Origin of the sequence: Corallococcus sp. RDP092CA (assembly GCF_041903675.1) — a bacterium.
In the GTDB taxonomy this organism is placed as follows: Bacteria; Myxococcota; Myxococcia; order Myxococcales; family Myxococcaceae; genus Corallococcus.
Genome location: NZ_JAYESI010000002.1, coordinates 169,831 through 227,501 on the forward strand (window position 1 = coordinate 169,831; position 57,671 = coordinate 227,501).

Annotated in this window: 40 protein-coding genes (1 of these 40 running past the window's edge); 25 read left to right on the forward strand and 15 right to left on the reverse strand. The window is 73.0% G+C overall.

All coding sequences use genetic code 11. The annotated features are described in order from the left end of the window. The 3 genes in view from U8525_RS03035 to U8525_RS03045 are tightly spaced (at most 21 nt apart) and all read left to right on the forward strand, a layout consistent with a single transcriptional unit that may run on beyond the window. Positions 1–511: the 3' portion of a hypothetical protein gene (locus tag U8525_RS03035; protein ID WP_374260899.1), read on the forward strand. Its footprint begins 287 nt before the window's first position; only the last 511 of its 798 coding nucleotides appear in the window; its start codon lies beyond the left edge, outside the window; it ends in the stop codon at positions 509–511. A gap of 21 nt (positions 512–532) precedes the next feature. Beyond that, on the forward strand, positions 533–1,186 hold the full coding sequence (locus U8525_RS03040) for a Tox-REase-5 domain-containing protein (RefSeq protein WP_374260902.1): 654 nt from the start codon (positions 533–535) through the stop codon (positions 1,184–1,186). 12 nt (positions 1,187–1,198) lie between these two features. Then, entirely contained in the window at positions 1,199–1,960 is a 762-nt protein-coding gene (locus tag U8525_RS03045; protein WP_374260904.1) for an immunity 52 family protein, read from the forward strand. A gap of 56 nt (positions 1,961–2,016) precedes the next feature. Here the strand turns inward: U8525_RS03045 and U8525_RS03050 are convergent, their stop codons facing one another. Next, positions 2,017–3,525 carry a Do family serine endopeptidase gene (locus tag U8525_RS03050; protein WP_374260907.1) on the reverse strand — a complete coding sequence of 503 codons (1,509 nt, stop codon included), beginning with the start codon at positions 3,523–3,525 and terminating at the stop codon, positions 2,017–2,019. Positions 3,526–3,964: 439 nt separating this feature from the next. Here U8525_RS03050 and U8525_RS03055 point away from each other — a divergent pair, with 439 nt between their 5' ends. Both U8525_RS03055 and U8525_RS03060 read left to right on the forward strand, forming a co-directional pair. Further along, complete coding sequence (locus tag U8525_RS03055) at positions 3,965–4,426, forward strand: response regulator (RefSeq protein WP_374260910.1); 462 nt, start codon at positions 3,965–3,967, stop codon at positions 4,424–4,426. 74 nt (positions 4,427–4,500) lie between these two features. Beyond that, positions 4,501–5,301 (forward strand): glutaminyl-peptide cyclotransferase, encoded by an 801-nt coding sequence (locus U8525_RS03060; RefSeq protein WP_374260913.1) that lies wholly within the window; start codon positions 4,501–4,503, stop codon positions 5,299–5,301. Between the two features lie 10 nt (positions 5,302–5,311). Here U8525_RS03060 and U8525_RS03065 read toward each other — a convergent pair whose 3' ends face one another. After that, positions 5,312–5,848, reverse strand: a complete 537-nt coding sequence (locus U8525_RS03065) for a metal-dependent hydrolase (protein WP_374260915.1) — start codon at positions 5,846–5,848, stop codon at positions 5,312–5,314. Positions 5,849–5,934: 86 nt separating this feature from the next. Here U8525_RS03065 and U8525_RS03070 point away from each other — a divergent pair, with 86 nt between their 5' ends. Next, complete coding sequence (locus U8525_RS03070) at positions 5,935–14,613, forward strand: amino acid adenylation domain-containing protein (RefSeq protein WP_374260918.1); 8,679 nt, start codon at positions 5,935–5,937, stop codon at positions 14,611–14,613. An 8-nt stretch (positions 14,614–14,621) separates the two neighbouring features. On the opposite strand, the gene U8525_RS03075 is transcribed toward U8525_RS03070, so the two are convergent. Further along, on the reverse strand, positions 14,622–14,855 hold the full coding sequence (locus U8525_RS03075) for a hypothetical protein (protein ID WP_374260921.1): 234 nt from the start codon (positions 14,853–14,855) through the stop codon (positions 14,622–14,624). A 41-nt stretch (positions 14,856–14,896) separates the two neighbouring features. Here U8525_RS03075 and U8525_RS03080 point away from each other — a divergent pair, with 41 nt between their 5' ends. The 4 genes from U8525_RS03080 (at position 14,897) to U8525_RS03095 (ending at position 19,519) form a co-directional block, all read left to right on the forward strand. Then, positions 14,897–16,030 (forward strand): glycerophosphodiester phosphodiesterase family protein, encoded by a 1,134-nt coding sequence (locus U8525_RS03080; protein ID WP_374260923.1) that lies wholly within the window; start codon positions 14,897–14,899, stop codon positions 16,028–16,030. A 91-nt stretch (positions 16,031–16,121) separates the two neighbouring features. Further along, a complete protein-coding gene (locus U8525_RS03085) occupies positions 16,122–16,628 on the forward strand; it encodes a MarR family winged helix-turn-helix transcriptional regulator (protein WP_374260926.1) in 507 nt (168 codons plus the stop codon). Positions 16,629–16,672: 44 nt separating this feature from the next. Then, on the forward strand, positions 16,673–17,962 hold the full coding sequence (locus U8525_RS03090; RefSeq protein WP_374260929.1) for an HlyD family secretion protein: 1,290 nt from the start codon (positions 16,673–16,675) through the stop codon (positions 17,960–17,962). 6 nt (positions 17,963–17,968) lie between these two features. Beyond that, the gene (locus tag U8525_RS03095) at positions 17,969–19,519 is read left to right on the forward strand and encodes a DHA2 family efflux MFS transporter permease subunit (RefSeq protein ID WP_374260931.1); all 1,551 of its coding nucleotides are present in this window, start codon (positions 17,969–17,971) and stop codon (positions 19,517–19,519) included. An 89-nt stretch (positions 19,520–19,608) separates the two neighbouring features. On the opposite strand, the gene U8525_RS03100 is transcribed toward U8525_RS03095, so the two are convergent. Together U8525_RS03100 and U8525_RS03105 are read right to left on the reverse strand one after the other, a co-directional pair. Beyond that, positions 19,609–21,141, reverse strand: coding sequence for a ricin-type beta-trefoil lectin domain protein (locus U8525_RS03100; protein ID WP_374260934.1), 1,533 nt, complete (start codon positions 21,139–21,141; stop codon positions 19,609–19,611). Positions 21,142–21,332: 191 nt separating this feature from the next. After that, entirely contained in the window at positions 21,333–22,370 is a 1,038-nt protein-coding gene (locus U8525_RS03105; protein ID WP_374260936.1) for a polysaccharide lyase, read from the reverse strand. Between the two features lie 552 nt (positions 22,371–22,922). Here U8525_RS03105 and U8525_RS03110 point away from each other — a divergent pair. Then, positions 22,923–25,682 carry a CHAT domain-containing protein gene (locus U8525_RS03110; protein ID WP_374260938.1) on the forward strand — a complete coding sequence of 920 codons (2,760 nt, stop codon included), beginning with the start codon at positions 22,923–22,925 and terminating at the stop codon, positions 25,680–25,682. A 5-nt stretch (positions 25,683–25,687) separates the two neighbouring features. Here U8525_RS03110 and U8525_RS03115 read toward each other — a convergent pair whose 3' ends face one another. Next, a complete protein-coding gene (locus tag U8525_RS03115; protein ID WP_374260941.1) occupies positions 25,688–26,695 on the reverse strand; it encodes a cupin-like domain-containing protein in 1,008 nt (335 codons plus the stop codon). Between the two features lie 146 nt (positions 26,696–26,841). Here U8525_RS03115 and U8525_RS03120 point away from each other — a divergent pair, with 146 nt between their 5' ends. The 4 genes from U8525_RS03120 (at position 26,842) to U8525_RS03135 (ending at position 30,264) form a co-directional block, all read left to right on the forward strand. Then, positions 26,842–27,012: a hypothetical protein gene (locus U8525_RS03120; protein ID WP_374260944.1), complete on the forward strand. Its 171-nt coding sequence runs from the start codon at positions 26,842–26,844 to the stop codon at positions 27,010–27,012. Positions 27,013–27,124: 112 nt separating this feature from the next. After that, a complete protein-coding gene (locus tag U8525_RS03125; RefSeq protein ID WP_374260947.1) occupies positions 27,125–27,682 on the forward strand; it encodes an RNA polymerase sigma factor in 558 nt (185 codons plus the stop codon). Beyond that, the gene (locus U8525_RS03130) at positions 27,679–28,509 is read left to right on the forward strand and encodes a tetratricopeptide repeat protein (protein ID WP_374260950.1); all 831 of its coding nucleotides are present in this window, start codon (positions 27,679–27,681) and stop codon (positions 28,507–28,509) included. Before U8525_RS03125 ends, U8525_RS03130 begins: the two co-directional genes overlap by 4 nt. A gap of 117 nt (positions 28,510–28,626) precedes the next feature. Beyond that, positions 28,627–30,264, forward strand: a complete 1,638-nt coding sequence (locus U8525_RS03135) for an acyl-CoA synthetase (protein WP_374260953.1) — start codon at positions 28,627–28,629, stop codon at positions 30,262–30,264. 25 nt (positions 30,265–30,289) lie between these two features. Here the strand turns inward: U8525_RS03135 and gndA are convergent, their stop codons facing one another. Genes gndA through zwf form a run of 3 tightly spaced genes read right to left on the reverse strand, consistent with a single transcriptional unit; the run spans position 30,290 to position 33,943 of the window. Next, positions 30,290–31,717, reverse strand: a complete 1,428-nt coding sequence (gene gndA, locus U8525_RS03140) for an NADP-dependent phosphogluconate dehydrogenase (protein WP_374260956.1) — start codon at positions 31,715–31,717, stop codon at positions 30,290–30,292. A 22-nt stretch (positions 31,718–31,739) separates the two neighbouring features. After that, a complete protein-coding gene (pgl, locus tag U8525_RS03145) occupies positions 31,740–32,405 on the reverse strand; it encodes a 6-phosphogluconolactonase (protein ID WP_374260958.1) in 666 nt (221 codons plus the stop codon). Continuing rightward, positions 32,402–33,943 (reverse strand): glucose-6-phosphate dehydrogenase, encoded by a 1,542-nt coding sequence (gene zwf / locus U8525_RS03150; protein WP_374260960.1) that lies wholly within the window; start codon positions 33,941–33,943, stop codon positions 32,402–32,404. Before zwf ends, pgl begins: the two co-directional genes overlap by 4 nt. Positions 33,944–34,149: 206 nt before the next feature. Between zwf and U8525_RS03155 the strand changes: the two genes are divergently transcribed. Together U8525_RS03155 and U8525_RS03160 are read left to right on the forward strand one after the other, a co-directional pair. Further along, positions 34,150–34,947, forward strand: a complete 798-nt coding sequence (locus U8525_RS03155; protein WP_374260962.1) for an SDR family NAD(P)-dependent oxidoreductase — start codon at positions 34,150–34,152, stop codon at positions 34,945–34,947. Positions 34,948–34,965: 18 nt separating this feature from the next. Next, positions 34,966–35,688, forward strand: a complete 723-nt coding sequence (locus U8525_RS03160; RefSeq protein ID WP_374260964.1) for a lysophospholipid acyltransferase family protein — start codon at positions 34,966–34,968, stop codon at positions 35,686–35,688. 9 nt (positions 35,689–35,697) lie between these two features. Here U8525_RS03160 and U8525_RS03165 read toward each other — a convergent pair whose 3' ends face one another. Continuing rightward, entirely contained in the window at positions 35,698–36,378 is a 681-nt protein-coding gene (locus U8525_RS03165) for a hypothetical protein (protein WP_374260967.1), read from the reverse strand. Between the two features lie 446 nt (positions 36,379–36,824). On the opposite strand from U8525_RS03165, the gene U8525_RS03170 reads away from it, so the two are divergent. Beyond that, a complete protein-coding gene (locus U8525_RS03170) occupies positions 36,825–38,069 on the forward strand; it encodes an exonuclease SbcCD subunit D C-terminal domain-containing protein (protein WP_374260970.1) in 1,245 nt (414 codons plus the stop codon). Beyond that, positions 38,066–41,893 (forward strand): AAA family ATPase, encoded by a 3,828-nt coding sequence (locus U8525_RS03175; protein WP_374260972.1) that lies wholly within the window; start codon positions 38,066–38,068, stop codon positions 41,891–41,893. Before U8525_RS03170 ends, U8525_RS03175 begins: the two co-directional genes overlap by 4 nt. Positions 41,894–41,897: 4 nt before the next feature. Here the strand turns inward: U8525_RS03175 and U8525_RS03180 are convergent, their stop codons facing one another. Together U8525_RS03180 and U8525_RS03185 are read right to left on the reverse strand one after the other, a co-directional pair. After that, positions 41,898–42,845: a serine/threonine-protein kinase gene (locus U8525_RS03180; RefSeq protein WP_374260974.1), complete on the reverse strand. Its 948-nt coding sequence runs from the start codon at positions 42,843–42,845 to the stop codon at positions 41,898–41,900. After that, complete coding sequence (locus U8525_RS03185; protein ID WP_374261498.1) at positions 42,842–43,588, reverse strand: TIGR02266 family protein; 747 nt, start codon at positions 43,586–43,588, stop codon at positions 42,842–42,844. The genes U8525_RS03180 and U8525_RS03185 overlap by 4 nt, the downstream gene beginning before the upstream one ends. A gap of 262 nt (positions 43,589–43,850) precedes the next feature. On the opposite strand from U8525_RS03185, the gene cglD reads away from it, so the two are divergent. Continuing rightward, a complete protein-coding gene (cglD, locus tag U8525_RS03190; RefSeq protein WP_374260977.1) occupies positions 43,851–47,258 on the forward strand; it encodes an adventurous gliding motility lipoprotein CglD in 3,408 nt (1,135 codons plus the stop codon). Positions 47,259–47,382: 124 nt separating this feature from the next. On the opposite strand, the gene U8525_RS03195 is transcribed toward cglD, so the two are convergent. Together U8525_RS03195 and U8525_RS03200 are read right to left on the reverse strand one after the other, a co-directional pair. After that, positions 47,383–49,149: a M14 family zinc carboxypeptidase gene (locus tag U8525_RS03195; RefSeq protein WP_374260980.1), complete on the reverse strand. Its 1,767-nt coding sequence runs from the start codon at positions 49,147–49,149 to the stop codon at positions 47,383–47,385. A gap of 31 nt (positions 49,150–49,180) precedes the next feature. After that, a complete protein-coding gene (locus U8525_RS03200) occupies positions 49,181–50,116 on the reverse strand; it encodes an MBL fold metallo-hydrolase (protein ID WP_374260982.1) in 936 nt (311 codons plus the stop codon). Positions 50,117–50,254: 138 nt separating this feature from the next. Here U8525_RS03200 and U8525_RS03205 point away from each other — a divergent pair, with 138 nt between their 5' ends. Both U8525_RS03205 and U8525_RS03210 read left to right on the forward strand, forming a co-directional pair. After that, complete coding sequence (locus tag U8525_RS03205; RefSeq protein ID WP_374260985.1) at positions 50,255–51,715, forward strand: sensor histidine kinase; 1,461 nt, start codon at positions 50,255–50,257, stop codon at positions 51,713–51,715. Continuing rightward, entirely contained in the window at positions 51,712–53,118 is a 1,407-nt protein-coding gene (locus U8525_RS03210) for a sigma-54-dependent transcriptional regulator (protein ID WP_374260987.1), read from the forward strand. The genes U8525_RS03205 and U8525_RS03210 overlap by 4 nt, the downstream gene beginning before the upstream one ends. 4 nt (positions 53,119–53,122) lie before the next feature. Here the strand turns inward: U8525_RS03210 and U8525_RS03215 are convergent, their stop codons facing one another. After that, complete coding sequence (locus tag U8525_RS03215) at positions 53,123–53,587, reverse strand: hypothetical protein (protein WP_374260989.1); 465 nt, start codon at positions 53,585–53,587, stop codon at positions 53,123–53,125. Positions 53,588–53,707: 120 nt separating this feature from the next. Between U8525_RS03215 and U8525_RS03220 the strand changes: the two genes are divergently transcribed. The 3 genes from U8525_RS03220 (at position 53,708) to U8525_RS03230 (ending at position 57,614) form a co-directional block, all read left to right on the forward strand. After that, positions 53,708–54,286 (forward strand): hypothetical protein, encoded by a 579-nt coding sequence (locus tag U8525_RS03220; RefSeq protein WP_374260992.1) that lies wholly within the window; start codon positions 53,708–53,710, stop codon positions 54,284–54,286. Between the two features lie 15 nt (positions 54,287–54,301). Then, entirely contained in the window at positions 54,302–54,877 is a 576-nt protein-coding gene (locus U8525_RS03225; protein ID WP_374260995.1) for an RNA polymerase sigma factor, read from the forward strand. A 259-nt stretch (positions 54,878–55,136) separates the two neighbouring features. Continuing rightward, on the forward strand, positions 55,137–57,614 hold the full coding sequence (locus U8525_RS03230) for a heavy metal translocating P-type ATPase (protein WP_374260997.1): 2,478 nt from the start codon (positions 55,137–55,139) through the stop codon (positions 57,612–57,614). The last annotated feature ends 57 nt before the right edge of the window (positions 57,615–57,671 follow it).

Sequence of the window (57,671 nt, forward strand, 5' to 3'; positions counted from 1 at the left end):
GGAGGTGGATGCGTTCGAGAGGCTGCTCATCCGGGCCGGGCTGGAGGACCTGGCGGCCCTGCCAGTCCGCCGCAACCCCTTCACGCCCGAGGATGCGACGGAGGTGCTGAACCGGCTGATGGAGAAGCCGGTGACGCTCGGCACCTATCCGCCCCGCATGGCGGTGGGCTTCCTGCTGCGCGAGGTGCTGGCGGGTGGAGCGGTCTCTCGCGAGGAGCTGGTGCAACGGATGGGGCGCTTCGCCCGGGAGCGGGTGGCGGTGCTGCGGCCGGACGGGTACCTGGCCTGGGCGCTCGATGGGCGCACGCAGCAGAAGGTCGCGCCCGTGCAGTGGCAGGACGGGACCTTCCGCGCGGGCAACTTCGAGCTGGGGCGCTTCTACAGCGGCAGGGGCGGTGTCTTCCGCGGCGTCGATGCCCAGCTGCGCGCCGCGGACTGGCGACCGCTGGCGGAGGTGTACGACGACGCGGACGTCATTGGCCGTTCGTTGGATGGCGCGGAGGATGCGTAGTACTGGGAGCGCTTCCGGTACATGACGGACGGTGAGCAGCTCCGGGCCGCCGCGCGGCTGACCACGGGCGTGCTCACCCTGGGGGGCACGGCCTCGGCGACGACGCGCACTTTGACCCGAGCGGCGGTGGGCATGGAGGCCACGGTGCCCGTGCTCGCGGTGTCCGCGGAGGGAGTGCTGGGCATCGAGCGCGTCGCGGTGCCCGTGGGACGCGCGGCGGCGGTGCTGAGCGGAGGGCCCGGCGCGGTCCTCATCCTCCACAAGGCCAACGTGGCGGCGGCTCCGGACGAGCCAGGACACTGGGGGCCCGCGAAGGAGTCGATGTCTGACCGGGCCCGGCGCTACCAGGAGCAGATCTCCGGGCACCCGGCGGACGAGGCGTACTGGGTTGGAGACGCGAAGTTCGATGGGTTCCAGGACGGAGTGTTACTGGAGGCAAAGGGGCCCGGCTACGCGAACAAGTTCCTCGACAACCTGGAGCCGAAGCGGTGGTTCGAGTCCACGGGGGCAGACGCACTCGCGAGGCAGGCGCAACGGCAGCTCGAGGCGGCTCAAGGACTCGGCGTTCGCATCGAGTGGCACGTCGCCGAGGAGAAGGTCGCGAACGCAATCCAGCAGCTCCTCGAGCGCAAAGGTATCCAAGGGATTCGGATCGTGCACACTCGAGCACGCTAAGGAGGGAATGCAGTGACCGCCACGGACAGGCCCTGGAAGAATCTCGAGACGTACCACGTAGGGGCCTACTGGGGGGCGCGCAGGGAAGGGCCTGAAGACTGCGGGCGGCGAACCGCGAGGCTCCTGGAGTTGTTGGCTCCGTGTGACCCATTCCTTGCTCACTGGTACAAGCCCACGCGGGCGATCAAGGACGCCCGCAAGTTCCCCCTGATGCCTCCGGACGTGCCGACGCTCGCGGAGCTGTTCAGGCGGGGCGTGAACCGCGAAAGAGGAAAGCCGGCCATCGAGAAACTGGGCTTCAGTGTCACGTTTGGCAACGGCGGAGGGGATTACGACAGCTCGGCCCTGAGCATCCTCTGCGGGTGCTACTCCGAAGTCGTCCCCAATAGTTGCGTGCTGAGCCTGCCCACACTCGGCCGCAGTCCGAACGCCGAGCGAGTGCTCTCCGCTCCCGTGCTCACGCATGCTGTGCGAAGCATGGCACTGGCCATGGACCCTGACTGGGCCGTGGTCATGTCTCACGCCTACCGGGACGTGGATGATGAAGAGCGGACAGGCCCGCGGGTCGGCTGGCTGACCTACTTCTCCAAGCAGCGCGGCACCGTCCCGCCGCTGCCCGCGCCCGTGCGCATCGAACCCGTGGAGGACAAGGGCACCCTGACGGTCCTGACGCCGGAGCGCTTCACCGTCGCCAACCCGGAGCACGTGGCGCTGGTCCGGCGCGTGCGCGAGCTGCTCATCCGGGCCGGGCTCATCCCCACCCGCGCCCGCTGAAAGAAAAACGGCGCGCTCCACCCCGGCCGGCGGAGCGCGCCCACCACCCTCGCGTCCTACCGCTGCGGCACTTCAATCGCGCGCAGCAGCGCCCCGTCCTGTCCGGGCACCCGCGCGCGCAGGAGCAGCGCGGCGCCCGGCTCCGCGGACGTCAGGGCCTGCGCCGCCTCCGCGACGCTGGACACCTTCTGATCGCCCACCTGCGTCAGCACCATCCCGGGCGCCAGCCCCGCGCGCTCCGCGGCGCTGCCGGGCTCCACCGCCACCACCTGCGCGCCGCCGTCGCCGTCCCGCGCCTCCGACAGCCGCAGGCCCAGCCGCTTCGACAGGGGCGCGGGCGTCGAGTCCCGGGGCGTCATCTCCTCTTCACCCCGCTGCGTCGGACGGGTGCCCAGCTTCACCGGCACCTCCAACTGCTTGCCGCCGCGCACGAGGCCCACCTTCACCTCGCTGCCCGGCTTGAGCAGCGCCACCGCGCGCGTCAACGCCCCGGCGGAGTCCACCGCGCGCTCGCCCACGGAGGTGATGACGTCCTCCTCGCGCAGGCCCGCCTTCGCGCCCGGCCCGCCCGCGCTGACGCCGGCCACCACCGCGCCCTTCGGCGCGTCCACGCGCAGCGCGCGCGCCAGCTCCGGCGTGAGGTCCTGCACCGCCAGGCCCACCCAGCCCCGGCGCACCACGCCCGTCTCCTGGAGCTGCGGCAGGAGCGCCTGGATGAGGTTCGCCGGCACCGCGAAGCCAATGCCCGTCGCGCCGCCGATGATGGCCGTGTTCATGCCCACCACCTCGCCCTTCATGTTGAAGAGCGGGCCGCCGGAGTTGCCCGGGTTGATGGCCGCGTCCGTCTGCAGGAAGTCGTCATACGGGCCCGCGTGGATGTCGCGCGCCCGGGCGGACAGGATGCCGGCGCTCACGCTCGACGCGAGGCCGAAGGGGTTGCCAATGGCCATCACGGGGTCGCCCACGCGCAGGCCATCCGAGTCCCCCAGCTTCACGAACGGCAGGTTCCCGGACACGCCCTTCAACTGGAGGAGCGCCACGTCCGTGAGCGCGTCGCGGCCCAGCACCTCCGCGTCGAAGGCGCGCCCGTCCTCCAGCTTCACCCGGACGGTGTCCGCGCCCTCCACCACGTGGTTGTTCGTGAGCACCAGCCCGGACGGGTCGATGACGAAGCCCGACCCCAGCCCCTGCTTCGCGGGCGCGCCGCCCTCGCCGAAGGGGTTGCCCTGCATGCCGAAGCGCTCGGCGATCCCCGGCGGCAGGCCCTGGAGCATCCCGCCCATCGCGGGCCGGGCGCGGGCCTGCACCTCCACGTTCACCACCGCGCCCTTCACCGTGTCCACGAGCGGCGCCAGCGACATGAGCGCGCCGGGCGCCCCGGGCGTGGGCGCATAGACCGCCGGCTCCACCTTCGCGCCCGAGGGCGTGGTGGCCGTCTTCAAGGACAGCGTGGGGCGGGCAGGGGGAGCCACGTCCACCGCCGGCTTGCAGGCCCCCAGGGCGACCAGGGGCATCAGCGTGAGCGCGCGGGCAAGGTGGCGGCGAGACGGAAGCGTGCGAACCATCGTGCGTTCTCCTTGGGTGGCGGCCGGAAGCGGGCCTTCCGGGCGGAAAGGATGGAAAGAGTCGAACCGGATGCGGTGGGCACCCTGGGAAGGAGGCAGCGGTCCCGTTCCACCAGTGACACCGGGAGCCACCAGTGGCCCAGCTGCCTGAAGGGAGCTCTTGGAGGAAGCCCCGCATCCGGTCCGACGCCCGGACTTCATTGCAGTCCGTGGGCCAACCCCTGCCGGACCCCTCTCAGAGGGGAGCCGGGCCCCGGAAGGCCCCGGGGCGCGGGGCAAAGTGCCCCAACCGGGGCATTTCGCCCGGGGGCACGCCGCCCCGCGCCCCACCGCCGTGGCTCCCTCCACCCATGGCACGGCGGATGCTCAGGGCGTGGGAGGTGCCCTGCGCGAGTGTCGCCGCCGCGAGCACCTTCACCCCTTCCAGGAGTTCACGCCCATGGTCCACGAGCAGCCAGAAGGGGTCGCGCGCGCCGCGGCCTGGGAAGACCCTCACGCGGAGCCCGCCAGGGCCCCGCGCATCCTCGTCGCGGATGATCAGACGGAGATGCGCACGCTCATCCGCAAGATGCTGGTGCGGCGGGGCTATGAGGTGGTGGAGGCGGCGGACGGGCCGGACCTCGTGCGCGTCCTCGTGGAAGGGCTCACGGCCGAGGAGGCGCGCGCCCCCGACCTCATCATCACCGACGTGCGCATGCCGGGCTTCACGGGCCTGGAGGTGCTCGCCCGGCTGCGGCGCGAGCAGTGGACCACGCCGGTCATCCTCATCACCGCCTTTGGCGACGTGCAGCTGCACCGCGAGGCCCTGCGCCTGGGGGCGGCCTGCGTGCTCAACAAGCCGTTCGACATGGACGAGCTGCGAGGCGCGGTGGAGGTGGCCCTCGCGGCGACGCGCGAGTGACGCCGCCCCGGGGACGTCGCGCTAAGGTGGAGCGGCCCCTTCGCTCGCGAAGCCGCCTGTCCTCAAGGAAGCCCATGCGCCGCCTCCCCTGGTCCCTGCCCTTGTCCCTGTGGTGCCTGGCGTGCGCGCCGACGCAGCGCCAGACGCCGGACGCGGGCGCCACAGAGGCCACGCCCAGGAGGCTGGTGGCGCGCATCGTCCACACGTATCCGCACGACCCCACGGCCTTCACGCAGGGGCTCCAGTTCCACCAGGGCCAGCTCTACGAGAGCACCGGTGAGCAGGGCGACCTGCGCCGCATCTCGCTGGAGCAGGCGGCACCGCTGTGGAAGCAGGCGCTGCCGGACGTGTTCCCGGAGGGGCTCGCGAGCGACGGCGAGCGGCTGTACCAGCTCACCTGGCAGGACGAGACGCTCTTCGTGTGGAGCGGCGCGCCGCCCGCGCGGGAGCAGCAGGTGGAGTACTCGGGCGAGGGCTGGGGCCTGTGCTACTGGCAGGGCCAGCTGGTGCGCAGCGACGGCACGTCCACGCTGCGCTTCCACGACCCGAAGGACTTCCACGTGAGGTCCCAGGTGCAGGTGACGCTGCAGGGCACGCCGCCGCAGCTGCTCAACGAGCTGGAGTGCGCGGAGGACGGCGTCTACGCGAACGTCTGGCACTCCGACACCCTCCTGAAGATCGACTACGCCACGGGCCGCGTGCTGGCGGTCATCGACGCGTCGGCCCTGGCGCAGGCGGTGCGCGGCCGGGTGCACAGCTATGAAGCGGTGCTCAACGGCATCGCGCTGGAGCCCGGCACCGGCCGCCTGTTCCTCACCGGCAAGCTCTGGCCCGACCTCTTCGAGGTCACGCTGGAGCCCGCCGCCCCGCAGTAGCCTCGCCGCTTCAGGCGGCGGGAGCGTCCCCCTGTCTGGAGAAGCGCCGCCGCACGGTCCGGACCACCTCCGCGTCCCAGCGCGGTGACAGCAGCTCCAGCGCGGTCCGCCGGAAGGGCAGGGCGCACGCCAGGCACGCCAGCGTCGCGGCCAGCCCGATGAGCGTGTTCTGCCAGGAGGCCAGGTTCCACTGGCCGGACCATGACCACGCGGCCAGGCTCTGGGGCCAGAGGTAATGGATGGGCCAGCCCGGTCCACTGCCGGCGAGGTCGCACAGCAGATGACCGTGGAACGCAACCCCCGACAGCAGCGCCACGGCCACCCGCTGCCGCCCCAGCGCCGCGCAGACCGCCAGCGTGACGAGCGCTCCCACGTATCCGTGGAAGATGACGTGGTGATAGCGCGCATAGAACGCTTCACCCGCCAGCAATGACAGACCATCCAGATCCGGCGCGAGCCCCGCGCAGGTGACCAGGACGCGGTCTCGCCGTTCGCGCAGGCCCTGCGCCAGGAGCCAGGACAGCTCCGCATGGACGATGGGGTTCATGGGTGTGCACTAGCGTACGGCACGCCAGGGGATTGGCGAAGGTTCCTGGGGCAGCGCGTTGTGAAAATGGGGGGCAATGACTCATCATGAATTCCATCTCGGCGCACCCGCGGCAGGACATCGCCACGCTGTTCGAAGCACACGCACGCGACACGCCCGAGGCCGTGGCGGTGCACTTCGAAGGCGGCGTGCTCCGCTATGACACGCTCAACCGCCGCGCGAACCGGCTGGCACGGCGGCTCCAGGCCTGCGGCGTGGGCCTCGACGCGCCCGTGGGCATCCTCGCCGACCGCACACCGGAGACGGTGGTGGGACTGCTGGGCATCCTGAAGGCAGGAGGCGCCTATCTCCCCCTGGACCCGGGCCAGCCCCCGGAGCGGCTCGCCGCGATGATGGAGGACTCCGGGATGCGGGTCCTCGTCGGCCGGCGCGAGGCGGTCCAGGGGCTGCGCTTCCGGGGGCACGTCGTCGAGCCGCCCGCGCGGGAGGAGCCTCCAGCGGCGCTCGATGCCGTGAACGTGAGGGGCGGGGCGGGGCCGGACTCGCTGGCGTATGTGCTCTACACGTCGGGCTCCACGGGGAGGCCCAAGGGCGTGTGCATCCCGCACCGGGGCGTGGCGCGGCTGGTGCTGGACGCGGGCTTCATGGGCTTCCGGCGCGAGGACCGCGTCCTCCAGGCCGCGTCGTATGCCTTCGACGCGTCGACGCTGGAGGTCTGGGGCGCGCTCCTGAATGGCGCGGCGCTGTGTCTGGTCTCACGGGAGACGCTGCTGTCGCCTCCGCTCCTCGCGGAGAAGCTCCGGCGGGAGGCCGTCTCCGTCGCGGTGCTGAGCACGTCGCTGTTCCACCAGCTCGCCTCGGCCATTCCGGACGCGTTCGGCGGGCTCCGCGTCCTGATGGTGGGCGGTGACGTGCTGGACCCCAAGTGGGTGGCGCGGGTCATGGCGCACGGGAAGCCCCAGCGGCTGCTCAACAGCTATGGCCCCACCGAGTGCACCACCTCCGCGACGGCGTATGAGCTCCGTGAGCCTCCGGCCCCGGGCGCGTCCATCCCCATCGGCGGACCGCTGGCGAACCTCCAGCTGCATGTCCTGGATGAGGCGGGCAGGGCGCTGCCCGTGGGCGAAGTGGGGGAGCTGTACCTGGGCGGAGAGGGGCTCGCGCGGGGCTACCTGAACCGGCCGCTCCTCACGGGCGAGCGGTTCCTCCCGGATCCGTTCAGTGACGTGCCGGGCGCGCGGATGTACCGGACGGGAGACCGGGTGCGGCGGCTCGCGGACGGTGACCTGGAGTTCCTGGGGCGGGTGGACCACCAGGTGAAGATTCGCGGCGCGCGGGTCGAGCTGGCGGAGATCGAGAGCGTCCTGCGCACCCACCCGCAGGTCGCTGACGCCGTGGTCCGCGTGCAGGAGGTGGCTCCGGGCGACAAGCGGCTCGTCGCGTATGTCTCCCGGCGAGGAGCGGCGGCGCTGGAGGAGTCGGCGCTGCGCGCGTATCTGGGCTCGAAGCTGCCGGACTTCATGCGCCCCCATGCGGTCAGGGTGCTGGACCGGATGCCGCTCAACGCCAGTGGCAAGGTGGACCTCCAGCAGCTCCCGGCGCCGCGCTTCGGCTCGGACGCGGGGGAGACGCCGCGCACGCCCTTGGAGGAGGAGATCGCGCGCGTCTGGTCGGAGGTCCTGGGGACGCGGCACGCCGGGACGCAGGATCGCTTCATGGAGTCGGGCGGGGACTCGCTGCTCGCCATCCGCTTCATTGAGCGGCTGGAGCAGGCGCTGTCGGTCCGCCTGCCCGTGCGGACGCTCTTCGACAGCCCGAACATCGCGGAGCTGGCGCGGTGGGTGGAAGCGGCGCGGGGCGCGCGCCGGAGCCTCGTCCTGCCACCCATCGTCCCGGTGGACCGGACCCAGCCCCTGCCCCTGTCCGACCCCCAGCGACAGCTGTGGCTCCACGAGCAGACGGTGCCCCGGAGCGCCGTCTACAACGAGCCCTTCACGCTGTACCTGCCCGGTGACGTCCGGCCCGATGCGCTGGAGCGGGCGTTCCGTTCGCTCATCGCCCGGCATGAAGCGCTGCGGACGACCTTCGGCGCCACGCCCGAGGGCCCCTTCCAACGCGTGCATCCGGACATGCCGTTCCAGCTTCGACGCGTGGACCTGCGCGCCGTCCCCGAGGTCCTGCGGAACGCGAAGGCGTTGCAGCTGGCGACCCAGGACGCACGTGAGCCCTTCGACCTGGAGCACGGGCCGCTGCTGCGGGCGACGTGGATGCGCTTGAGCGCGGCGGAGAGCCGCCTCGCGCTCGTGATGCACCACCTCATCGTGGACGCCTTCACGATGGCGACGTTCCTCCAGGAGCTGCACCGGTTCTCTCTGGCGGAGGAGCCCGCCCTGCCGCCGGTGCCGCTCCAGTACGGCGACGCCGCCGTCTGGCAGCAGGGGCCTGCCTACCGGCAGGCCATCGCACCGCACCTCGACTGGTGGAAGCAGACGCTCGCGGGGGCGCCCCACCTGGAGCTGCCCACGCAGCACTCCCGCCCACCGGTCCCGACCGTCCGAGGGGCCAAGCACGTCGTGCGAATCCCCGCCGACCTCGTGGAGTCGGTGAAGGCGCTGGGGCGCGGTGAGGACGCCACGCTCTTCATGACGGTGCTGGCGGCGTTCGTCGCGCTGCTGCACCGCTACTCGGGGGCGGAGGACCTCGTCGTCGGGAGCGCCTTCTCCGGCCGTAGCAGCGGGGAGTCTCGGACCATCGCCGGGCACTTCGTGAACATGCTGCCGCTGCGGCTGCGCTTCACCGAAGGGCTGACCGTCCGGGGCCTCGTGGCGCGGGTGCGCCAGGTCTGCCTGGAGGCGCTCGAACACCAGGAGGCGCCGCTCCTGCGCATCGTGGAGGCGGTGAGCCCCGCGCGCATCCCTGGCGCCAACCCGCTGTTCCAGGTGACCTGCACGCTGGAGCCGCGCATCGAGGTGCCGGGGTCGGGCTGGCGGGTGGAGCCTCACGAAGTCGACACGGGGACGTCGAAGCTCGACCTCTCCATCGAGCTGGACGAGCGGCCTGATGGCGACATGTCCGTGCGGTGGGAGTACGCGCTGGATGTCTTCGAACCCTGGATGATCCACCAGCTGGGCCAGCACCTCGTGACGCTGCTGCGCGAGGCCGCGCGGGACCCGGAGCGGCGGGTCGCGACGCTCCCGCTGCTTTCGGAGGGGGAGCACGCGCAGCTGCTCGCATGGGCCCAGGGGCCCGTGGAGGACGCGCCGCCCGCGGACTGTCTGCACCAGCCGTTCGAAGCGCAGGTGGCGCGCTCGCCGGACGCGCCGGCCCTCGTCTTCCAGGGACGCGCCCTGAGCTACCGCGCGCTGAACGCGGACGCGAACCGCCTGGCCCATCACCTCATGGCCCAGGGCATCGGGCCGGGAGACTTCGTGGGCGTGTGCGTCGAGCGCTCCTTCGAGCTGCTCATCGCCCTGCTGGGGACGCTGAAGGCGGGCGCGGCCTACGTGCCGCTGGACCCGGCCTACCCCCGGGCGCGGCTGGAGTTCATGGCGCGGGACGCGAAGCTCCGGCTCATCCTCGCGCAGGACGCGACGCTCGGGCTCATGAGCGGCGTGGACGCCCCGGTGGTCGCGCTGGAGCAGGTGCGCGGCGGCTCGGAGGAGAATCCCCGGGTCCACGTCACCGGGGATGACCTCGCCTATGTCATCTACACGTCCGGCTCGACGGGGCAGCCCAAGGGCGTGTGCATCGGGCACCGGAGCGCGGTGCACCTGTCCCAGCGCGTGGTCTCGCGGTTCGGCTTCGCGCCGGGCCAGCGCGTGGCGCAGTGCGCGCGGTTCGGCTTCGACTTCTCCGTCGCGGAGATCTTCCCGACGCTCTCCTCCGGCGCCACGCTGTATCTGCTGGCGCAGGCGGACGTGGCCGCCGGTGAGGAGCTGGCGGACTTCCTGGAGTCCCAGCGCATCCACACCGCGATGTTCACGCCGTCGGCGCTGGGCTCCATGGCGTGGCGGGCGCTGCCGGACCTGAGGCTGCTCGCGATTGGCGGCGAGGACCTCCCCGCGCGGCTCGTGGACGCGTGGGCTCCGGGGCGCCGGTTCATCCAGGTCTATGGACCCACCGAGGCCACGGTCTTCACGACCGCCGCGGAGTGCGTGGCCGGCCAGGGCCCGTACCCCATCGGCACTCCGTTCGCCGGCTACGAGGTCTACCTGCTGGACGAGGCGCTGACGCCCGTCCCCGTGGGCGTGCGCGGCGCGCTCTACATCGGGGGCAAGGGGCTGGCGCACGGCTACCTGAACCGCCCGGAGCTCGACGCGGCGCGGTTCATCCCGCATCCCTTCAGCGCCGAGCCAGGAGCGCGCCTCTACCAGAGCGGCGACATCGCCAGCCACCGGCCGGACGGCGCCATCGACTTCCACGGACGCTCGGATCGCCAGCTCAAGCTGCGGGGCTTCCGCATCGAGCTGGGCGAAATCGAGGCCGCGCTGCGCAAGCACCCCGACGTCCGGGACGCCGTGGTGGAGCCCCGGCTGCTCGCGGGAGAGCGGCACCTCGTGGGCTACGTGATTCCGCGGGACGCCGCCGGGGCGGCGCGGCTCCTGACGCCCGCGTTCAAGGAAGCGCTGGGCGAGACGCTCCCGCCGTACATGGTGCCCCGGGAGCTGGTGCTGGTGGACGCGTTCCCCATGGGGCCCACGGGGAAGCTCGACCGCGACGCGCTGCCGATGCCTTCCAGCAGGCCCCCGGAGGCTCCTGCCTCCACGGAGCGCGAGCAGGCGCTGGAGCGCATCTGGTGCCGGATCCTCGGCGTGGAGCGCATCGGCAGGCAGGAGGGCTTCTTCGACGCGGGGGGGAACTCGCTGCTGCTCACGCGGGTCCAGTCCGCGCTGGACTCGGAGCTGGGCATCCACGTGAGCATGGCCACGCTGTTCCAGTTCCCGACGCTCGAGTCCCTGGCGCGGCACCTGGACGCGGACACCCGCGCGCCAGCCGTGACGCCGCAGCCCGCGCCCCAGCCCGTGCGCTCCTCGGAGCCCGCGCCCCGTCCCGTGCGCTCCTCGGAGCCCATCGCCATCATCGGCACGGCCGGGCGGTTCCCGGGGGCTCCCAGCGTCGAGGCCTTGTGGACGCTGCTGGTGGAGGGCCGTGAGGGCCTGTCGCGGTTCAGCCAGGAGGCGTTGCTCGACGCGGGCGAGGACCCCCAGCTCCTGGAGGATCCGTCGTATGTCCGTGCCTCGGGGCTGCTGGAGGACGTCGAGTCCTTCGACGCCCCCTTCTTCGGCTACAGCCCGCTGGACGCGCGGCTGATGGATCCGCAGCTCCGCGTGTTCCTGGAGTGCGCCTGGGAGGCGCTCGAAGCGGCGGGCTACGACCCGAAGCGGCTGCCCGGCAAGGCGGGGCTGTTCGCGGGCTCGGGAGTGCCGCGCTACTGGTTGGACCAGGTGCTGCCGCGCTTCCGGTCCCTGTCCGCGGCCTCGGATGCGTACCGGTCCATCCTGGGCAACCCGTGGCAGTTCCTCGCCACGGCGACGGCGTATCACCTGGGCCTGCGCGGGCCCGCGCTCACGGTGCAGACGGCCTGCTCCACGTCGCTGGTGGCCGTGCACCTGGCCTGTCAGAGCCTGCGGGCCGGCGAGTCCGACGTGGCCCTGGCGGGGGGCGTCTCCCTCTTCGCGGCCGGCCCGTCCGGCTATCTCCACGAGGCCGGCGGCATCACGTCCCCGGACGGGCACTGCCGTCCCTTCGACGCGAAGGGGCAGGGGACGGTGCCCTCCAGCGGCGTGGGCATCGTGGTGCTCAAGCGCCTGGAGGACGCGCTGCGGGATGGAGACTCCATCCACGCCGTCATCCGGGGCTCGGCCATCAACAACGATGGAGACGCCAAGGTGGGCTTCACCGCGCCGGGCGTGGAGGGACAGCGCGACGTCATCGTGCGCGCCCACGCCGACGCGGGCGTGGCGCCGAACGACATCACCTACGTCGAGGCGCACGGCACCGCGACGCCGCTGGGGGATCCGCTGGAGGTCCAGGCGCTGCGGCTCGCCTTTGGACCGCGTGAGGCCTCCGAGCCCGCCGTGGTCCTGGGGGCGCTCAAGAGCAACGTGGGGCACCTGGACTCGGCGGCCGGGGTGGCGGGGCTGATCAAGACGACGCTGGCGCTGGAGCACCGCTTCCTCCCTGGCACCGTCCACTTCGAGCAGCCCCACCCGGAGGCGGGCCTGGAGCGCTCGCCCTTCGTCGTGAGCCGGGAGGGACGGCCCTGGTCCGTGCCCGAAGGCTTCCCTCGCGTCGCGGGGGTCAGCGCGTTTGGCATTGGCGGGACGAACGCGCACGTCATCCTGGAGGAGGCGCAGCCCGCGCCCGCTGTCGCCGCGAGCCCGGCGGTGGAGGCGCTGGTGCTCTCGGCGCGCAGCGAGGCGGCCCTGGCCGCGGCCTCGCGGCGGCTCGCGGATCATCTGGAGCGGCACCCCGGGCAGTCCCTGGCGGATGTCGCGTACACGCTTCAGGAGGGACGGACGGCGTTCGGCCACCGGCGCGCCATCGCTTGCGAGACGCCGGTGGAGGCCATCGCGAAGCTGCGGCGGAGCCACTCCGCGCAGGCCGTGACAGCTCCTCCTCCCGAAGTGTGCTTCCTGCTTCCGGGGACGGGCACGCAGGAGGCGGGCATGGGCGCCGCGTGGTACCGGCGCGCGCCGGCGTATCGCGAAGCCTTCGATGCCTGCGCCGGACTCTTCGGCCCGGAGGTGGAGCGCGAGCTGCGCGCCGCGCTGCTCACCGACACACGTGGGGCACGGGAGGAGGACGCGCTGCGGGCGCCCTCGCTGGGCATGGCCGCCATCTTCACGACGGAGTACGCGCTGTCGCGGCTCCTGGGCGCATGGGGCGTCCACCCGACGAGCCTCCTGGGCCACAGCCTGGGCGAATACGCCGCGGCCTGCCTCTCCGGCGTCCTGTCCCTGGAGCAGGCGGTGGCGCTGGTCGCGCTGCGCGGCCGCCTCTGCGACGCCCTGCCCCCGTCCGGAATGCTGGCCGTGCCCCTGTCGGAGCGCGTGCTCACCCAGGAGCTGCCCCCCGCGCTCTCGCTGGCCGCGATCAACGGGCCCGACCAGTGCGTGGTGTCCGGGACGCTGGAGGCGTTGGAGGACTTCGCGGCGCGGCTGCGAGCGCGGGGCGTGAGGACGAAGCGGCTGCCGAGCGCGAGCGGGTTCCACTCCACGCTCGTGGAGCCCGCGATGCAACCGCTCACGGAGCTGGCCAGGTCGATGCGCCCGAAGACCCCGGCGATCCCCCTGAGCTCCAACGTCACGGGCACGTGGCTGACGGCGGACGATGCGCGCGACCCTTCGTACTGGGCCCGCCACCTGCGGCAGACGGTCCGGTTCTCCTCGGGGTTGGAGCAGCAGTTGGAGGACCGCGAGCGGATCTTCGTGGAGGTGGGGCCGGGACGGACGCTCACCGCGCTGGCGCTGCTGAACCCCCGGGCGGGCCGGGAGCGGCTCGTGCTGCCCACGCTCGGCGTGCCCGAGGGACGGCGTCACCCGCCGGAGGGCGATGAGCGGGCCCTGCTCCACGCCGTGGGGCAGCTCTGGTCCGCGGGCCTCCCCGTGGACTGGAGCGCGGTGCGAGGGACTGGACCCCGCAGGCGCGTCGTGCTGCCGACGTATCCCTTCGAGCGCAAGCGCCACACGCTGGCGGAGCAGGCGCCGCGGCCCCCGAAGCCCGAGGCCACGCCTGCGCACCGGCCGCTCCACCGGGAAGAGGTGCGAGCCTCCATGGAGGCGCTCTGGAAGGAGCTGCTCGGCGTGGACACGCTGACGCCGGACAGCGACTTCTTCGAGCTGGGAGGCACGTCGCTCCTGGTCGTGCAGCTCAACCGCGAGCTCAAGTCGAGGCTGGCCGTCACCCTCTCGCTGCACGCGGTGCTGGAGCACCCGACGCTGGGCGAGTGGGTGCGCGCGGTCCAGGACGAGCTGGAGCGGACGGGGAGGCCGCTCCTCCAGGAGGCTCCGCTCCGGATGGAGCTCCAGGAGGGACAGCGCGGACGGGCTCGCCTCTACCTGGTGCAGCCCATCGGGGGCACCGTCTACACGTACCTGCCGCTGGCGAAGCAGCTGGGCGCGGACATCCCGGTCCATGCGTTCCGCGCGTTGGGGCTGGAGCCCGGCGAGGTGCCCTACCGCGACGTGCCGACGATGGCGCGCGCCTACGTGGAGGAACTGCTGGCCTTCCAGCCCCAGGGGCCCTTCTGGCTGGGCGGCCACTCCTCGGGCGGCGTCATCGCCTACGAGATGGCGGTCCACCTGCTGGAGCGGGGCCACGCCGTGGCGGGCGTCTTCCAGATCGACACGGTGACGGTGGACGACTCGCGCAGGCTGGGCATCCGCGACATGGGGGACGTGCTCCAGCTCATCGACGCGTTCCAGCAGATCTCCCCCCGCGCGGCGGAGGGGCTGCGGACGGCGATGGAGGTCGACACGCGGCTGCGCGACGTGATGCTCGCGACCAACCAGGCCATCGCCGCGTATGCGCCGGGGCGTCACGCGGTGCCGCTCGTGTACCTCCGGGCCACGGCGCGCGACGCGGTGCTGGACTCGCACGCGGAGGGCTGGTGGCGGGCGCTGACGACCGCCTCGTTCCAGGCCCACGACGTGCCGGGCAACCACTTCACCGTCATGGAGGAGCCCCAGGTGGTGGAGGTGGCGCGCATCATCCGGGACGCGCTCATGGCGGGAAGGGAAGGCGACGAGCGCGGCGCGGGGTGAGCCGCCGCTCACCCCGGAGGCAGGGGGGAGCGCCGCGGCGTGCCCAGCAGCTCCAGCGTGCGCAGCGCCACGTCCGCCAGCGTGGACGAACACGGCATGCAGCCTCCGCCACAGCAGGGAGGCCAGTCGCCTTCCGGGTCCCGCAGCAGCGGATACACGCAGGCCCGCAGGGACTGCGGCAGTCCCGCGTCGTCACACGCCTCACGCAGCGCTGCCTGCACGGTGGCATCCTTCACGTCCATCGCCTCCACTTCCTAACCGACCCCCGGAGCGAAGGCAGCCCATGCGCACGGCATCGTCCCCCCGCCGCCTCCTCGCGACGCTCCTGGCGGTGCTCACCTGCGGGTGCACGCGGGCCCGCCGCGCCACGCCACCGGACGACCCCACGGTGCGCCTCATGGACGCCCTGCGGGCGCACGCACGGACGCACGCTCCCGTGTGCTCGCCGGAGGTGGCGCTGCTCCAGCCCGGAGGCGGCATCGACCTGGAGCGCCTCCGCGCCGCCGGCCACCCGGTCATCGCCTGGACCGTGAACGACCTGCCCACGATGCAGGCCCTGCTCCAGCGCGGCGTGGACGGCATCATCAGCGACCGGCCGGACCTCCTCGCGCGGGCGGTGCGCGACTTCGACGCCAACGGCGACGGCACCCCCGGCGACCTGCTGGACGCGGACGGCCTCATCGACCCGGAGCGCTTCGGGGCGCAGGGCCACCGGGGCGCGCGCGGCCTGCGGCCGGAGAACACGCTGCCCGCCTTCGAGGCCGCGCTCGAACACCGGATGACCACGCTGGAGCTGGACACCGTCCTCACCGCCGACGGCGTCCCCGTGCTCTCCCACGACCCGGCCCTGTCCCCGGCGAAGTGCCGCCACGCGGACGGAAGCCCGCTGCCCGCCCCCGTCCCCATCGCGACGCTCACCGTCGCGAAGCTCCAGGCCGGCTTCATCTGCGACCGGCTCCTCGCGGACCGCCCGGAACAGACGAACGACCGCGCCCGCTCGCTCGAAGCCGTCGCCTTCGCCGCCCGCGCCGGGCTGCCGGACCCCTACACCGTCCCCACCCTGCGGCAGGTGTTCGCCTTCGCCGCGGACCAGGCGGACGCCGCCCATGCCGCCCGCGACCCGCTCCGCGCCCGGAATGCCCGCCGTGTCCGCTTCAATGTGGAACTCAAACAGGCGTCCGTGAAGACAGACATCGCCCCGGCGCATGGCGACGCGGTGGCCCGGGACGTCCAGGCGGCAGGGCTCGCCGGGAGGGTGGACGTGCAGTCCTTCGACCCGCGCGCCGTGCGCTCGGTGCTGGAGCGCCACCCGGAGCTGCGCGCCGTCCTCCTCCTGGAGGCCCTCCCCAACGACGCGGAAGTCCAGGGAGCCGAGGAGCCAGCGGTCCACCTCCCGCTCGGGAAATCAAGGATTTAGTCAGGCGACGAAATCATTCTTGCGCAAAATCGTTAGGGGCCTTACTAGACGCCCCGTCTTGGTTCCCCTGCGCCCCAAAAACGCCACGCCGATGAAGCTCGTGCCCCGGTACGAGCGGCTGAAGCAGCTGGCGAAGCGGTTTCCCTCGCTCGACCCCAGCGCCATCGAGACGTGTCTGACGATGCTGCGGCTGTCCAATGAGCTGACGGAGGCCTACGAAGCACACTTCGCGCGGCATGGGCTGTCACACGGCCGCTTCGTCGTGCTCGTGCAGCTCTTCTCCGCGGAGGACGCGGGGGAGACGCTGCGCCCCGCGGACCTCGCGGAGCTGTCGAGCTGTAGCCGCGCCACCGTGACGGGGCTCCTGGACACGCTGGAGAAGGACGGCCTCATCTCCCGCGCGGACCACCCCGAGGACCGGCGCATGTACTCCGTGCACCTCACCCCGAAGGGCCGCGAGCTCATCCAGGGCATGATGCCCGACCACTACCGCCGCATCGCCGCGCTCATGGCCCCCTTGAGCCTCGATGAGCGGGACACCCTGCGCGCCCTGCTGGCCAAGGTGTCCTCCGGCATCCCCGCCCTGCGGGACCCCTGAAACCTTCCCACACCCCTTCTTCAACGCCGCACCGAGCAACAACCATGACGACCCGGACCGCCTCTCCCCTGGAAGCCGCCGCTCCCTCCGCCGACGCCCCCTCCACCACGAAGCCCGCGAAGCGCTCCCGCGCGAAGCAGGTGCTGCCCATCCTCGTGGGCGTGGCGGTGCTGGGCGCGGGCGCGCGCTACCTGCTCACCCACGGCCACGAGTCCACCGACGACGCCCAGGTCGAGGGCCGCATCGCCAACGTGTCGCCGCGCGTGGCCGGGCAGGTGGCCCGCGTGCTGGTGCGGGACAACCAGGTGGTGAAGGCCGGGGACGTGGTGGTGGAGCTGGACCACGCGGACCTGGACGCGCGCCTGGAGGTGGCCCGCGCGGACGTGATGAGCGCGGAGGCCCAGCTGTCCAACGCGCAGGCGCAGCTCACCCTCACGGAGGCCAACGCGGGCGCCAACCTGCGCCAGGCCCGCGCGGGCGTCACCCAGGCCTCCAGCGGCATCAGCTCCTCCAAGGCCGCGCTGGACCAGGCCCGCGCGGACGTGACCGCGGCGGAGGCGCGCTTCAAGCTGGCGGAGACGGACCTGGGCCGCATCAAGCAACTGCGCGAGCAGGGCGCCGTGGCCCAGGCGGACCTGGACGCGCGCCAGGCCTCCTATGATCAGGCCAAGGCCCTGCTGGACCAGTCCCGCGCGCGCCTCACCTCCACCGAGGCCGGCATCCAGAGCTCCTCCGGCGGCCTGGAGGCCGCGCAGGGCAAGCTGTCCGCCGCGGAGACGGCCCCCGTGCAGGTGCAGGCCGCGCAGGCCGCGCTGAAGCTCGCCGAGGCCCGCCTCAAGCAGACGCACGGCGCGCTGACGCTCGCGGAGCTCGCCGTGTCCTACGCGCAGGTGCGCGCCCCGGTGGACGGCGTGGTCAGCCGCCGCACCGTGGAGGTGGGGCAGATGGTGGGCCCGGAGCGCCCGCTGATGGCCATCGTCCCGCAGAGCGACATCTGGGTCGTCGCCAACTTCAAGGAGGACCAGGTCGGCGAGATGCGGCCGGGCCAGCCGGTGGACGTGGAGGTGGACGCCTTCGGCAGCCACTCGTTCAAGGGCCACGTGGACAGCCTCGCGGGCGCCAGCGGCGCGCGCTTCGCCCTGCTGCCGCCGGACAACGCGTCCGGCAACTTCGTGAAGGTCGTGCAGCGCATCCCCGTGCTCATCCGCTTCGACGGGGACCTGAAGGAGCTGCCCATCAAGCCCGGCATGAGCGCCTACGTCACCGTGGACACCGGGGCGGAGCCCGCGCCGCGGCCGCAGCAGACCGCGGCCGTGGACACCCGGAAGGAGTAACCCACCGTGGACGCACGCCGCGACGTCATCACCGGCTCCAAGGCGGGCATCACCATCGCGGCCATGGCCGCGGCGCTGATGTCCGTGCTGGACATCTCCATCGTCAACGTGGCCCTGAGCGACATCCGCGCGAGCTTCGGCACGCCGTTGGATCAGATCGCCTGGGTGTCCACCGGCTACATGATGGCCAACGTGGTGGTCATCCCGATGACGGGCTGGCTCCAGCGCCGCTTCGGCTATCGGAAGTACTTCACCTTCTCCGTCCTCCTCTTCACGCTGGCCAGCGTGCTGTGCGGCCTGTCGTGGAACCTGCCCTCGCTGGTGGCCTTCCGCATCCTCCAGGGCATGGGCGGCGGCGCCATCATCCCCACCTCCCAGGCCATCCTCTTCGCCCGCTACCCGCGCGAGGAGCACGGCATGGCGGGCGCCCTCTTCGGCCTGGGCGCCGTGACGGGCCCGCTGCTGGGGCCCACCGTGGGCGGCCTCCTCATCGAGGCGGCCAGCTGGCACTGGATCTTCCTCATCAACGTGCCGGTGGGCCTCTTCGCCGCGTACATGGCGTGGCGCTACATCGAGCAGCCCCACTTCGAGCCGTCCGCGGAGAAGGTGGACCGCAACGGCATCGCGCTGCTCGCCGTGGGCATGGCCTGCCTCCAGTACGTGCTGGAGGAGGGCAACCGCGAGGACTGGTTCGACAGCCGCCTCATCACGCTCCTGGCGGTCATCGCGGGCATCGCGCTCGTCACCTTCGTCGTCCACGAGCTGGAGACCCCCAGCCCCGTGGTGGACCTGCGCGTGTTCGGCAACCGCTCGTATGCCGCGGCCACGGGGGTGAACTTCCTGGTGGGCACGGCGCTGTTCTCCGGCTCGTTCCTCTTCAGCCTCTTCTGCGGCTCCGTGATGCGCTACGAGGCGTTGGACATCGGGCTCATCTTCCTCAAGGGCAGCGCCATCCAGATCCTCTTGATGCCGCTCATCGGCAAGTTCGGGAGCAAGGTGGACGGGCGGCTCCTGATTGGCTTCGGTATCGTGGGCATGAGCCTGTCCTTGTGGACCAACGGCCACCTGACCACGCGCGTGGATGAAATCACCCTCATCGCGCCGGTGTTCATCCGCGCCTGCTCGCTGGGCTTCGTCTTCGTGCCGCTGTCGGTGATGGCGCTCAGCAACCTGCGCCCGGAGCAGCGCGGCAACGCGGCGGGCCTCTTCAACCTCACCCGCGAGCTGGGGGGCTCCATTGGCACGGCGTGGATGAGCAGCGCGCTCAGCCGCTCCACCCAGGCCAACGTCACCGCCATCACCTCGCACGTGGACGTCTACGGGCAGGTGGCGCAGGAGCAGCTCGCCTCGATGACGGGGGCCATGGCCGCCAAGGGCGTGCTCAACCCCACGGGCGCCGCCTACGGCCTCTTGAGCCAGCGCATCAGCGCCCAGGCGCTGGTGCGGGCCTTCAACGCGAACTTCCTCATCCTCGCGGTGCTGTTCGTCTGCGCCCTCATCCTGGTGGCCATGCTCCAGAAGGCGGACCCCACCGTGAAGGTGGAGGGCGCGCACTAGGGAAGCCCCGTCCGCTGGAAGTGACAAAGCGCGGGTCCCCGAGTCGCCGGGGGCCCGCGCTGCTTCGCTTCAGGCGATGCGGGGGACGACTACCGGCGCCACTTCTGCGCGGCGGTGCCGTTGCACTCCCAGAGCTGGAGCGGGGTGCCGCTGGCGGAGTTGCTGCTCGTCACGTCCACGCACTTGTTGGCCTGGGGGTTCACCAGGTCGCCGGCGCCGGAGAGGATGAACTGCTGGGCCGGGTTGCCGTTGCAGCTCACCAGCTGGATGGCCGTGCCGTTGGCGCTGGAGCCCCAGGCCACGTCCATGCACTTGCCGAAGGCGCGCACGGTGCCGTCCGACATGAAGGTCCACTTCTGCGCGTTGGTGCCGTTGCAGTCCCACAGCTGCAGGCGGGTGCCGTCGTTCGTGTTGGAGTTCGGCACGTCGATGCACTTGTTCGCCAGGCCGATGATGGGGCCGCCGGAGCCGCTGCCCGTGGTGGTCAGCTGCAGGCCGTAGACGCTCAGGATGGGGAGCAGCGGCTGGAAGACGGTGGTGCCGCCCGTCGTGCAGTTGCCGCCGGCGCCGGACGTCACGCCCTGCGCCTGGTTGCCGGACAGCCACGAGCCGCCGGAGTCACCGCCCTCGGCGCACGCGTTGGACAGCGTGAGGCCGTACACCGGGCCCACGCTGTAGTTCACCGTGACGTTCTTCTGCTGGATGACGCCGCAGCGCCAGCCGGTGGTGGAGCCCGAGCGACAGACGGACGCGTTGATGCCCGCCTCCTGCGACCCGTACACCAGCACGTTGCCGCCCGCGTAGTTGTTCACCCACGGCTGCGACCCCCAGGAGCCGTTGGTGCGCACCCAGGCGTAGTCATTGCCCGGGAAGGTGGACGCCACCACCGTGCCCTGCGCCACGCCGTTGAAGCCGCTGGTCGTCGTGCCCGCCCCGCCGCAGTGGCCCGCCGTCACGAAGCCGCCGGACACCGGGAAGCCGATGGAGCAGCGCGCGTTGCCCGGGTAGTACGCGTCACCGCCGCGCAGGTCGTACACCGGCTTGAACTCCTCGCGCGACGGCACCGTCCGCACCGCGGCGTGCTTCACGCCCGCCTTCGCGACGAAGTCCGTGCCGCCCGTCAGCGCGGAGTCCTGCGCCAGCACCACCACGCTGTTGGTCACCACGTCCACGTACCAGGCATGCACGGCGCGGCCCGCCATCCGGCTGCCCTGGTCCAGCCGCGCCTTCACCGCGTCCAGCTCCGCCAGCGTGTACTTCACCTTCTGGGGCACCGCCCCCGCGCGGCGCACCGCGTCCGCGTCCGCGTCCGTCGTCACGCCCACCACCAGCGCGCTGCCGTCCGGGCTCATCCACGCGCCGCCAAAGCGCTCGCCCAGCTCCGCGCGCAGGGTGCCCTCCACGCGCACCGCCGCCGCCTCCGACGCCAGCCGCCGCTTCGCGCCGTCCGCCGTCAGGCCCAGGTCCCGCTGCATCGCGGAGAGGAGGTCCGGCGACACGTCGTGCGCCAGCGCCGCCTCCGCCTGGGAGGGGGCCGCCATCGCCAGCGAGGGAGCGACGCTCAACGTGGCGCCGGCGAACAGCGCCGTCGCGGTGGAGAACAGACCAGGGAGCCGCTTCATCGGGTCCTGCCTTTCGTGCTGCGGGGGAGCCCGGAGCGAAACCCGACTGAGCCGAGACAGTCAAACAATTCAAGAATTGCTTAAATTCTCCGACATTTTTGTGTGGCCGAAGAAAGTCTCCGAAAGCAAGAAGGCCCGGTGCGTCACGGGACGCACCGGGCCTCGGGACTTGCTTCGGTGGCGGGCGGAAGTCAGGGCTTCGCGCGCGGGGCCAGCGCGCGGGCGGGGGCCCGGCGGCGGCGCAGCGCGACGGCGCCCAGCACCAGGAGGGCGCCGGCGAAGGGCAGGGTGCCGGACGTGCCGGACGCGCTGCAGCCTCCCGCCGCGGCCTCGGAGGAGTCCGGCAGGCCCGTGGGGTTGTTGGACACGGGGGTGGTGGTGCCGGGGGTGGGCGTCTGGCCCGTGGTGGGCAGCTGGGGGGTGGGCAGCTGCGGCGTCGTCGCCGGGGTCTCCGCCGTCGGGGTCTCCGTCACCGGGGTGGGGTCCTCCGCGGGGATGGTCGTGTCGTCCGGGATGGGCGTGGGCGCGGGCGCGGGCTCCTCCTCGACGGGCGCGGGAGCGGGCGGCATCACGTCCTCGAGCGCCGTCGCCATGGTGAAGCCGTCATGGAAGATGGACGCCTCGGGCTTGATGGCGTCGTCGCGGTACAGGCCCATCTTCAGGTAGTTCAGCTCCTTGCCGAACTGGTTGGCGCCGTAGGTCTTCGGCAGCACGTGCTCGCCGTTGTGCCACAGCTCCACGAAGCCGGCCTTCTTGTCCGAGGACCACTTCACGTGCAGCACGAAGTCGTGCCAGTTGCCCTTGTCGATGGAGGTCTGCCACAGCACGGGCGTGGTGTTGCCGCCCACGCGCAGGTTGATCTTGTCCCCGCGCACGAAGAACTCCAGCGGCGGCGAGCCGCAGCAGCTCTCCTGGTGCCACTGCGTGATGACCTGCCACGAGTCATTCACGGGGTAGTTCGAGGGAAAGAGCGTGCTCCACTTGTAGTAGTACTCCTTCCCCTGCGTCTCGTGGGTCACGTAGAGCAGCTCGTTGCGGTTGCCGCTGGCGCCGATGGGATCATCGCCTTGCCTCACGGTGGCCTTGAGCGCGTACTTGCCGTCACGCACCACATCCGTCACGACCTGCAAGCGGCTGTTGGCAACGGCCTGCTGCCGCGTCCACTGCGACGTGTTGCCGGTCTCGAAGTCGCCCTTCCAGAGGACGCCGGCGGAGGCGAGAGCCGGCATCAGGGAGGTCGCGGCAACGAGTTGAAGGAGTCGCTTCAAACAGGGGTCCTTTCGGTCCGGGTTGGGCCAAGGGGACACGCGGCGGGAGAAAAGCCTTCCCGCCTCCACCCGCCTGCCAACCCCCTGCCGCGCGCGCGCACGGCGGGACGCCTGGTGGGGCATGAGGGAGGCAGGGCCCTGCCGCCCGTCACTTCCCCAGGCATGCCGAAGCGCGTGATTCCGGGCGGATGCGGGCGCTCAAACCATCGCGTGTGAGCAGCCGTGCAGGCAGGCCCCCGGGCGTCATCCCCCCAACAGCCTGACGGCCCGGCGTCCCGTCACTCTCTTGCGCCCGACGTGGGAAGTGGGGCTTTTTTCAAGATCGGCGGAGCAGGCCGTCTATTGGTGCGTGCGCTGCCTAAAACATCCGATGCGCCTGTTTTCCCACCGCCGTGCTGCCCGCCGCGTCAAGGGACGCCTGGAGGCAGGGGGCGAGGCCAGGTCGGCGTTCGTCGGAGGTTGGTGTAGAACGGCCCGAAGGGGCGGCAGGGGGGAGACGCCCGAGGGGACCGAATGGTGAAGCCGGCGAAGACGAGTCTCTGGGCGCTGGCGCTGGCCATCCCCCTCCTGGCGGCCGGCGTCGTGGCCCTGAGGTCCCCGTCGCAGCAGGCCCCCGTCCCGGACACCTTCTGGACGGAGCGCCGGGCGGCGGCCCGCATCGAGGCCCGCCTCACGCACCCGGAGGCGGACCGCTACCGCTCGCGCGCGCCCGCGGGCGGCTGCCCGGTGCCCGCCGAGCCGATGCCCCTGGGCCCGCTCGCCCGCATGGAGGCGCGGGAGGACTGGGGCGGCATCGCGGCGGCCTATGCCCTGGAGGGCGAGTGGAACCAGGCGGCCTCCTTCCTGGAGCGCCTGCCGGCCTCGCCGGAGCGCGACAGCGACCTGGCGGCGGTGGCGCTCGCCCGCGGCGACCATGAGAAGGCGCTGCGGCTGCTGGACGCCGCGCTGACCGCGAAGCCGGACCTGACGCAGGCCCTGTGGAACCGCGCGCTGGTGTTCCGGGAGATGGGGCTGACGCTGCGCGCGTCGGAGCTGTTCGAGGAGGTCGCGAAGCGCAACGAGGCGGGCTGGGGGCGCGAGGCCCACGCGCAGGCGCTGGCCCTGCGCGAGGCCACGCTGGAGCGCCAGCGCCAGTGGAAGGCCGCGCGCGACGCGACGCTGGCCATGGTGGAGGACCCGAAGGCGCCGCTGCCCCTGGAGGCGGCGCGGCAGCTCCCGGGCGCGGTGCGCGGCGGCTTCTATGACGCCGTGCGCGCCGCCGCGTCGAAGGAGCGCGCGCTGGCGCTGCTGCCGCTGGCGAAGGAGCTGGACCGGGTGCAGGGCGGCAGCGTGCTCACGGACTACGTGCAGCGCGTGGCGAAGCGGGACTTCTCCCGCCGGGCGGACCTGGCGCGGCAGTACGCGGAGTCGCTGCGCGCGGGCCGCGCCGTCCCGGAGTCGCTGCTGGACCGGGCGCGCCTGTCGTCCGGCGACGAGGACATCTACCTGGGCGCGTTCCTGCGCAGCCGCAACGGGTCGCTGGCCGGCCTGCAGGACCTGGTCGCGCGCGTGGGCCGCATGGGCGACCCCTGGTTCACGTACATCGCGGAGCGGGACCAGGCGCGCCAGGAGTTCGCGGAAGGGGCGTGGTGGAAGGCCGAGCAGCGGCTGTTCAACGCGCTCCAGCGCTGCCGCGAGACGACGCTGTCGGTGCGCTGCCTGGACCTGGAGCGCCGGCTGACCATCTTCTACACGGATCAGCAGCGCCTCACGGAGGCGGAGCAGCACGCGCGCGTGCTGTGGGCGGGCGCCCGGCAGCTGCGCGAGTGGGAGACGGAGTTCACCGTCCTGGAGATCCTCAGCCACGTGGCGCGCTCCCGCAACGACCTGGGCAGCGCGCGCGCCTACCTGGAGGAGTGGGCCGCGCGGGGCACCACCCGCAGCTGCTCCTGGCCCCACGTGCAGCTGGCGCACCTGTACTCCCTGGACCTGCGCCCGGACGCCGCGCGGCGCGAGCTGGAGGCGGCGGAGGCCTGCGCGGACAACCCCATGGAGCTGGTGTTCGGCGCGACGCTCGCGGAGCTGTCCCGCTTCGGCGCGGGTCCCCGGGACGCGGAGCGGCTGAAGACCGTCACCACGCGGGCCCTGGAGGGGCCCTCCGTCCCGGAGAGCGACCGCATCTACACGCACTACCTGGAGGGCCGCTTCCTCCTGGACCAGGACCGGCCCCGGGGCGAGGCGCTCCTCAAGCAGGCCATCGCGGCCGCGGAGGCGCTGCCTCGCGGCGACGTGCTGGGGCGCGAGACCTGGGCGCTCAGCTACTCGTCGCTCGCGGCGGACGCGGGCCGCGCCGGGGAGTTCCCCAAGGTGGTGGCGCTGATGGCCGCGCAGCTGGGCACGCCCGTCCCGTCGCGGTGCGCGCTGGCCGCCAGCGTCCACGCCGAGCGCACCACGCTGGTGGCGCTGGGGCCCCAGGGCGAGGTGAAGGGCTACTACGACGGCTCGCGCCGCGAGGCCCTGGCCCGGGCGGATTCGTCCCGGCTGGTGCCGGAGCCCCTGCGCCAGACGCTCGCGGGCTGCGAGCGCGTGGACGTGTTCGCGTGGACGCCGCTCTTCGGCCGCACGGACCTGCTGCCGCCGGAGATGGCCTGGAGCTTCCGCCTGGGCCGCGCGCAGGGGCAGGCGCCGGGGCCCGCGCCCACCAGCTCGCGCCGCCTGGTGGTGGCGGGCGTGGAGGCGCCGTCGCTCTTGCAACTGCCCCGCCTCCCGTCATGGACGCCGGAGGCGGAGCCCGGCGCCACGCCTCCGGACGTGCTGACCGGCGCGGACGCCACGCCCTCGCGCGTGCTGGCGCGGATGGCGGACGCCACGGAGATCGAGATCCACGCGCACGGCATCACCGACCCCAGCATCTCCGGCGCGTCGCTGGTGGTGCTGTCCCCGGAGGTGAACGGCCGCTACGCGCTCACCGCGGACGTGGTGCGCGAGCAGCGGCTCACCGGCGCGCCCACCGTGTTCCTGGCCGCGTGCAGCGCGGGCCGCACCTCATCCCTCCAGAGCACGGAGCCCTTCAGCCTCCCCGCGGCCTTCATCGACTCCGGGGCCCGCGCGGTGCTGGCCTCCACGGTGGACATCCCGGACGCCGCGGGCCGCTTCTTCGACGGCGTGCGCAGGAGCATCCACGCCGGCAGGCCCGCCGCCGTCGCGCTGCGCGACGAGCGCCAGGCCTGGCTCGCGCGCGACGCCCGCGCCGTCTGGACGCGCTCCGTGCTGCTGGTGGAGCGCGCGGACTGACCCGGTCAGAAGGGAGCATCCAGGTGCGTGTTGCCCCCCGGGACGAGGAAGTGATGGAAGGTGACGCTGGCGCTCACGTCCAGCGCCTTCACCCAGTGCCACCAGCCCACGGGCAGGAACACCATGTCCCCGGGCTCCAGGACCGCCTCCAGCACCGTGGCCTCGGCGAACAGCGGGTGCGCGGCCAGGTCCGGCTTCGCCGCGTCCACGTGGCTGAAGGTGCCCCGGTGCGGGTACACGCGGTGGCGCTCGAAGGACGGCACCAGCCGCACGTGCTTGCGGCCCATCACCTGGCCCAGGAGGATGTTCATGTTGTCGTGGTGCAGCGGGGTGACGGTGCCCGCGGGCCCCAGCAGCAGCGTCAGCTGCTCCGCCTGGAGCGACGGGTCGATGATCCCCGCCGGGGCGCGCAGGTCGTCGCGCAGCGGCGCCAGCCCCTCGCGCCCCCAGTTCTCGTTGCGCGGCACCATGTAGAAGTCGTTCGTCTCCCCGGCCGTCTCCACCTTGGACAGGAAGTCCGAGAAGGGCATCCGGGCCCGGTGCCGGTCCTGCTCGGCCGCGTGCTCCGGGTTGGCGTCGCGCCCCACCATCACCTCCACCTCCACCGCGCCGAAGCGCTCGCGGAAGTACGGCAGCGACCAGCGCCTCAGCGCGGGCCAGTCCTTCATCTGGCCGCGCAGCACCACGGGGCGGTGGCCCAGGTAGTAGCGGCGGAAGAACTCCTCCGGGGACACCTCCTCGCGCACCTCCAGCTCCCGCCCCCCGTCCCGCGCGCGCAGCTCGCTGTAGACGTCCATCAGCGACTCCAGCCAGCCGAAGTGCCGGGCCACCTGGAGCGCCGCCTGGAAGTAGGGGTGCTGCCCCACCGCCGAGAGCTCCTCCCGTGCCAGCGCGGGGTCCACCCCTGCCTGCACCAGCGTCTGCTGTACGTCCTCCGCCGACACCCCCAGGGCCAGGTTCTCCGCCAGCCACTGCCGCCACGCCGGGTGCAGCCGGGACTTGTCCTCGTTCATTCAGAACTCCTTGAAATACTTGAAGGAATGGCCCAGGGGGCCTCTCCTGCCGGTGCGGCGAGCCGTGCTATGGACCACGCCTCCCAGTCTTTTTCTACCCATCCCCGGTTTGCGCCGGGCTTCCGCCGTACCAGGAGAAGCGACCCATGATCCCCGGAGACGTGTCCTCCGCCGTCAAGGCCTTCGAGCCGGACCGCAGCGCGCCGCATGTGAAGAATTCCTACGTCAACTGCCAGGAGCGCGGCCCCAAGCGGCGCCGCCCGCTGCCGCCGCCGTCGGTCCCCCCCCTGCTGGAGGGGGCGGAGGCCGCCCGCTGAGGTGGCCCGCCGAGCAGGCTTGTCTGCCCTTTCGGGCATTTTTCTCTCAAGAAACAAACCGCTCGGCGTCTTTAAACAGGAACGCCCACCAGTCACTTCGGGGCCTTGTGTCATGGCCAACCTCTTCAACCGGGAAAAGCGCCACTTCGAGGCGTTCATCCAGCGACACCGGCCCAGCCTGCTGGCGGTGGCGCGGCGGTTGTGCGCTCGGGGCGTCCTGGACCCGGAGGACCTGGTCCAGGAGGCCTTCGAGCGGGCGTTGCCGGAGTTTGGCCAGCTGAAGGACCGGACGGAGGCGGCGTGCGCGGCCTGGCTGTGCACGACGATGACCAACCGGTTCCTGGACCACTGCCGGCGGCAGCGCACGGAGAGCCGGGGGCTGCCGCACCTGGCGCTGGTGCAGGACCCGCCGGTGACGGGGGACGCGGACCAGGAGAACTGGGAGCTGGTGGGCAACGACGCGTTCCAGGCGGCCATCGAGCAGCTCAAGCCGCACCTGAGGGACGCGTACAAGCTTCACGCGGCGGGCCACCGCTACCAGGCCATCGCTGAACATTTCAATGTTCCCGTGGGGACCGTGGGCAGCTGGCTGACGCTGGCGCGCCGGGACCTGAGGGAATTGCTGCTTCCGAGCGTCGCGGTGGCCCGGGAGCGGGGAGTCCAGTCATGAACGCGCATTGCACCCGGCTGCACCTCTTCATGGACGGCGAGCTGTCCGAGGCCGACGCCGAAGGGTTCCGGAACCACCTGCCGCGCTGTGCCGCCTGCGAGGGCGGCCTGCGGGACCTGCTCCAGCTGGAGCTGCTGGCGGCGCGGGCCCTGGGCGCGGGCGCGGCGGAGGCGCCGGCGGCGAAGCCGGGGGGCAACGTGGTGGCGCTGGGCGCGTGGGTGCGCCGCAACGCGCGCGTGGTGGTGCCGCTGGCCATGGCCGCCAGCCTCTGCGCCATGGTCGTGCCGCGCATGATGCCCGCCGCGGAGGTGCCGGCGATCGTCTTCCTCCAGAACCAGTCCACCCGTGAGCTGGAGGCGCGCCTGTCGGATCCGCGCGCGGACAATCACCGCCCCTACAGCCCCATGCGCGGCGGCGCGGAGGGCGCGGAGGCGGGGAAGGTGACGCTGCCCTTGCGTCCGCTGGCGGAGATGGAGGAGCGCAAGGACTTCCGCGGCATCGTCGCGGCCTACGTGCTGCACGGCCAGTGGCAGCAGGCGCAGGCGGTGCTGGCGCGCGAGCCCGCGTCGCTGGCGCGCGACATCGACCTGTCGGTGGTGGCGCTGCAGGACAACCGCTACCAGGACGCGCTGAGCCTGCTGGACACGGTGCTGCGGGCGGATCCGCGCAACCCGCAGGCGCTGTGGAACCGGGGGCTCGCGCTGCGCGGCCTGGGGCAGAAGGAGTCCGCCGCGCTCGCCTTCGACCAGGTGGCCGCGCTGGGCGAGCCGGGCTGGAGCGAAGAGGCGCGCAAGCTGGCGAAGGAGCTGCACGACGCCGTCCGCTGAAGCTCCCCTCGCGCGTGCGAGCGTCCACCACCGGGCGCTTTCGCGCGAGGCTTCGCCTCCGTGCTCGGGATGACGTGACAGGCTGCTGGGGTTGTCGGAGCACTCCAGGAGCCGCCCATGCCCGAGCCTTCGTCCCGCGCTTCCGCCGACTACGCGTCCATCCGCCGTGACTTCCGGTGGGAGCGACCGGCGCACTTCAACTTCGCCACGGACGTCATCGACCGGCACGCGGCCGAGCGGCCCCAGGCCCCCGCGCTCCAGTGGTCAGACGAGTCCGGGCGCTCCCAGCGCTTCACCTTCCAGGAGCTGAAGGAGCGCTCGCTGCACGCGGCGCGCTTCCTCGCCGGGCTGGGCCTGAAGCGCGGCGACCGGGCCTTCATCCTGATGCCGCGCGTGCCGGAGTGGTGGTTCCTGGTGCTGGGCTGCATCCGCGCGGGCATCGTCTTCATGCCCGGCACGCCCATGCTCACCGCCAAGGACATCCGCTACCGGCTGGAGGCCTCCGGCGCGAAGGCCGTCATCACCGACGGCAGCTGCCTGGACCGCTTCGAGGAGGTGCTCGGCCAGGCCCCCGGCGTGACGACGTGGGTGTCCACCGGCGACGCGCCGGCCCCGTGGACGCGCTACACGTCGGAGGCGCCGCCGGAGTCGCGGGCCACGGCGTTCCCGCCCACGCGCGCGGATGAGCCGCTGCTCATCTACTTCACGTCCGGCACCACCGGCATGCCGAAGATGGTGCTGCACACGCAGGCCAGCTACGGCCAGGGGCACCTCATCACCGGCCGCTACTGGCTGGCTTTGACGCCGGAGGACCGGCACCTCACGCTCAGCGACACCGGCTGGGCGAAGTGCGCGTGGGGCAAGCTCTTCGGCCCGTGGAGCGTGGGCGCGTGCAACGTCGTCTACGACTTCCGCGGCCGGTTCGACCCCGCGGGCTTCCTGAAGGTGCTGGAGCGGGAGAGGGTCACCACCTTCTGCGCGCCGCCCACCGCGTGGCGCGCGCTGGTGCTCCAGGACCTCAAGGCGGTGGACCTATCCTCGCTGCGCCACGCCTTGAGCGCGGGCGAGCCGCTCAACCCGGAGGTCATCCAGACGTGGAAGGAGGCCACCGGCCTGCACATCCGCGAGGGCTACGGCCAGACGGAGACGGTGGTCATCGTGGGCATCTTCCCCGGCATGGAGCCGCGCGTGGGCTCCATGGGCAAGCCGTCGCCGGGCTTCACCGTGGGCATCCTCGACGAGCACGGCAACGAAGTGGCGGACGGGCAGGAGGGCGACATCGCCGTGCGCGTGAAGCCGGAGCGCCCGGTAGGCCTGTTCGCGGGCTACCTCCACGACGACGCGGCCAACGCCGCCAGCAGCCGGGGGGACTGGTACCTCACCGGCGACCGCGCGGTGCGCGACGCGGACGGCTACCTGTGGTTCGTGGGGCGCTCCGACGACGTCATCAAGACGTCCGGCTACCGCGTGGGGCCCTTCGAGGTGGAGTCCGCGCTGATCGAGCACGCGGCGGTGGCCGAGTCCGCCGTCATCGGCGTGCCGGACGACAAGCTGGGCCAGCGCATCAAGGCGTACGTGCTGCTCACGCCGGGCCACGCGCCGTCCCCGGAGCTCGCGCGGGAGCTTCAGGACTTCGTGAAGAAGACCACGGCGCCCTACAAGTACCCGCGCGAGATCGAGTTCGTCACGGAGCTGCCCAAGACGGTGAGCGGGAAGATCCGCCGCGCCGAGCTGCGCGCCACCCAGAAGAAGTAGGGCGGCGCGCGAGCGGGCCGCGGGGCTACTTCAGCCAGTCCGAGTGCACGAAGCCGGCGTCGGGCTTGTCCCGGCGCTGGTAGGTGTGCGCGCCGAACGCGTCGCGCTGGGCCTGGGTGAGGTTCTGCGGCAGCTCCGGGCTGCGGTAGCTGTCCATGTACGCCAGGCTGCTGCTGAACACCGGCACGGGGATGCCCGCCTTCGTCGCGGCGCCCACGAACCTGCGCCACGCCGGGGCCAGCTTCTCCAGCACGGGCGCGAACGCCTCCGTCACCATCAGGTTGGGCAGCGTGGGCTGCTGCTGGAAGGCCTCGCGCAGCGGGGTGAGCAGCTTCGCGCGGATGATGCAGCCGCCCCGCCAGATGCGCGCCATCTCCGCCAGCGACACGCCCCACTTGTACTCGTCCGACGCCGCCTGGATGAGCCGCATGCCCTGCGCGTACGTCACCACGCGCGCCGCGTAGAGCGCGTCGTGCGCCCACCGGGCCAGGTCCTGCTGCTCCTCCGACGAGAGGGAGATGGCGGGGCCGTGGAGCTTCTTGCTCGCGGCCACGCGCTCGTCCTTGTGCGCGGACAGGTTGCGCGCGTCCAGCGCGGACGCGATGGAGGGCACCGGCACGCCCAGGTCCAGGGCCACCTGCACCGTCCACTTGCCCGTGCCCTTCTGGCCGGCCTTGTCCAGCACCAGGTCCACCAGCGGCTTGCCCGTCTCCGGGTCGCGCTTGCGCAGCACCTTGATGGTGGTCTCCAGGAGGAAGGACTCGGCGATGCCCTCGTTCCACTGGCTGAAGAGGTCGGCCAGGACGGCGGTGTCCAGGCCCAGGCCGCGGCGGAGCACGTCGTAGGTCTCCGCGAGCAGCTGCATGTCCGCGTACTCGATGCCGTTGTGCACCATCTTCACGAAGTGGCCCGCGCCCTCCGGGCCCACGTGGGTGACGCACAGGCCCTCTTCGCTGCGCGCGGCGATGGCCTCCAGCACCGGCTGCACCAGCGCGTACGCGTCCTTGGGGCCGCCGGGCATGATGGACGGGCCGTGGCGCGCGCCCTCCTCGCCGCCGGACACGCCGATGCCCAGGAAGTGGAGGCCCTTCTCCTTGCACAGCGCCTCACGGCGGCGCGTGTCCAGGTACCAGGAGTTGCCCGCGTCCATGATGACGTCGCCGGGCGACAGCAGCGGGAACAGCCGGCCCATCATCTCGTCCACGGGGGCGCCGGCGGTGATCATCAGGAGGACGCGGCGCGGGCGCTCCAGGCCGGCGACGAACTGCTCCAGCGCCGGGAAGCCCTGCAGGGCCTGCCTCGGGTTCTCCTGCTGGACCTTCTGGATGTTCTCCGGGTGGCGGTCCCACACCGCGACGCGGAAGCCATGGTCCGCGATGTTGAGGGCGAGGCTCGCGCCCATCACGCCCATGCCCGCCACGCCGAACTGCGCCGGCTTTGTCTGTGTGCTCATCGTTCCCTCCAGAGGGCCCGCCTCACCCGTGGGCGGCGGGGTCCAGCATCCACTGCGTGTTCGTCACGTGCGCCGCGGGCAGGGACCTGTCGCCCGCGAGCACCCGCCGCATGGCGTCCCGCTTGCCCGCGCCCGCCACCAGCCCCAGCACCGCCCCCGCGCCCTGGAGCACGGGGAAGGTCAGCGTCATCCGCCACGGCGGCGGCTTGGCGTGCTGCTCCACCGCGAGCACCCGCCGCGCGCGCTCCTGCAAGGCCGGGTGGCCGGGCATGAGGCTCGCGGTGTGGCCGTCCTCGCCCACGCCGAGGAGCACCACGTCCAGCCTCTCCGGCAGCGCCTGCTCGTAGTCGCGCGCGGCGGCGTCGTGGTCCGCGCGCTCGCCCTGCATGCGGAACACCTGCGCGTCCGGCAGCTCCAGCGGCTGGAGCAGCGACTGCTTCACCAGCAGGTAGTTGCTGTCCGGGTGGTCGGGCGGCACGAAGCGCTCGTCCACGAAGTACACGTCCACGCGCTCCCAGGGGAGCCGGTGGTCCGCGAGCAGCCGGTACGCGGGCCTGGGCGTGCTGCCGCCGGACAGCGCCAGGCTCACGCGGGGCTTCGCCGCGAGCGCCTTCTCCAACTCGCGCGCCAGCCAGTCCGCGGCCTCGCGGGCCAGCCGCTCGGGGGGGACGACGAGGGGCGGGCTCATAGCGGGGACCACCGCCGGCCGTTGCGCGCGGGCAGCGCGTCCGCGGCGTCGGGGCCCTTGCTGCCCTTGGCGTAGGTGTGGACCTGGCCGCCGGCGTCCGTCTCCAGCGCCTGGAGGATGGGCGTGATGTAGCCCCAGGCCTGCTCCACGCTGTCCTGGCGCGCGAAGAGGGTGGCGTTGCCGCGCATGCAGTCCAGCAGCAGCCGCTCGTACGCCTCCGGCACGGGCTTCTTGAAGCTCTCCGCGTAGTCCATGTCCATGGTGACGCCGCCGATGTTGACGTCCTCGCCGGGAATCTTGGACTCGAAGGACAGCGCGATGCCCTCGTGCGGCTGGATGCGCAGCGTGAGCACGTTGGGCTGGAGCCGCTGGCAGGTGGCGCCGCCGCCGCTGAACAGGCCGAGCGGCACCGTCTTGAAGTGGATGGACACCTCCGTCAGGCGCTTCTTCAGGTTCTTGCCCGCGCGCAGGTAGAAGGGCACGCCCTGCCAGCGCCACGAGTCGATGTTCAGCTTCATGGCCACGTAGGTGGGCGTGCGCGAGCCCTTCTTCACGCCCTTCTCGTCCTGGTAGCCCTCGTACTGGCCCACCACCACGTGCTGGGACACGTCGCTGCCCTCCACGGGGCGCAGCGCGCGGAAGACCTTGTTCTTCTCGTCGCGGATGTCCTCCGCGCCGAAGGACACCGGGGGCTCCATGGCGCACAGGGCCAGCACCTGGAGCAGGTGGTTCTGCACCATGTCCCGGATGACGCCCGTCTCGTCGTAGAAGCCGCCGCGGCCCTCCACGCCAATGGCCTCCGCCGCGGTGATCTCGACGTGGTCGATGTGCTGGCGGTTCCAGAGCGGCTCGAAGATGGCGTTGGCGAAGCGGAACACCAGGATGTTCTGCACCGTCTCCTTGCCCAGGTAGTGGTCGATGCGGAAGATCTGCTGCTCATCCAGCGCCGCGCCCAGCGTCTTGTTGAGGGCCTTCGCGCTCTCCAGGTCGTGGCCGAAGGGCTTCTCGATGATGAGCCGGCTCCAGGGCTTCTGGCGGGGCTGCTCCTCGCGCTGAATCAGCCCCGCGCCCGAGAGGCTCTGGATGATCTGCGGGAACGTGGAGGCCGGCGTGGCCATGTAATAGAGCTGGTTGCCGTCCGTCTTGTGGCGCCTGGAGATGTCCTGGAGCTTCCGGGCCAGGCGCTGGAAGGCCTCCGGGTCGTCGTAGCCGCCGGAGGCGGTCTCGATGGCCTCCGCGAAGCGCTTCCAGGCGGCCTCGTCGAGCGGCTGCGTGCGGGAGAACTTCTTCAGGCCCTCCCGCACGTGCTCGCGGAAGGAGGCGTCGTCCAGCTTGGAGCGGCTGAAGGCGACGATGGCGAAGTGCTCCGGGAGCAGGCCGGAGCGGGCGAGCTCGAAGAGGGCGGGGAATAGTTTGCGTTCGGCCAGGTCGCCCGTGGCGCCGAAGAGGACCAGGGTGCAGGGGTCCGGGCGCCCCGCGCTGAACACCGGCTCGCCTTCACGGGGATGGGTCTCGATGTGAACTCCCTGCGCGTCCATGCGGTTCTCCCTCCGGGTTCGCCGGGCACCTTAAGGCGCTAATCTGGCGGCCCTGCAAGCGCATTGCAGGAGAATGATGCGGGCCTGACGTCTTGCCTGCCCCGGAGCGTGGCCCTTCCCTCGGGCTCCCGCGTCGGGCTCCGTCGGGGAGCGCGCGGGCGGCCGGGCGTGAGCGGGGCGCGGGGAACATGGTACTCCTGGGCGCCATGACGACTCCTCCCGTGGCGCTCATCACCGGGGGCTCGCGCGGCGTGGGCCGCGCGGTCTCCCTGCGGCTGGCCCGTGCCGGCTACGACATCGTCTCCACGTACCGGCGGGACGCGGAGGCCGCGGCGTCGCTGGCGAAGGAGGTGGAGGCGCTGGGGCGGCGCTGCCGCACGGTCATCGCGGAGCAGCTGGAGCCCGCGAGCCTCCACGGCGTCTTCGACGTCATCCAGGAGGAGTTCGGCGGGCTGGACGTGTTCGTCGCCAACGCGGCGTCCACGGTGTTCACGCCGCTGATGCAGACGAAGCTGCACCAGATGGACAAGACCTTCAACGTCACGGTGAAGAGCTTCCTGCTGGGCGCGCAGCGCTCCGTGCCGCTGATGGAGGGGCGCAAGGGGCGCATCGTGGCGGTGTCCGGCATGGACTCGCGCATGCCGCTGCCGTTCCACGGCCTGCTGGGCGCGATGAAGGGCGCCATGGAGATCCTGGTGAAGTACCTGGCCGCGGAGCTGTCCGGCACGGGCATCCGCGTGAACGCGGTCAACCCGGGCTACATCGACACGGACTCCAGCCGCTTCTACATGGGCGACGCGTGGGGCGCCCTGGAGGCGAAGGTCCAGGAGCAGGTGCCCGCGGGCCACGTGGCCCACGTGGACGAGATCGCCCGCCCCATCGAGTGGCTGTGCTCGGAGGGCTCCGCCTACGTGAACGGCCAGACGCTGGTCGTGGACGGCGGCCTGGAGGTCAACTACGCGATGAACTTCACGGCGAACCTGACGCCTCCGGCGTCGCGCTGACCGGGCCGCTCCGCACGCATGCGCTACGTCGTCTCGCTGTGGTTCTTCGTGCTGTTCCTGGTCACCGCGCCCCTCCTCTTCACGTTGGGCGCGGTGCTGTTCGTGGTGGCGTACCCGCTGGACCCCGACCGACAGTGGCTGCACGCGCTGGTGTGCCGGTGGTGCCACGGGCTGTGGCTGCACGCCTCGCCCGGCTGGCGCGTGCGCGTGGAGGGGCGGGAGCTGCTGCCCAGGGGCCCGTGCGTCTACGTCGTCAACCACCAGTCGTTCGCGGACATCCTGGCGGTGATGGGGCTGTTCACGCCGTACAAGTTCGTGGCGAAGGCGTCGCTGTTCCGCACGCCGCTGGTGGGCTGGATGATGACGCTGCTGGGCTACGTGCCCATCGTGCGCGGCAGCTCCACGTCCATGGAGCAGCTGCTGGGCCCGTGCCGCCGGTGGCTGCGCAGGGGCATCCCGGTGCTCATCTTCCCGGAGGGCACGTACTCGCCCGGGGAGGTGCTGCCCTTCAAGCGCGGCGCGTTCCACCTGGCGCTGGAGGAGCACGTGCCGGTGGTGCCGGTGCTGGTGCGCGGCACGCGGGAGCTGGTGGACGGGGACGGGCCGTGGATGAGCCCGCGCGCCAACGTCACGGTGCAGGTGATGCCGGCGCTGCCGCCGGAGAGCTTCGGGCCGGACTCGGCGGCGCTGGCCGCGCGCGTTCGCGAGCAGTTCGTGCAGGCGCTCGCGCGGGCGGGGTGAGGGCCGCGCTCAGGCGTGCCCGGAGCCGGGCCGCTCTTCGTCCAGCGGGGCCTCCGCGTGCAGGGGCGCTTCCACGGGGCTCGTCGCGGGCAGCGCGGGCGCGGCCTCGGCGATGGCGCGGGTCAGGTCGTGGGGCGCGCGGAGCAGCGCCTCCAGCGCGGCCGGGCTCGCGGGGACGCCGCGCTGCTCCACCTGGAGCCAGCCTCCCTTGATGCTCACGCGGCGGTGGCCCTTGAGGCCCAGCAGGCGCTGCCGCACGCCTGGATCCAGGATGACGGGGCGCGCCTCCGGGGCCAGCCCCTCCACCTGGAAGGCCGCGTCCAGCTCCGCGTCGCCCAGCAGCTCCTCGCGCGGGGTGGCGGCGCCGGGGAGCTTGTCCTCGGGGCGCTCGTGCTCCAGCAGCAGGTCCGCCGGCAGCGCGCCCTCCAGGTCCAGCCGCAGCACCGTCACGGTGTGGCGCTTCTTTCCGCCCGCGCCCCGCTTGCCCGTGGCCAGCAGCAGCGGGCGCCCCTGATAGCGCCCCTGCACCTCCATGCGGCGCTCCGCGATGGAGAGGCCGTGCGCCTTCGCGAACGCCTCCCACGCGGCGCGCTGGCGGCGCTTGAGTTCGAACAGCGTGGCGAGGACCAGGGCGCCCAGGACGAGCAGGGACGCGAGGATGCCGAGCGGGGAGAAGACACCGGAAAGCATGACGGCGCATTGTGCACTGGCCTCGCGGCGCGTGGACCATCAATCCGACCGCGTGTGCACCGCCGCGCGCCGGGCAGGCTTGCGGCGTGGGTGCGTGGACCTGGGGAAGAGACGCCGCGCGAGCGCAAACGTGTGGAATCCCACGGGGCTCCGCGCTTCGCCGCGCCCGCGCGGAGTGCACGCGCGGCGCAGGGCCCCCATGCCGCGGGTGCGCCCCGCCGGGTCGTGCGGCCCGCGCGCGGGGGACTCCGTGGCGCGTGGGGCGGGGAGGACGGGACGCGTCGGGCAGGCCACGGCTGCAAGCGCGCGGAATGACGCCCTTTTTCGACAATGTCAGAGGGGGCGGGTAAGGGAGCGGGGGCTCGCCGCTTGGCGTCGGGGACGGGGCCGGGCGAGGCTGCCCGGCCCGCACCCGCCACCGGGCCACGAGGGAGGGTGAACGCCGGATGCGCCTGCTGCACACGTCGGACTGGCACCTGGGCCACACGCTGTATGACGTCTCGCGCGAAGCGGAGCACGCCGCGTTCCTGACGTGGCTGCTGGACACGCTGGAGTCCCAGGCGGTGGATGCGCTCCTGGTGGCCGGGGACATCTTCGACACGGCCAACCCCAGCGCGGAGGCGCAGGCGGCCTGGTACCACTTCATCGCGCGGGCCCGGCGCGCGCTGCCGAAGCTGGACGTGGTGGTGGTGGGCGGCAACCACGACTCCGCCGCGCGCCTGGACGCGCCGGATCCGCTGTTCCACGCGCTGGGCGTGCGCGTGGTGGGCGGCCTGCCGCGCCACCGGGGCGGGCTGGAGATGGAGCGGCTGGTGGTGCCGGTGCACGACGCGCGCGGCAGGGTGGGCGCGTGGGTGGCGGCGGTGCCGTACCTGCGGCCTTCGGACCTGCCCCCGGTGCCGGACGGCGAGGGGGACCGGCTGGTGGAGGGCGTGCGCTCCGTCTACTCGGAGGTGCTGGACGCCGCGCGCAGGCGGCGCAGGTCCGGGCAGGCGCTGGTGGCCATGGGCCATTGCTACATGACGGGCTCGGAGCTGTCGGAGCTGAGCGAGCGGAAGATCCTCGGCGGCAACCAGCACGCGCTGCCGGTGGACCTGTTCCCGGAGGATGTCGCGTACGCGGCGCTGGGCCACCTGCACAAGGCGCAGCGCGTGGGCGGCCGCGAGGGCGTGCGCTACAGCGGCTCTCCGCTGCCGCTGTCGCTGGCGGAGGCGCACTACCGGCACCAGGTGCTGGTGCTGGAGGTCGAGGACGGGGCGCTGACGCAGGTGCGCCCGCTGTCGGTGCCGCGCACCACGGACATGGTGCGGGTGCCGGCCCGGGACGCGGCGCCGCTGTCGGAGGTCCTGGAGCTGCTCGCGGCGCTGCCCGCGTGCGAGGCGGGGGCGCCGGAGGCGTCGCGGCCGTACCTGGAGGTCTGCGTGTCGCTGCCCCGGCCGGAGCCGGCGCTGCGCCACAAGGTGGAGAAGGCGCTGGAGGGACGGGCGGCGCGGCTGGTGAAGCTGACGCCCTTCTACACGGGCACGGGCGGGGCGCTGGCGGACGTGCGGCAGGGGCTGTCCCTGCGGGAGCGCACGCCAGAGGACGTGTTCCTCGCCCGGTATGCGCGGGACTTCAAGGAGGCGCCCTCGCCGGGCCTGCTGGAGGCGTTCCACGCGCTGCTCACGCAGGTGCAGGAGGACGCGTCGTGAAGATCCTGGCGATTCGCGGCAGCAACCTCACGAGCTTCGCGGGGGACTTCGCGCTGGAGCTGGACCGGGCGCCGCTGGACCGGCTGGGGCTGTTCGCCATCTCCGGCGCGACGGGCGCGGGGAAGAGCACGCTGCTGGACGCGCTGTGCCTGGCGTTGTTCGACCGCACGCCCCGGCTGGGCGGGCCCAGCAAGGTGCTGGTGGGGCGGGCGGACGAGGACGAGGAGGCGCGGTTGTCGGCCTACGACGTGCGCGGCATGCTGCGGCGCGGGGCGGGCAAGGGCCACGCGGAGGTGGACTTCCTGGGCAAGGACGGGCGGCGCTACCGGGCGCGGTGGAACGTGTGGCGCGCGCGCGAGCGCGCGGAGGGGCGCTTCCGGCCGCAGGAGCTGACCCTGACGGACGTGGTCTCCGGCCAGGTGTTCGGCCGCACCAAGGGCGAGGTGCTCCAGGCGATTCAGGAGCGGCTGGGGCTGTCGTTCGATCAGTTCCGGCGCTCGGCGCTGCTGGCGCAGGGGGAGTTCGCGGCGTTCCTGCGCGCGGACGCGAACGAGCGCGCGGAGTTGCTGGAGAGGATGACCGGCACGGAGGTCTACAGCCGGGTGTCCATCGCGGCGCACGAGCAGAACGCCAAGGAGCAGGAGGAGCTGAAGCGGCTGTCGCAGGGGCTCGCGGCCATCGCGCTGCTGTCGGACGCGGAGCGCGAGGGCGTGCGCGTCCAGCTGGGCGAGGAGGAGGCCGCGCGGGTCCGCGAGGAGTCGCGGCTGCGCGAGGCGGAGGCGGCCCTGTCCTGGTACGCGCAGCGCGCGGAGCTCGTGGGCCAGGAGCAGCAGGCCGAAAGCGCGGTGGCCAGGGCGGAGGCGGAGCGGGAGGAGGCGGCGCCTCGCGAGGCCCTGCTGGAGGCGGTGCGCGCGGCGGAGGGCTTCCGCGCGGTGGTGTCCGCGGTGGAGGCCGCGGAGCAGGGCTGCGTGAGGGCGGAGGCCGAGCAGCTGGAGCGGGCGTCGCAGGCGGAAGCGGCGCTCGCGGCGGCGGCGGCGCAGCGGCAGGTGCGGATGCAGGCGGAGGCCGCGCGCGCGGTGGCGCTGGAGGCGGAGGCCTCGGTGCGTCCGGCGCTGGAGGAGGCCGCGACGCTGGACACGCGCCGGGCGGAGGCGGAGCGCGAGGCCCGTGAGGCCGCGGAGCTGGCGAAGCAGGCGAAGGACGCGGAGACGTCGGCGCGCGAGGCGCTGGAGCAGGCGCAGGCGGCGGAGGCGAAGGCCCAGGCGCTGGTGGACGCGGCCGAGGCGTGGCGGGCGGCGCATGCGAGCTGGGAGTCCCTGGCCACGGAGTGGCCCCGCTGGCAGCGCGAGCTGGAGCGCTTCGCGGCGGCGCTGAAGGAGGAGCAGGGCGCGGGCGCGGACGCGGAGCGGCTGGGGAAGGACGCGGAGCGGCTGGGCGCCGAGGTCCAGGCGCGCCGCGAGGAGCACCAGGACGCGGTCGAGTCGGAAGCGCAGGCCCAGGCCCTGGCGACGCACGCGGAGGCCGCGCTGGGCGAGGACGGCGGCGCGGCGCGGCGGGCGCTCCGGGAGGCGCTGCTGGCGCGGCAGGAGGCGCTGGGGGCGCTGGCGCTCGCGGGCGAAGGCGCGCGGGCGGAGGGCGCGGCGGAAGGCGACGCGGCGTCGGAGGTGGCGGCGCACCGCGAGGCCTCCGCGTGCGCGGCGGAGGAGGCGAAGGACGCGGCGGCGCGGCGGGCGGCGCAGGAGGCGATGCTCCACGAGGCGCGCCGTGCGCAGTCGCGCGCCGAGGCGACGCAGGGGCTGGCGTCGCACCGGGCCGCGCTGCACGACGGGGAGCCATGTCCGCTGTGCGGCGCGCTCGAGCACCCGTATGCCCGCGAGGCTTCCGCGCTGGAGGGGCTGGTCGCGGAGGCCGCGGCCCGGGTGCTGGAGCTGGAGTCGGCGCGCGACGCCGCCGCGGAGCAGGAGAGCGCGGCGCGCGTGCGGCAGGCGACCGCGGACACGGCCGCGACCCAGGCTGAAGGCAGGCGCGACACGGCGGCCCGCAAGCGCGCGGGGCATCGCGAGTCCTGGCGCGCGGCGCGCGAGCGGTGGAGCCGCGCGGCGCTGCCCTCGGAAGCCAGTGCCTCGAGCGTCACCCCACCGGGCTCCCCCAGCGCCGCGCCCCCCGAGGACGCGGAGGACTCCACGGCGCAGCCGTGGCTCCGCGCCGCGCAGGAGGCCGTGCGCGCGCGGCTTGCGACCCTGCGCGAGGAGGAGGCCTCCGCCGAGATCCGGGCCGGCGCCGCTCGCGAGGACCGGGCCCTGCTGGAGACCCGGCGCGTCCGGCGCGAAGGCGCGGCCGAGGCCCTCCGCAAGGCCGAGGACGCCCGGTCCCGCGCGGCCCAGGCCCACCGGGAGGCGCTGCTGCGCCGGGACACCGCCCGCGACGCCCGCCAGCGCGCCCTCGCGGAGGTGGCCCCTCCGTTCGCCGCCGAGGTCTCCTGGGAGGTCAAGCTCGCCGCGGACCCCGCGCGCTTCCAGGGCCGCTGCCTGGAGCGCGTGACCCGGTGGCGCGAGAAGCTCGCGGAGCTGGAGGACTCCCGCAAGCGCCTCGATGCGCAGCAGGGCTCGCGCGCCCGTGAGGAGGTCCGCCTCCAGGCCCGACTCGAGGATGCACAGACCGCCGCGCGGCGCGCGAGCCTCAAGGACGCGGCCCTCCAGGACGCCGCCCGCGCCCGCGCCCGGCTGCTCCAGGGCCGCCCCACGCAGGAGGTGCGCGCGGAGGTCCAGGCGCGCGTCGACGCCGCCCAGGTCACCTACGAGCGCGCCCGCGAGGACTCCGAGGCCCTCCAGCAGGCGGAGAAGGTGGCCACCGCCCGCGCCGAGGACGCCGTGCGCCTGCGCGCCGAGGCCGCCCGCGCCCTCGACAATGCCCAGGCCGTCCTCGCGGAGCGCCTCGCCGGCCACGGCACCACCCTGGAGCAGCTCAAGGCCCTGCTGTCGCGTGGCGCCGCCTGGTGCGACGCGGAGGCCCGCGCGCTCGATGCCCTGCGCGAGGCCGTGGCCCAGGCCCGCGCCGTCCTCGCGGAGCGCCGCGAGCGCCGCGTCCGCCACGAGGCCTCGGGGCTTCCCGCGCTCGCGGAGGGGGACGTCGCGGCGCTCTGCGAGCGCCTGCGCACCGACGTGGAGGTGCGCCGCCGCGCAGAGGCCCTGCTGCGCGCGAAGCTGGACTCCGACGACGCCGCCCGCGCGCGCCACGGCGCGGAGGCGCGGGCCCTGGAGCAGCGCCGCGCCGACGCGGAGGTGTGGAAGACGCTGGGCGACCTCATCGGTTCGCACGACGGCAAGAAGTTCAAGGTCTTCGCCCAGAGCCTCACCCTGGACGCGCTGCTGCTGCACGCCAACGCGCACCTGCGCGAGCTGGCCCGCCGCTACCGCCTGGAGCGCGTGCCCGGCCACGACCTGGACCTCCAGGTGGTGGACGGCGACATGGGCGACGAGGTCCGCAGCGTGGCCAGCCTCTCCGGCGGCGAGAGCTTCCTCGTGTCGCTGGCGCTCGCGCTGGGCCTGGCCTCGCTGTCGTCGGAGACGACGCAGGTGGAGACCCTCTTCATCGACGAGGGCTTCGGCACGTTGGATCCGGAGACGCTGGAGGTCGCGCTGGCCACGCTCGACGCGCTCCAGGCCACCGGCCGCCAGGTGGGCATCATCTCCCACGTGAGCGGGCTCGCGGAGCGCATCGGCGTGCAGGTGCGCGTGGTGAAGCAGGGCGGCGGCCGCAGCAAGCTCGTCGTCGAAGGCGACGCGGGGCTCGTCGTGCCGTCGGGCCAGCAAGAGGTGGCCTGACGCCTCAGCCCGCCACCGGCTCCGCGCCCATCAGGCCGCGCACCACCGCGGCCACGGCCAGCGGCGTCGCCACGCGGTCATCGCTCAGCGGCGCCAGCGCCCGCGCGAACTGCTCCGCGGAGGAGAAGCGCTGCGACGGGTGCGGCGCGAGCGCCCGGTCCAGCACCAGCGCCAGCGGATCCGACACCCCCGGCGCCACCATGCGCACGGGCGTCACCCGCAGGCCCCGGATGGAGGCCTCCACCTCCTCCGACGTCCCTTCCGGATAGGGCGACTCCAGCGACAGCAGCTCGTACAGCAGCACCGCCGCCGCCCACAGGTCCACCGCCACGGAGACCTCGCCCGCCAACAGCTCCGGCGAGCGGTAGTTCTGCTTGCCCACCCGCCGCGGGTCCACCTCCAGGCCCGCGCGCGAGCGGGCCGCGCCGAAGTCCGCCAGCTTCACCTCGCCGCCGCGCGACAGGAGCACGTTGTGCGGGGACACGTCGCAGTGCACCACCGCCAGCGGCAGGCCCTTGGAGTTGGTGGCCGTGTGCGCGTACGCCAGCGCCTCCAGCACGTGGCGCACCATCATCACGGAGAGGTCGATGGGCAGCTCGATGCGCCGGCGCCGGCACTGCGCCAGCACCTTCCCCAGGTCCGTGCCGTCCACCAGCTCCAGCGCCAGGTAGGGCCCGTCCGCCAGCTCGCCGTACTCCCGGAAGCCCACGATGTGCGGGTGCGCCAGGCACCGCGCCAGCTCCGCCTCGTGCAGCAGCTGATCGCGCGCCTCCGGGTCCCTCAGGCGCTCCGGCCGCACGCGCTTGAGGGCCACCTCCTCGCCCGCGTGGAGGCCCTGGAGCATCCGCGCGCGGAACACCTCCGCGTTGCCGCCGCGCCCCAGCCGCGACAGCAGCTGGAAGCGGCCCAGGTCGCGCGGCCACCCCGGCGTCTGGCCCTCCTCCAGCGTCATGCCTTCTCTCCGGCCAGGCTCGCGAGGTACCCGTCCAGCGTCGCCGCGAAGGTGGCGTCGTCGCTCAGGAAGGCCAGCCCCACGCCCCCCGTGTACGGCGCGTCCACCACGTGCACCACCAGCGCCTCGCCCTGGAGCCGCTGGCCGTTGGGCAGCTTCACGTCCACGGTGACGACGCTGTCCTGCGGCGGGCGGTGCGCCGTGCGCACGAAGAGGCCCCCGTTGCTGATGTTCAGCGCGTGCTCGCGCACGAAGTCCAGCTCCGTGCGGAACTCCATCTCCAGCTTCACCGCGAAGCGCGGGGCCCGGCGCTGGGGCTCATCCCTGGGCGAGGACGGCGCGGGCTCCGGCGCGCCCGCGGCGGGCGCGGACGGCGGTGCGGGCGCGAGGCCGGACGGCGGCGCGGCCGGGGGGGTGCTCGCGGTGGGCAGGGGGCCTCGCGCGGCCAGGGCCTCCAGGTGCTGCCGCAGCTCCTGCGCGGCCTGCGCGCGCTCGTTGCCGGCGAAGGGCGTGCCGCCCGCGAGCGTGCGCGAGCGCAGCGCGTCCCGCTCCGCCTTGGGCAGGCGCCACAGCTCCACGAACGTGCCGCCGCTCTTGCGCACCTCCTCGCCCAGCCGCTCCACCGCCGCGCGCGGATAGCCCGGCACCTCCACCTTCACCTCCAGCGCGCCGGCGTCGTCGCGAAACGCCACCAGGAGCTGCATCGACTGCGCGGACGGCAAGAGCGCGCTCAATCCCTCCACCACGGCCGCCGCCTTCTCGGGCGAAGCCGCTTCCCCCCATACCGCCGCAAGACCGAACACAGGCACGGGGCGGACGATAACCGAGCCCTCCTGGCCCCCGTAAAGACAGTGCAGTCGGAAACAGGCCATAGCGCTGAACGCCAAATTTACGAATGGCGAATGACCTCTCCATCCCAGGGCGTACCTACATCGGAATCAGACGCGCCTCCCTCTATGCTGCGGGTGTTCTCCGTAACCCCCCTTCCCGGAGTGCAGACCCGTTATGCGCAATTGGATCCGACTCTTCTCCGGCACGCTGCTCGCCGCCACGCTCATGGCGGGCTGCGGTGGCACCGACCCGGACCCTGGCCCTGGCCCTGGCACTGACCCCAACCCCACCAACGACGGAGGCTCCGACGCCGGCATCGACGCGGGCTTCGACGCCGGCTACGTCGAGGACGCCGGCGTCATCGTCGACCCGGATCCCGATCCCGGCGAAGTCGACACCGACCCGTATGATCCGAACAACGCCACGAAGGACTCGGACTGTGACGGCCTGACGGACCAGGAGGAGTTCTCCACGGTCTACACCGGCGGCCTGAAGACGAATCCCGGCCTGCGCGACACGGACGGCGACGGCATCCGCGACGGCGTGGAGGTGGGCCGCACGTCCAGCGTGGACCCCAACTGTTCCTTCTACCCGGACCTGGACCCCAGCACGCGCACCTCGCCGGTGAAGGCGGACACGGACGACGACGGGCTGCCGGACGGCCTGGAGGACGCCAACCGCAACGGCAGGCGCGACGCCACGGAGACGGACCCCAACACCGCGGACTCCGACGGTGACGGCCTCCCGGACGGCGAGGAGGACGCGAACAAGAACGGCTCGGTCAGCCCGGGTGAGACGGACCCGCGCCTGCGCGACACCGACGGCGACGGCCTGCCGGACGGCCTGGAGAAGCAGACGGGCACGGATCCGCTCAAGCCGGACTCGGACGGCGACACCTGCTCGGACGGCGCAGAGGACGTGAACCACAACGGCAAGGTGGACCCGGGCGAGACGGATCCGCGCAAGGCGGACTGCGCCGCGTCCATCCCCGACGCGGACTTCGACGGCATCCCGGACGCCGTCGAGATCGCCACCGGCACCAACCCGAACAACCCGGACACGGACGGCGACGGCGTGGCGGACGGCGTGGAGGACACGAACAAGAACGGCCGCGTGGACTCCGGTGAGACGGATCCGCGCCTGACGGACACCGACTGCGACGGGCTCCAGGACGGCGCCGGCCGCGACGGCTTCCTCGGGGAGGACCCCAACTCCAACGGCCAGGTGGACCCCGGTGAGACGGACCCCACCAACCCGGACACGGACGGCGACGGCCTGCTCGACGGCGTGGAGCGCGGCGTGACGACGGCCGCGGCCCCGCGCAACAACTGCGGCTACGTGGGCGACGCGGACCCCGCCACGAAGACGGACCCCAACAAGGCGGACACCGACGGCGACGGCATCCCCGACGGCGCGGAGGACTCCAACCAGAACGGCCGCGTGGATCCGGGCGAGCTGAACCCGCTGGACCCCAAGGACGGCGCGTCCACCACGCCCGCGGGCAAGGCGTGCAGCGTGCAGAACCTGCGCACCGTGACCTTCAAGGAGGACAGCGGCGCGGACATGCGGCTCGCGCTGCCCAACACGTTCAAGAGCGCCAACCTCATCAACCTGAAGGCCAACGGCCAGACCGTGGGCGTGCTGGGCTACGACGACACGAAGCAGGTGACGTTCATCGCCTACAAGCGCGCTCAGGTGGGCAGCTCCACCACGCCCTCGGCCGACGAGTCGGGCATTCGCACCGGCACGGGGCTCCTGGCGCCGGCGGACGTGGAGTTCACCCAGACGTTCACCACCTGGGACGGCTTCCCAGCGGCGGTCTCCCGCTACGCGCTGGCCGGCACGGCGGATCTGAAGACGTTCACCAACTCGCTGGCGCGGCAACTGGTGCCCTCCAGCACGGAGGCGCTCGGCGGCACGGCCGGCATCAGTGGCCCGTTCAAGATCCAGGCGCAGTACGTGCACCGCTCCAACCAGAGCGTCGTGGTGGTGCTCGCCATCACCCCGGCGGCCCGCTACAACGAGGCGGGCAGTCTCTTCACGACGGCGGACACGGCGGGCGGCTCCGCGCTGGCGCAGTTCGGTGACGCGGACGCGGTGCAGTGCGAGGTCTTCACCGGCAACACGGCCGTGGTGGACTTCCTCTTCGTGGTGGACGACTCCGGCTCCATGGCGTCGTCGCAGACGTCGCTGGCGAACGCGGGCACGGCGGTGGCCAACAAGCTGGGCAACGCGACGTTGGACTGGCGCGTGTCCATGGTGACCACCAGCTACACGGTGGGCAGCAGCGCCAACCGCAACGTGCTGCGCCCCTTCACCACCAACATCGACCAGTTCAAGGCATGGCTGACCCAGAACGCGGTCTGTCACAACAGCGTGTGCGCCGTGAAGGGCGGCACCACGCAGAACCCGACGTACACGCCGCTGGCCAACACCACCTGCACGGCGGACACCAACTGCTGGGTGGGCCTGAAGGGCGACGGCAGCGAGCGCCCGCTGGAGGCCGCGCGCAAGGCCATCAACGACATGGCCGCGTCCACGGGCGGCGCGGAGACGAAGATCCGTCCGGGCGCCAAGGTGGTGGTGGTCATCCTCACGGACGTGAAGGACCAGTCCACGGACACGGTGGCCAACTACTCGGCGTACTTCCTCAACACCGGCACCACGTCCGGCACCACGAGCAACCCCACGGGCCAGCCCATCCAGGTGCACGGCATCATCTGCCCGCCAGACGGCGGCCAGTGCTACTCGGGTGAGGACAACACCAACCCGCGCCACCTGGACGTCATCCAGGCCACGGGCGGCGTGTCCGGCAGCATCCGGGACAACACCTCCATCACGAACACCATCAACGCCATCGTGGACAGCGTCATCGCCTCCGTGGGCTACAAGACGCTCAAGCCGCCGATTGGCGCCTCGCTGAAGGTGGCGGTGGCGGAGGTGGTGGATCCGGCCGCGTGCCCCAGCATCGGGGACCTGCCGCGCAGCCGCACCAACGGCTTCGACGTGGACGGCATCAACCGCACCGTGTCCTTCTACGGCGCGTGCCGTCCGAAGCAGTCCGGCGTGACGCAGGCGGCGGTGTCCTACCGCTACTGGATCGACCGCACGACCAAGCCGGACGGCAACCCGCCGCCGTGCGCGTCCGACACGCAGTACTACGACCCGAACGACCCCGACTTCTGCGCCGGCAAGCTCGTCTGCAACCGCACCACGGACAAGTGCGAGTGCCCGGCGGACTGCGGCGGCACGGCGCCCGCAGGTCAGGTGTGCAACACGGACCGCGCGGTGTGTGACTTCACCTGCGCGCCGGACTGCGGCGGCACGTGCGGCACCTTCGAGACGTGCAACACGAACTCCTGCTCGTGCAGCTGCGTGCAGTCCGCGACCTGCGCGGCGGGCTACAAGTTCGACAACAACGCCTGCGGCTGCGTCTGCGACACGGGCGCGCTCGACTGCGGCACCGGCTTCGGCGCCAACGCGGAGCTGTGCGCCTGCGTCTGCAAGCCGGACTGCGGCGGCTGCGCGCCGGGCTTCACCTGCAACGTCAGCGCGTGCGTCTGCGAGAAGCCCATCGGCTAGGCCCGAATGAAGACGCGCTCCCGGTGCCTCATGGGCCGGGAGCGCGGCGGTGACCTCGAAGCCCCCGCCTCCGCGACGCCCCCTCACGGGGGAAGCGGGCCGGGGGCTTCTTCCTGCCGCGTGGCTACTTCACCGGCGCCAGGCTCGCCGGCGCGCTGGCGGCGCGGTACACGGGGTAGAGGCCCAGGCGCTCGTCCCAGGACGGGTGGCGCTCGGCGAAGAAGCGCAGGCGGGCGCGCGGATCCCTGGCGAAGGCCGGGTCCTTCAGCCGCTCCTGGAAGGCGGCCTTCACGCCCGCGTCCTTCTCCAGCAGCTCCCGGGCGAAGGGCTCCAGCACGTAGTCCTCGATGTATTCCTTCTGCTCGAAGTGGGCGTTGAAGAAGCCCCACGTCAGCAGCGAGTCCGGCCCCGCGGGCTCGAAGAGGTGCGCCACCAGCTCCACGTTCTTCTGCGCCACCGGCACGTAGAGCGTGCCCGCGGGCAGGTCCTGCGTGTCCGGCCTCCACCCGCCCTTCGCGGTGAGGCCCTGGTGGCTCTCGTTGGAGCGCGCCTGGAACTGGAAGTCCGTCGCGCGGAACGACTCCACCTTCGCGGCGGGCACCGCGCGGGTGAGGCGCTGGAACGCGATGCCGTGCGCGGTCAGCTTGGGCGCGACCCACGCGGCGTGCGCGGCGGACACCAGGTAACCGCCCGCGGGCAGCGTCGCGGTGACGGCGGGCTGGATGTCCGGCGCGTATGGCACCTTCCAGGTCTGGGGCTTCGTGTCGTCGTAGCGGATGGACGGCTGGCCGGAGACGTCCGACGGCAGGCGCTCGTAGGCGTAGCCCTTGAACTCGATGGCCTCGCGCCGGGGCGTGTTCTCCCAGCCGAGCACCACCTCGCGCACCTGGCCGGAGGTGGCCTTCTGGTCCTCCGCCTTCACGGCGGCCAGGAGCGCGGCGCCGTCGCGGGACACGAGCCGCAGGAGGCCCTCCAGCACGTCGCGCGTGGCCTTCACGCGCTCGGCGTAGCTCTTCCAGGAGTGCGTCTCCACCAGCACGCCGAAGCGGTGGTGGACGGACCAGAAGGCCTGGCTGAAGCGCGGCGGGGGGACGCCGTAGGCGAAGCCGCTGGTGGGGTCGTCGTCCTTGAGGAAGGACGGGTAGAAGCGCAGCGGCTGGTGTCCCTGGGCGGTGAGGCCGCTGAAGAGCTCGTCCACCAGCTTCACGCCCCGCTCGCGCAGCGCGGGCGGGCCGGACTGCTGGGGCTCCAGGCTCACGGACACGTCGGGCTCGAACTTGGCGCCGTCCGTGACGTGCAGGTCCACGTACACGAGCGGGTCCCACGCGTTGAGGTACCGGAGCATCAGCACCATCTCCGGCGCGTCCGCCTTCACGTAGTCGCGGTTGAGGTTGAGGTTCTGCGCGGTGACGCGGAAGCCCATCTCCTCCGGGCCCACCTGGTTGGGGCGGTGGTTGGGGTTGAAGCGCTCGTGGCCGTCCACGTTGAAGACGGGGACGAAGACGGCGGTGACGTTCTTCAGCAGGTCCGGCGCGGAGGTCCGGTGCTGGAGCGCGTCGCGCAAGAGCCAGAAGCCGGCGTCCTTGCCGTCGATCTCCCCCGCGTGGATGCCGCCCTGGAAGAAGACGACGGGCCGCCCCTTCTTGCGCGCGGCGTCCGCGGTGAGGGTGCCGTCCGGGCTGACGACGAGCGCCACCATCGGGCGGCCCTCCGGCGTGGTGCCCAGCGTGTCGCAGCGGGCCTTGCCGGGGAACGCCTTGGGGAAGGCGCGGCAGAGGCGCTCCGCCTCCGCGTAGCGGCCGGTGCGCTTCCAGCCGCTCTGCTCGGAGACGGTGGTGAGGGGGGGAGGGGCCTGCGTGAGGACCAGCGCGGCGAGGGTGGGCAGGAGCATGGGGGCTTGAGACCACAAGCCCCGCCAGCGCTCAACCGTGCCGCACGGTGTGTGTACCGCCCACGGGCAGCACGTGAACGCGGTCGCGCGGCCAGCCCCGGCGCAGCCACTCCGCGTCCAGGCGGACGGGCGGCTCGTCGAGCGGCTCGTCCGTGAGCTTGAACGTGCCCCAGTGCATGGCGAAGAAGGCCAGCGCGCCCAGGTCCTCGAAGGCCTGCACCGCCTCCTCCGGGTTCATGTGCTGCAGCCGCATGAACCACGCCGGGTCGTACGCGCCAATGGGCAGGAGCGCCGCGTCCAGCCTGGGGAAGCGCGCGCCAATCTCCTTGAAGCCCTGGAAGTAGGCGGTGTCGCCGGAGTGGTAGACGCGCGCGCTGGAGCCCTCCACCACGAAGCCGCCCCAGAGCATCTCGTTGGCGTCGTGGAGGCCGCGGCGGCTCCAGTGCTGGGCCGGCACGTAGTGCACGCGCACGGGCCCCACCTGGGTGGACTCCCACCAGTCCAGCTCGTGGAAGGCCAGGCCCTGGCCCTGGAACACCGGCGCGTGGCCCAGGCCGGTGACGATGCGGGCGCCCACCTGCTTGAGCGTGGGCAGGTCCAGGTGGTCGTAGTGGTTGTGGGAGACGAGGCTCGCGTCGATGCGCGGCAGCTTCTCCACCGGGACGCCGGGCGGCACGTTGCGGCGGATGACGACGTTGATGGCGTCGCGCAGCACCGGGTCGATGAGCAGCGACACGCCGTCCAACTGCACCAGCCAGCTGGCGTGGCCCAGCCAGGTCAGGCGGGCGCCCTCCCCCGGCGCGGGCGGGGTGGCGAGCACGGCCAGGTCCGGCTCCACGCGCGGCACCACGGCGCGCGCGGGCGAGCTGCGGCGCCTGCCCACGAGCTTGTCCGTGACGGCCCACTTGAAGACGCGGGTGAAGGGCTGCGGTCCGCTGCCATCCAGGTTCTTGAAGCGCATCGCCATGAGTGGCTCCCGGCAACGGGTGTCCCCCAAGGATGGGCCCGCGCCGCCTCGCCCGAGTCATGCTCGGCAGGAGGGGAGGGGCGCAAGGGGAATGCGTCCCTTCCAGGGGCTGGCGGGGACGCGCATATAAACCCTCCCATGGGACCTGTCTCCGGCACCACGACCCGCAGGGTGCTGCTCGCGTTCGGGGCGCTGGTGGCGCTGTTCGCGGCGGCGTCGGGCTATGCGCTCGGCCGGCTGGCGGACATCCACGAGGGCACGCGGGCGCTGCGCGAGGCGGGCGGCCGGGCGCGCGAGGCGCGCGAGCTGGCCACGGCGGTGCGGGACCAGTACGCGCACCTGGCGCACACCATCATCCTGGGCAACGACAGCCACCGGCGCTTCCACGCGGAGGCCCGCGCGCGCGTGGAGGCGCTGACGCTCAGGCTGGCGGAGCACGCGCGCGACGCGGAGGGGCGCGCGGCGGTGGCGGACATCCAGGCGTCGGGCGACGCGCTGGACGCGCTCTACCGGGACACGCTGCTGCCGGCGGTGCTGGCGAAGGACGCGGGCGCGGTGGAGGCGGCGCATGGGCGGGCGCTGGAGTGGGTGTCGCGCATCCAGGCGCGGGTGGACGCGCTGACGGCGGACTCGGACGCGTCCATGGCGGCCTTCGAGTCGCACGTGGCCACGGTGGAGCGCGACAGCTTCCGCTGGGCGCTGGTGCTGCTGGGCGGGGCCACGCTGTTCGCGGCCGGGGTGGGCGTCTACATCGGCAACTCGGTGGCGCGGCCGGTGGCGCGGCTGTCCGAGGGCGCGGCGCGGCTGGCGCGCGGGGACCTGGACGTGCGCATCCCGGAGGACGACCCGGGGGAGCTGGGCCACCTGGCCGCGCAGCTCAACCGGATGACGGGGGCGCTGCGCGAGCACCAGGCGCGGCTCGTCCAGCATGAGAAGCTGGCGGGCATCGGCCGGCTGGCGGCGGGCGTGGCGCACGAAATCAACAACCCGCTGGGCGTCATCCTCGGGTACGTGCGGCTGTTGCAGCGGCGGGCGGAGGGCGCGCTCGCGGAGGACCTGCGCGTGGTGGAGGAGGAGGCGGTGCGCTGTCAGGACATCGTGGAGGGGCTCCTGGACCTGGCGCGTCCGGGGCGCGGGCCCCGGGCGCCGGTGGCGCTGCGCGACGCGTGCGAGGAGGTCGTCTCCCGCCTGCGCGAGGCCGCGCGCCTGGGGACGGTGGCGGTGGACGTGCGGGGCGAGGGCGCCGCGTGGGCCCAGGCGCCGCGGCTGCGGCAGGTGCTGCTCAACCTGGTGAAGAACGCGGCGGAGGCCGCGGGCGAGGGAGGCCGGGTGGAGGTGTGCATCGCGGTGGCCGCGGACGGAGGCGCGCGCGTGGCGGTGTCGGACTCCGGGCCCGGGGTGACGGCTGAAGCGCGGGCCCAACTGTTCGAGCCCTTCTTCACCACGAAGCCCTCCGGCACGGGGCTGGGGCTCGCGGTGAGCCAGGCCATCGCGGAGGCGCACGGCGGCCGCATCGACGTGGACACGGGGCCCCTGGGCGGCGCGCGCTTCACGCTGTCGCTGCCCGCGCCCTCGCGCGAACAGGAGGCCGCGGCATGAGCGGCGCGAAGCCCTCCGTCCTCGTGGTGGACGACAAGGAGAACATGCTCAAGCTGTTCGCGCGCATCCTCGGGGACGCGTACGCGGTGACGACCGCGCCCGACGGCGCCCGGGCGCTGGCGCTGCTCTCCGCGCGCGCGTTCGACGTGGTCGTCACGGACATCCAGATGCCCGGCGCGGACGGCTTCACGGTGCTGCGCGAGGTGAAGCGGCGCGCGCCGGACACGGAGGTCGTCCTCGTCACCGCCTACGCGAGCATCCCCAAGGCCGTGGAGGCCATCAAGGAAGGCGCCTACGACTACCTCTCCAAGCCCTTCGACCCGGACGAGGTGGCCCTGGTCGTCGCCCGGGCCCTGGAGCGCCAGCGCCAGCAGCGCGACGCCGGCGAGCTGGCCGCCCGCGTGGCGCGCATGCCGGACTTCCACGGCCTGCGCGGCACCAGCCCCGCGCTCCAGAAGACGCACGCGCTGCTCGCGCAGGTGGCGGCGCGGGACCTCCCCGTGGTGCTCACCGGCGAGACGGGCACCGGCAAGGAGCTGGCCGCCCGCGCGCTGCACCGCGAGAGTCCCCGCCGCGACAGGCCCTTCGTCGCGGTGAACTGCGGCGCGCTGCCGGCGGAGCTGGTGGAGAGCGAGCTCTTCGGCCACGCGAGGGGCGCCTTCACCGGCGCCACCGGCGCGAAGGCCGGCCTCTTCGAGGAGGCCCACGGCGGCACGCTCTTCCTGGATGAGGTGGGCGACCTGCCGCTGCCCGTGCAGGTGAAGCTCAACCGCGCGCTCCAGGAGAAGGAGATCCGCCGCGTGGGCACCACCACGCCGGTGACGGTGGACGTGCGCGTGGTGGCGGCGACGCACCGGGATCTGGCGGCGGAGGTGGCCCGGGGGCGCTTCCGCGAGGACCTCTTCTACCGGCTGGACGGCGTGACGGTGCGGATGCCCGCCCTGCGCGAGCGCCGCGAGGACATCCCGCTGCTCGCCCTGCACTTCCTCGGCGCCGCGCGAAGGCCGGAGCTGGAGGGCTTCACGCCCGAGGCCTTGCAGGTGCTCGGCGCCGCGCCCTGGCCGGGCAACGTGCGGCAGCTCCAGAACGCGGTGGCGCGCGCGGCGGCGGTGGCGGCGGGCCCCCGCGTCACCCCGGAGGACCTGCCGCCCGAGCTCACCTCGGCGCGCGCCCCCGCAGCCCCGGGGCCGCTGACCGCGGAGGCGCTGGCCCGGCAGCCCTACCGCGAGGCGGTGGACCGCGTGCGCGACGCCGTGTCGCGCGACTACCTCGCCGCGCTGATGCACGAGTTCTCCGGCAACGTCACCCACGCGGCCGAGCGCGCGGGCATGGAGCGCGAGAGCCTGCACCGCCTGCTCAAGCGCTACGGCGTCCGCACGGAGGACTTCAAGCGCGGCGACTGACGCCTCAGCGCGGCTCGTGCTCCGCGAGCACCTTGTCCAGGGCCTCGGCCTGCTGGCGGACGTCCGGGTCGGTGTCCTTCGCGGCCTTGGCCAGGTGGGTGCGGGCCTTGGCGGCCTCCGTCTTCGCCAGGGCCATGGCCATACACAGGTTCGCCTTCGGGTGGTCGGGAGCTGCCTCCAGCGCGGGCTTGAGGAGCTCCGCGGCCTGGGCGTCCTCCTGCTTCTCCAGGTGGAACATGGCCAGCACGCAGGCGGGCTCCGCCGCCGAGGGCTGACGCTTCAGCGCCTCCTGCAGGAGCTCCGTGGCGAAGCCGCGCTGGTTGTGTCCGTCCATCGCGAACGCCATGGCCTGGAGCTCCTCCACGGTGGCGTCGCCCTGCTGCTTCGCCTGCTCCACCAGCCGCTGCGCGTTCTCGAAGTTGCCGGCGCGCAGTTCCTTGATTCCTTCGGAATACGGGTAGCTCTTCACGGTGTCTCCCAGTGCACCACGCGGTGCGTTGCACGCATTCTGCGCGACTTTGGGCGGGGGGCCGCAACTTTGGGGCTGCGGTTTCCGAAAAATCGAGAAGACTTCTCCCCCAGGCCCCCCATGATCATCCGCAACTCGCCCGTCCGCCAGCCGCTGACCTCCGGTCCGGAGACCTCCACCGCGCGCCCTGCCGCCGCCGCCCCGCGCAACGAGGTGAAGGATTCCTTCTCCTCCGGCACCGCCGCCGCCCAGCGCACGGGCGCCGTCACGAGCGGCCCCCCGGGGGACCACGGCAAGCTGATGAGCGAGTACCTCACCGGCGCGCGCCCGCCCCCGGCGGACTTCGAGCAGGTGATGGGCTACAAGCCCTACGCCATCCAGACGCCGCACGGCCAGCGCATGCAGGATCCGCTTGGCTACGCGTCGGTGCCCGGCAAGATTGGCCCGGTCGAGGAGTTCGACAAGGCGGCCAAGACGCACGACTACGGCTACGACATGCTGCGTTACTACGACCGCAAGGGCACCCCGCTGAAGCCGGAGGCCCGCAAGGCCGCGGACGCGCAGTTCCGCCAGGACATGTTCGACTACGCGAACGACCAGCAGGGCACGATGGCGAAGTTCAAGTACCGCGCGTGGGCGCAGATCTACGCCACCGCGGTGGAGCTGAACTCGCGCGTGCAGGGCTACGGCCCTCCGTAGTCGCGAAGGAGGCACATGGAGGTTGAAGGGCCAGACGCGGGGCTGCCTCCGGACCGGGAGGACGTGATGGCGGCGCTCCTGGCCCAGCAGCGCCGCTTCCTCGCCTTCGTGGAGCGGCGCGTGGGCAGCCGGGCCGTCGCGGAGGACCTCCTCCAGACGGCCTTCGCCCGCACCCTGGAGAAGGGCGGGGCGCTGAAGGACGGCGAGGGCGCGGTGGCGTGGTTCTACCGCCTGCTGCGCAACGCCCTCGTGGACCACCACCGCCGGCAGGCCGCGGAGGGACGCGCGCTGGAGGTGGAGGCGCGCGACGCGGACGGCGCCACGGAGGACCCGGAGCTCCAGGCCGTGGTGTGCGCGTGCATGACGGACCTGCTGCCCACGCTCAAGCCCGAGTACGCGGAGCTGGTGCGCCAGGTGGACCTGGAGGGGCGGTCCGTGCCGGACGTGGCGCGCGAGGTGGGCATCACCCCCAACAACGCGGGCGTGCGGCTGCACCGCGCGCGGCTCGCGCTCAAGCGCTCGCTGGAGCGCGGCTGCGGCGCGTGCGCGGCGCACGGCTGCCTGGACTGCTCCTGCAAGCCGCGCCGCTGAGCCGCCGGCCCAGGGGCAGGTCGCCGCGTCGTCGTCCATGTCGATGTGCGGTCCCCACGGCCCTCCCAGCCGGCGTGCAGGGCCTGGGGACTCCAGGCGGTCGGCGCCGCCTCCCGGAAACCGGCTTCCCCGGGCTCGCGTGGCACCTCGCCTCCCGAGGCGGGGAGCGCGCGCGGAATGAGCCGGCGGCGGGCGGATGACACATGTGTAAGAGCGCTCCGGGTGCCGCGTTGGCTCGGGGAAAGGAGACTCCATCGTCATGACGCACCGGCACCCGCATCCCCCCATCCCGTCTTCCCGCCGCCCGCCGCCCGCTCCCGGAGGGGGAGGGCCGGCCATCGACCCCGTGTGCGGCATGGAGGTGGACCCGCGCGCCCCCAGGGGCGGGAGCTGGGAGCACGAGGGGCACACCTGGTTCTTCTGCGGCCCGAAGTGCCGCCAGCGCTTCCAGGCGGACCCCGCCCGCTTCCTCCAGCCCCCGACATCACCACCGCCCGCCGCGCCGGGCGCCGTGTACGTGTGCCCCATGGACCCCGAGGTGCGCCAGGACGCGCCCGGGGCCTGTCCGAAGTGCGGCATGGCGCTGGAGCCCGAGGCGCCGACCGCCCTCCCGACCCGCGTCGAGTACACCTGCCCCATGCACCCGGAGGTGGTGCGCGACGGGCCCGGCACCTGCCCGAAGTGCGGCATGGCGCTGGAGCCGCGCACGGTGACGGTGGAGGAGGCGCCGGATCCGGAGCTGCGCTCGATGACGCGCCGGTTCTGGGTGGGGCTGGCGCTGAGCGTGCCGCTGATGCTGCTGGGCATGTCGGACATGCTGCCGGGCCAGCCGGTCCAGCACGCGCTGTCGCCCTCGGCGCTCGCGTGGGCGCAGCTCGCGCTGGCGACGCCGGTGGTGCTGTGGGTGGGGGCGCCGTTCTTCCAGCGGGGCTGGGCGTCGGTGAAGAACCGGCACCTGAACATGTTCACGCTCATCGCGCTGGGCGCGGGCGCGGCGTACGTCTTCAGCGTGGGGACCACGCTGTTCCCGGGCCTGCTGCCGGAGGGCGCGCGCACGGGGCACGGCGGCACCGCGCCCGTCTACTACGAGGCCGCCGCCATCATCCTCACGCTGGTGGCCCTGGGGCAGGTGCTGGAGCTGCGCGCCCGCCATGCGACCTCTGGCGCGCTGCGGGCCCTGCTGTCGCTGGCCCCCGCCACGGCGAGGCGCGTCTCGGACGACGGGCACGAGGAGGACGTGCCGCTGTCCCAGGTCCAGGCGGGGCAGCGCCTGCGCGTGCGCCCCGGTGAGAAGGTGCCGGTGGACGGCGAGGTGCTGGAGGGCGCGAGCGCGGTGGATGAATCGCTCGTCACCGGAGAGCCCGTGCCGGTGGAGAAGGGGCCGGGCGCGAAGGTGACGGGCGGCACGGTGAACGGCACGGGCTCGCTGGTGATGCGCGCGGAGCGCGTGGGGCAGGACACGCTGCTGGCGCGCATCGTCCAGCGCGTGGCGGAGGCGCAGCGCACGCGCGCGCCCATCCAGCGGCTGGCGGACCGGGTGGCCGGCATCTTCGTGCCCGCGGTCATCGCGGTGGCGTTGGTGACCGCGGTCGTCTGGGGCGTGTGGGGCCCGGAGCCCCGGCTCGCGCACGCGCTGGTGAACGCGGTGGCGGTGCTCATCATCGCCTGCCCGTGCGCGCTGGGCCTGGCCACGCCCATGTCCGTGATGGTGGGGACGGGGCAGGGCGCGCACATGGGCGTGCTCATCCGCGACGCGGCGGCGCTGGAGCGGATGGCGGCGGTGGACACGCTGGTCGTGGACAAGACGGGCACGCTCACGGAGGGCAAGCCGCGCCTCGTGACGGTGGAGCCCGCGCCGGGCGTGGACGCGTCCGAGCTCCTGCGCCAGGCCGCGAGCCTGGAGCGCGGCAGCGAGCACCCGCTGGCCTCCGCGGTGGTCGCGGGCGCGAGGGAGCGGGGCGTGTCCCCCGGGAGCGTGGAGGGCTTCCAGTCCGTGACGGGGCAGGGCGTCCGGGGCCGCGTGGACGGGCGCGACCTGGCGCTGGGCAACGCGGCGCTGATGCGGGCGCTGGGCGTGGAGGCGGAGGCGCTGACGGAGCGCGCGGAGGCGCTGCGCCAGGAGGGCCAGACGGTGGTGCTGGTGGCGGTGGACGGCCGCGCGGCGGGGCTCCTGGGCGTGGAGGATCCGCTGAAGGCGTCCACGCCGGAGGCCCTCGCGCGCCTGCGGGACGAGGGCCTGCGCGTGGTGATGCTCACCGGCGACAGCCCGACGACGGCGCACGCGGTGGCGCGCAGGCTGGGGCTCACCGAGGTCATCGCGGGCGTGCAGCCGGACGCCAAGGGCGACGCGGTGAAGGCCCTACAGGCGCAGGGGCGCGTGGTGGCCATGGCGGGCGACGGGGTGAACGACGCGCCGGCGCTCGCGCGAGCGGACGTGGGCATCGCCATGGGGACGGGCACGGACATCGCCATGGAGAGCGCGGGCGTGACGCTGGTGAAGGGCGACCTGCGGGGGATCGCGCGGGCGCGCGGCTTGAGTGAAGCCGTGCTGCGCAACATCCGACAGAACCTCTTCTTCGCCTTCGTCTACAACCTGCTGGGAGTGCCGCTGGCCGCGGGCGTGCTGTACCCCGTGTCCGGGCTGCTCCTGAGCCCCCTGTTCGCGAGCGCGGCGATGAGCCTCTCGTCGGTGTCCGTCATCGGCAACGCCCTGCGGTTGCGGCGGCTGAAGCTCTAGGCCCGGCAGCCGGCCAGCCGGGCGCGCGGGGCGGGATGGTGGCGGCCCCCCGCGTGC

Coding starts and splice junctions, on each gene's coding strand:
- U8525_RS03120 (WP_374260944.1), top strand. CDS start 26,842: ATGATCCCCGGAGACGTGTCCTCCGCCGTCAAGGCCTTCGAGCCGGAC.
- U8525_RS03125 (WP_374260947.1), top strand. CDS start 27,125: ATGGCCAACCTCTTCAACCGGGAAAAGCGCCACTTCGAGGCGTTCATC.
- U8525_RS03055 (WP_374260910.1), top strand. CDS start 3,965: ATGGTCCACGAGCAGCCAGAAGGGGTCGCGCGCGCCGCGGCCTGGGAA.
- U8525_RS03180 (WP_374260974.1), bottom strand. CDS start 42,845: ATGACGCTGGAGGAGGGCCAGACGCCGGGGTGGCCGCGCGACCTGGGC.
- U8525_RS03210 (WP_374260987.1), top strand. CDS start 51,712: ATGAGCGGCGCGAAGCCCTCCGTCCTCGTGGTGGACGACAAGGAGAAC.
- U8525_RS03170 (WP_374260970.1), top strand. CDS start 36,825: ATGCGCCTGCTGCACACGTCGGACTGGCACCTGGGCCACACGCTGTAT.
- U8525_RS03130 (WP_374260950.1), top strand. CDS start 27,679: ATGAACGCGCATTGCACCCGGCTGCACCTCTTCATGGACGGCGAGCTG.
- U8525_RS03155 (WP_374260962.1), top strand. CDS start 34,150: ATGACGACTCCTCCCGTGGCGCTCATCACCGGGGGCTCGCGCGGCGTG.
- U8525_RS03205 (WP_374260985.1), top strand. CDS start 50,255: ATGGGACCTGTCTCCGGCACCACGACCCGCAGGGTGCTGCTCGCGTTC.
- U8525_RS03065 (WP_374260915.1), bottom strand. CDS start 5,848: ATGAACCCCATCGTCCATGCGGAGCTGTCCTGGCTCCTGGCGCAGGGC.
- U8525_RS03115 (WP_374260941.1), bottom strand. CDS start 26,695: ATGAACGAGGACAAGTCCCGGCTGCACCCGGCGTGGCGGCAGTGGCTG.
- U8525_RS03225 (WP_374260995.1), top strand. CDS start 54,302: ATGGAGGTTGAAGGGCCAGACGCGGGGCTGCCTCCGGACCGGGAGGAC.
- U8525_RS03105 (WP_374260936.1), bottom strand. CDS start 22,370: ATGCCGGCTCTCGCCTCCGCCGGCGTCCTCTGGAAGGGCGACTTCGAG.
- U8525_RS03200 (WP_374260982.1), bottom strand. CDS start 50,116: ATGGCGATGCGCTTCAAGAACCTGGATGGCAGCGGACCGCAGCCCTTC.
- U8525_RS03090 (WP_374260929.1), top strand. CDS start 16,673: ATGACGACCCGGACCGCCTCTCCCCTGGAAGCCGCCGCTCCCTCCGCC.
- U8525_RS03230 (WP_374260997.1), top strand. CDS start 55,137: ATGACGCACCGGCACCCGCATCCCCCCATCCCGTCTTCCCGCCGCCCG.
- zwf (WP_374260960.1), bottom strand. CDS start 33,943: ATGGACGCGCAGGGAGTTCACATCGAGACCCATCCCCGTGAAGGCGAG.
- U8525_RS03050 (WP_374260907.1), bottom strand. CDS start 3,525: ATGGTTCGCACGCTTCCGTCTCGCCGCCACCTTGCCCGCGCGCTCACG.
- U8525_RS03110 (WP_374260938.1), top strand. CDS start 22,923: ATGGTGAAGCCGGCGAAGACGAGTCTCTGGGCGCTGGCGCTGGCCATC.
- U8525_RS03080 (WP_374260923.1), top strand. CDS start 14,897: ATGCGCACGGCATCGTCCCCCCGCCGCCTCCTCGCGACGCTCCTGGCG.
- U8525_RS03040 (WP_374260902.1), top strand. CDS start 533: ATGACGGACGGTGAGCAGCTCCGGGCCGCCGCGCGGCTGACCACGGGC.
- U8525_RS03135 (WP_374260953.1), top strand. CDS start 28,627: ATGCCCGAGCCTTCGTCCCGCGCTTCCGCCGACTACGCGTCCATCCGC.
- pgl (WP_374260958.1), bottom strand. CDS start 32,405: ATGAGCCCGCCCCTCGTCGTCCCCCCCGAGCGGCTGGCCCGCGAGGCC.
- U8525_RS03165 (WP_374260967.1), bottom strand. CDS start 36,378: ATGCTTTCCGGTGTCTTCTCCCCGCTCGGCATCCTCGCGTCCCTGCTC.
- U8525_RS03085 (WP_374260926.1), top strand. CDS start 16,122: ATGAAGCTCGTGCCCCGGTACGAGCGGCTGAAGCAGCTGGCGAAGCGG.
- cglD (WP_374260977.1), top strand. CDS start 43,851: ATGCGCAATTGGATCCGACTCTTCTCCGGCACGCTGCTCGCCGCCACG.
- U8525_RS03160 (WP_374260964.1), top strand. CDS start 34,966: ATGCGCTACGTCGTCTCGCTGTGGTTCTTCGTGCTGTTCCTGGTCACC.
- U8525_RS03070 (WP_374260918.1), top strand. CDS start 5,935: ATGAATTCCATCTCGGCGCACCCGCGGCAGGACATCGCCACGCTGTTC.
- U8525_RS03075 (WP_374260921.1), bottom strand. CDS start 14,855: ATGGACGTGAAGGATGCCACCGTGCAGGCAGCGCTGCGTGAGGCGTGT.
- U8525_RS03100 (WP_374260934.1), bottom strand. CDS start 21,141: ATGAAGCGGCTCCCTGGTCTGTTCTCCACCGCGACGGCGCTGTTCGCC.
- gndA (WP_374260956.1), bottom strand. CDS start 31,717: ATGAGCACACAGACAAAGCCGGCGCAGTTCGGCGTGGCGGGCATGGGC.
- U8525_RS03060 (WP_374260913.1), top strand. CDS start 4,501: ATGCGCCGCCTCCCCTGGTCCCTGCCCTTGTCCCTGTGGTGCCTGGCG.
- U8525_RS03195 (WP_374260980.1), bottom strand. CDS start 49,149: ATGCTCCTGCCCACCCTCGCCGCGCTGGTCCTCACGCAGGCCCCTCCC.
- U8525_RS03220 (WP_374260992.1), top strand. CDS start 53,708: ATGATCATCCGCAACTCGCCCGTCCGCCAGCCGCTGACCTCCGGTCCG.